Annotated in this window: 52 protein-coding genes (1 of these 52 only partly in view); 22 read left to right on the top strand and 30 right to left on the bottom strand. The window is 44.4% G+C overall.

The features are described 5' to 3' along the window. The first annotated feature begins 59 nt into the window (after positions 1-59). Both Q3W13_RS06435 and Q3W13_RS06430 read left to right on the top strand, forming a co-directional pair. Positions 60-863 (top strand): bifunctional 2-polyprenyl-6-hydroxyphenol methylase/3-demethylubiquinol 3-O-methyltransferase UbiG, encoded by an 804-nt coding sequence (locus tag Q3W13_RS06435; RefSeq protein WP_302862257.1) that lies wholly within the window; start codon positions 60-62, stop codon positions 861-863. Positions 864-976: 113 nt separating this feature from the next. Next, the gene (locus Q3W13_RS06430; protein WP_302862255.1) at positions 977-1,855 is read left to right on the top strand and encodes a LysR substrate-binding domain-containing protein; all 879 of its coding nucleotides are present in this window, start codon (positions 977-979) and stop codon (positions 1,853-1,855) included. Positions 1,856-1,993: 138 nt separating this feature from the next. Here the strand turns inward: Q3W13_RS06430 and Q3W13_RS06425 are convergent, their stop codons facing one another. The 9 genes from Q3W13_RS06425 to Q3W13_RS06385 all read right to left on the bottom strand — a co-directional run bounded on the left by Q3W13_RS06425 (position 1,994) and on the right by Q3W13_RS06385 (position 17,647). Further along, positions 1,994-2,788: a prolyl oligopeptidase family serine peptidase gene (locus tag Q3W13_RS06425; protein ID WP_302862252.1), complete on the bottom strand. Its 795-nt coding sequence runs from the start codon at positions 2,786-2,788 to the stop codon at positions 1,994-1,996. Between the two features lie 154 nt (positions 2,789-2,942). Then, the gene (locus tag Q3W13_RS06420; RefSeq protein WP_302862250.1) at positions 2,943-4,688 is read right to left on the bottom strand and encodes a discoidin domain-containing protein; all 1,746 of its coding nucleotides are present in this window, start codon (positions 4,686-4,688) and stop codon (positions 2,943-2,945) included. A 131-nt stretch (positions 4,689-4,819) separates the two neighbouring features. Next, entirely contained in the window at positions 4,820-6,163 is a 1,344-nt protein-coding gene (locus Q3W13_RS06415) for a glucoamylase family protein (RefSeq protein ID WP_302862247.1), read from the bottom strand. A 125-nt stretch (positions 6,164-6,288) separates the two neighbouring features. Further along, positions 6,289-8,028 carry a glucoamylase family protein gene (locus tag Q3W13_RS06410; RefSeq protein WP_302862245.1) on the bottom strand — a complete coding sequence of 580 codons (1,740 nt, stop codon included), beginning with the start codon at positions 8,026-8,028 and terminating at the stop codon, positions 6,289-6,291. Between the two features lie 14 nt (positions 8,029-8,042). Next, positions 8,043-8,894, bottom strand: coding sequence for a LamG domain-containing protein (locus tag Q3W13_RS06405; protein WP_302862243.1), 852 nt, complete (start codon positions 8,892-8,894; stop codon positions 8,043-8,045). 22 nt (positions 8,895-8,916) lie between these two features. Next, the gene (locus tag Q3W13_RS06400) at positions 8,917-10,389 is read right to left on the bottom strand and encodes a RagB/SusD family nutrient uptake outer membrane protein (RefSeq protein ID WP_302862240.1); all 1,473 of its coding nucleotides are present in this window, start codon (positions 10,387-10,389) and stop codon (positions 8,917-8,919) included. A gap of 20 nt (positions 10,390-10,409) precedes the next feature. Then, positions 10,410-13,445, bottom strand: coding sequence for a TonB-dependent receptor (locus tag Q3W13_RS06395; RefSeq protein ID WP_302862238.1), 3,036 nt, complete (start codon positions 13,443-13,445; stop codon positions 10,410-10,412). Positions 13,446-13,711: 266 nt separating this feature from the next. Beyond that, positions 13,712-16,600, bottom strand: coding sequence for a triple tyrosine motif-containing protein (locus Q3W13_RS06390; protein WP_302862237.1), 2,889 nt, complete (start codon positions 16,598-16,600; stop codon positions 13,712-13,714). Between the two features lie 87 nt (positions 16,601-16,687). Further along, positions 16,688-17,647, bottom strand: coding sequence for a rhodanese-related sulfurtransferase (locus Q3W13_RS06385; protein ID WP_302862236.1), 960 nt, complete (start codon positions 17,645-17,647; stop codon positions 16,688-16,690). A gap of 196 nt (positions 17,648-17,843) precedes the next feature. Here Q3W13_RS06385 and kbl point away from each other — a divergent pair, with 196 nt between their 5' ends. The 6 genes from kbl to Q3W13_RS06355 all read left to right on the top strand — a co-directional run bounded on the left by kbl (position 17,844) and on the right by Q3W13_RS06355 (position 21,885). Then, positions 17,844-19,034 carry a glycine C-acetyltransferase gene (gene kbl, locus Q3W13_RS06380; RefSeq protein WP_302862235.1) on the top strand — a complete coding sequence of 397 codons (1,191 nt, stop codon included), beginning with the start codon at positions 17,844-17,846 and terminating at the stop codon, positions 19,032-19,034. A 49-nt stretch (positions 19,035-19,083) separates the two neighbouring features. After that, on the top strand, positions 19,084-19,362 hold the full coding sequence (locus Q3W13_RS06375) for a DUF6364 family protein (RefSeq protein WP_302862234.1): 279 nt from the start codon (positions 19,084-19,086) through the stop codon (positions 19,360-19,362). Continuing rightward, positions 19,352-19,768, top strand: coding sequence for a PIN domain-containing protein (locus tag Q3W13_RS06370; RefSeq protein ID WP_302862233.1), 417 nt, complete (start codon positions 19,352-19,354; stop codon positions 19,766-19,768). The genes Q3W13_RS06375 and Q3W13_RS06370 overlap by 11 nt, the downstream gene beginning before the upstream one ends. Then, positions 19,768-20,802, top strand: coding sequence for a phenylalanine--tRNA ligase subunit alpha (gene pheS, locus Q3W13_RS06365; RefSeq protein ID WP_302862231.1), 1,035 nt, complete (start codon positions 19,768-19,770; stop codon positions 20,800-20,802). The genes Q3W13_RS06370 and pheS overlap by 1 nt, the downstream gene beginning before the upstream one ends. Further along, on the top strand, positions 20,799-21,212 hold the full coding sequence (locus Q3W13_RS06360) for a hypothetical protein (RefSeq protein WP_302862229.1): 414 nt from the start codon (positions 20,799-20,801) through the stop codon (positions 21,210-21,212). The genes pheS and Q3W13_RS06360 overlap by 4 nt, the downstream gene beginning before the upstream one ends. A gap of 91 nt (positions 21,213-21,303) precedes the next feature. After that, positions 21,304-21,885, top strand: a complete 582-nt coding sequence (locus Q3W13_RS06355) for a TetR/AcrR family transcriptional regulator (RefSeq protein ID WP_302862228.1) — start codon at positions 21,304-21,306, stop codon at positions 21,883-21,885. A 141-nt stretch (positions 21,886-22,026) separates the two neighbouring features. Here Q3W13_RS06355 and Q3W13_RS06350 read toward each other — a convergent pair whose 3' ends face one another. From Q3W13_RS06350 to recJ, 4 genes are all read right to left on the bottom strand, one after another. Then, positions 22,027-22,434 (bottom strand): hypothetical protein, encoded by a 408-nt coding sequence (locus tag Q3W13_RS06350; RefSeq protein ID WP_302862227.1) that lies wholly within the window; start codon positions 22,432-22,434, stop codon positions 22,027-22,029. Between the two features lie 120 nt (positions 22,435-22,554). Continuing rightward, entirely contained in the window at positions 22,555-24,075 is a 1,521-nt protein-coding gene (locus Q3W13_RS06345) for a GH3 auxin-responsive promoter family protein (RefSeq protein WP_302862225.1), read from the bottom strand. A gap of 60 nt (positions 24,076-24,135) precedes the next feature. After that, positions 24,136-24,903, bottom strand: a complete 768-nt coding sequence (lptB, locus tag Q3W13_RS06340) for an LPS export ABC transporter ATP-binding protein (RefSeq protein WP_302862223.1) — start codon at positions 24,901-24,903, stop codon at positions 24,136-24,138. Positions 24,904-25,042: 139 nt separating this feature from the next. Next, positions 25,043-26,761 carry a single-stranded-DNA-specific exonuclease RecJ gene (gene recJ, locus Q3W13_RS06335; protein WP_302862221.1) on the bottom strand — a complete coding sequence of 573 codons (1,719 nt, stop codon included), beginning with the start codon at positions 26,759-26,761 and terminating at the stop codon, positions 25,043-25,045. 108 nt (positions 26,762-26,869) lie between these two features. Between recJ and Q3W13_RS06330 the strand changes: the two genes are divergently transcribed. Further along, complete coding sequence (locus Q3W13_RS06330; RefSeq protein WP_302862219.1) at positions 26,870-27,640, top strand: MBL fold metallo-hydrolase; 771 nt, start codon at positions 26,870-26,872, stop codon at positions 27,638-27,640. On the opposite strand, the gene Q3W13_RS06325 is transcribed toward Q3W13_RS06330, so the two are convergent. Beyond that, positions 27,637-28,056: a response regulator gene (locus tag Q3W13_RS06325; protein ID WP_302862216.1), complete on the bottom strand. Its 420-nt coding sequence runs from the start codon at positions 28,054-28,056 to the stop codon at positions 27,637-27,639. The two genes, Q3W13_RS06330 and Q3W13_RS06325, sit on opposite strands and share 4 nt — an antisense overlap. A 189-nt stretch (positions 28,057-28,245) precedes the next feature. Between Q3W13_RS06325 and Q3W13_RS06320 the strand changes: the two genes are divergently transcribed. From Q3W13_RS06320 to Q3W13_RS06305, 4 genes are all read left to right on the top strand, one after another. After that, positions 28,246-30,666: a zinc-dependent metalloprotease gene (locus Q3W13_RS06320; protein ID WP_302862214.1), complete on the top strand. Its 2,421-nt coding sequence runs from the start codon at positions 28,246-28,248 to the stop codon at positions 30,664-30,666. 138 nt (positions 30,667-30,804) lie between these two features. Beyond that, positions 30,805-31,821, top strand: coding sequence for a Gfo/Idh/MocA family oxidoreductase (locus tag Q3W13_RS06315; protein ID WP_302862211.1), 1,017 nt, complete (start codon positions 30,805-30,807; stop codon positions 31,819-31,821). 43 nt (positions 31,822-31,864) lie between these two features. Continuing rightward, complete coding sequence (locus Q3W13_RS06310; RefSeq protein ID WP_302862208.1) at positions 31,865-32,371, top strand: thioredoxin domain-containing protein; 507 nt, start codon at positions 31,865-31,867, stop codon at positions 32,369-32,371. 305 nt (positions 32,372-32,676) lie between these two features. After that, positions 32,677-35,244, top strand: coding sequence for a TonB-dependent receptor (locus Q3W13_RS06305; protein WP_302862206.1), 2,568 nt, complete (start codon positions 32,677-32,679; stop codon positions 35,242-35,244). 147 nt (positions 35,245-35,391) lie between these two features. On the opposite strand, the gene Q3W13_RS06300 is transcribed toward Q3W13_RS06305, so the two are convergent. The 8 genes from Q3W13_RS06300 to Q3W13_RS06265 all read right to left on the bottom strand — a co-directional run bounded on the left by Q3W13_RS06300 (position 35,392) and on the right by Q3W13_RS06265 (position 40,257). Further along, complete coding sequence (locus Q3W13_RS06300; RefSeq protein ID WP_302862205.1) at positions 35,392-35,901, bottom strand: phosphoribosyltransferase family protein; 510 nt, start codon at positions 35,899-35,901, stop codon at positions 35,392-35,394. Positions 35,902-36,007: 106 nt separating this feature from the next. Beyond that, entirely contained in the window at positions 36,008-36,403 is a 396-nt protein-coding gene (locus Q3W13_RS06295) for a hypothetical protein (RefSeq protein WP_302862203.1), read from the bottom strand. A gap of 130 nt (positions 36,404-36,533) precedes the next feature. Continuing rightward, positions 36,534-37,943, bottom strand: a complete 1,410-nt coding sequence (gene rlmD, locus Q3W13_RS06290) for a 23S rRNA (uracil(1939)-C(5))-methyltransferase RlmD (RefSeq protein WP_302862201.1) — start codon at positions 37,941-37,943, stop codon at positions 36,534-36,536. Between the two features lie 186 nt (positions 37,944-38,129). Beyond that, positions 38,130-38,576: a hypothetical protein gene (locus tag Q3W13_RS06285; protein WP_302862200.1), complete on the bottom strand. Its 447-nt coding sequence runs from the start codon at positions 38,574-38,576 to the stop codon at positions 38,130-38,132. A gap of 207 nt (positions 38,577-38,783) precedes the next feature. After that, positions 38,784-38,981: a hypothetical protein gene (locus tag Q3W13_RS06280; protein ID WP_302862198.1), complete on the bottom strand. Its 198-nt coding sequence runs from the start codon at positions 38,979-38,981 to the stop codon at positions 38,784-38,786. 59 nt (positions 38,982-39,040) lie between these two features. After that, positions 39,041-39,259 (bottom strand): hypothetical protein, encoded by a 219-nt coding sequence (locus Q3W13_RS06275; protein WP_302862196.1) that lies wholly within the window; start codon positions 39,257-39,259, stop codon positions 39,041-39,043. A gap of 21 nt (positions 39,260-39,280) precedes the next feature. Then, on the bottom strand, positions 39,281-39,586 hold the full coding sequence (locus tag Q3W13_RS06270; protein ID WP_302862195.1) for a transcriptional regulator: 306 nt from the start codon (positions 39,584-39,586) through the stop codon (positions 39,281-39,283). Next, on the bottom strand, positions 39,583-40,257 hold the full coding sequence (locus Q3W13_RS06265) for a hypothetical protein (protein ID WP_302862194.1): 675 nt from the start codon (positions 40,255-40,257) through the stop codon (positions 39,583-39,585). The genes Q3W13_RS06270 and Q3W13_RS06265 overlap by 4 nt, the downstream gene beginning before the upstream one ends. 274 nt (positions 40,258-40,531) lie before the next feature. Here Q3W13_RS06265 and Q3W13_RS06260 point away from each other — a divergent pair, with 274 nt between their 5' ends. Beyond that, entirely contained in the window at positions 40,532-40,954 is a 423-nt protein-coding gene (locus Q3W13_RS06260) for a hypothetical protein (protein WP_302862192.1), read from the top strand. A 54-nt stretch (positions 40,955-41,008) separates the two neighbouring features. Next, the gene (locus Q3W13_RS06255; protein ID WP_302862191.1) at positions 41,009-42,193 is read left to right on the top strand and encodes a DUF418 domain-containing protein; all 1,185 of its coding nucleotides are present in this window, start codon (positions 41,009-41,011) and stop codon (positions 42,191-42,193) included. Here the strand turns inward: Q3W13_RS06255 and folP are convergent. Continuing rightward, positions 42,182-43,033 carry a dihydropteroate synthase gene (folP, locus tag Q3W13_RS06250; protein WP_302862190.1) on the bottom strand — a complete coding sequence of 284 codons (852 nt, stop codon included), beginning with the start codon at positions 43,031-43,033 and terminating at the stop codon, positions 42,182-42,184. The genes Q3W13_RS06255 and folP overlap by 12 nt on opposite strands. 94 nt (positions 43,034-43,127) lie before the next feature. Between folP and Q3W13_RS06245 the strand changes: the two genes are divergently transcribed. The 3 genes from Q3W13_RS06245 to Q3W13_RS06235 are packed head-to-tail and all read left to right on the top strand — an operon-like array spanning position 43,128 to position 45,940. Further along, complete coding sequence (locus tag Q3W13_RS06245) at positions 43,128-44,291, top strand: BT_3928 family protein (protein ID WP_302862189.1); 1,164 nt, start codon at positions 43,128-43,130, stop codon at positions 44,289-44,291. Further along, positions 44,292-45,350, top strand: coding sequence for an ABC transporter permease (locus Q3W13_RS06240; protein WP_302862188.1), 1,059 nt, complete (start codon positions 44,292-44,294; stop codon positions 45,348-45,350). It begins immediately after the preceding gene. Between the two features lie 47 nt (positions 45,351-45,397). Beyond that, the gene (locus tag Q3W13_RS06235) at positions 45,398-45,940 is read left to right on the top strand and encodes a shikimate kinase (protein WP_302862186.1); all 543 of its coding nucleotides are present in this window, start codon (positions 45,398-45,400) and stop codon (positions 45,938-45,940) included. Between the two features lie 203 nt (positions 45,941-46,143). Here Q3W13_RS06235 and Q3W13_RS06230 read toward each other — a convergent pair whose 3' ends face one another. Next, positions 46,144-46,932: a hypothetical protein gene (locus Q3W13_RS06230; RefSeq protein ID WP_302862185.1), complete on the bottom strand. Its 789-nt coding sequence runs from the start codon at positions 46,930-46,932 to the stop codon at positions 46,144-46,146. A gap of 127 nt (positions 46,933-47,059) precedes the next feature. Here Q3W13_RS06230 and Q3W13_RS06225 point away from each other — a divergent pair, with 127 nt between their 5' ends. Then, complete coding sequence (locus Q3W13_RS06225) at positions 47,060-47,389, top strand: helix-turn-helix domain-containing protein (protein WP_302862183.1); 330 nt, start codon at positions 47,060-47,062, stop codon at positions 47,387-47,389. On the opposite strand, the gene Q3W13_RS06220 is transcribed toward Q3W13_RS06225, so the two are convergent. Both Q3W13_RS06220 and Q3W13_RS06215 read right to left on the bottom strand, forming a co-directional pair. Next, positions 47,386-47,895 (bottom strand): GNAT family N-acetyltransferase, encoded by a 510-nt coding sequence (locus Q3W13_RS06220; RefSeq protein WP_302862181.1) that lies wholly within the window; start codon positions 47,893-47,895, stop codon positions 47,386-47,388. The two genes, Q3W13_RS06225 and Q3W13_RS06220, sit on opposite strands and share 4 nt — an antisense overlap. Then, entirely contained in the window at positions 47,892-48,188 is a 297-nt protein-coding gene (locus Q3W13_RS06215) for a DUF1778 domain-containing protein (protein ID WP_302862179.1), read from the bottom strand. The genes Q3W13_RS06220 and Q3W13_RS06215 overlap by 4 nt, the downstream gene beginning before the upstream one ends. 117 nt (positions 48,189-48,305) lie before the next feature. Between Q3W13_RS06215 and Q3W13_RS06210 the strand changes: the two genes are divergently transcribed. Beyond that, positions 48,306-48,692: a hypothetical protein gene (locus Q3W13_RS06210; RefSeq protein ID WP_302862177.1), complete on the top strand. Its 387-nt coding sequence runs from the start codon at positions 48,306-48,308 to the stop codon at positions 48,690-48,692. Positions 48,693-48,832: 140 nt separating this feature from the next. On the opposite strand, the gene Q3W13_RS06205 is transcribed toward Q3W13_RS06210, so the two are convergent. The 4 genes from Q3W13_RS06205 to Q3W13_RS06190 form a co-directional block, all read right to left on the bottom strand. Then, on the bottom strand, positions 48,833-50,740 hold the full coding sequence (locus tag Q3W13_RS06205) for a class II glutamine amidotransferase (RefSeq protein ID WP_302862174.1): 1,908 nt from the start codon (positions 50,738-50,740) through the stop codon (positions 48,833-48,835). Between the two features lie 291 nt (positions 50,741-51,031). Continuing rightward, positions 51,032-52,996: an amidohydrolase family protein gene (locus Q3W13_RS06200; RefSeq protein WP_302862172.1), complete on the bottom strand. Its 1,965-nt coding sequence runs from the start codon at positions 52,994-52,996 to the stop codon at positions 51,032-51,034. Positions 52,997-53,185: 189 nt separating this feature from the next. After that, positions 53,186-54,082, bottom strand: coding sequence for a 1-aminocyclopropane-1-carboxylate deaminase/D-cysteine desulfhydrase (locus Q3W13_RS06195; RefSeq protein WP_302862169.1), 897 nt, complete (start codon positions 54,080-54,082; stop codon positions 53,186-53,188). 223 nt (positions 54,083-54,305) lie between these two features. Next, complete coding sequence (locus Q3W13_RS06190) at positions 54,306-55,370, bottom strand: DUF6588 family protein (protein WP_302862168.1); 1,065 nt, start codon at positions 55,368-55,370, stop codon at positions 54,306-54,308. A 537-nt stretch (positions 55,371-55,907) separates the two neighbouring features. On the opposite strand from Q3W13_RS06190, the gene Q3W13_RS06185 reads away from it, so the two are divergent. Together Q3W13_RS06185 and Q3W13_RS06180 are read left to right on the top strand one after the other, a co-directional pair. Next, positions 55,908-56,948: an RluA family pseudouridine synthase gene (locus Q3W13_RS06185; protein WP_302862167.1), complete on the top strand. Its 1,041-nt coding sequence runs from the start codon at positions 55,908-55,910 to the stop codon at positions 56,946-56,948. 82 nt (positions 56,949-57,030) lie between these two features. After that, positions 57,031-57,671, top strand: the 5' portion of a protein-coding gene (locus Q3W13_RS06180; RefSeq protein ID WP_302862166.1) for an aminotransferase class IV. Its footprint extends 190 nt past the window's final position; the window shows 641 of its 831 coding nt (coding positions 1-641); its start codon is at positions 57,031-57,033; the stop codon falls past the right edge of the window.

Raw genomic sequence — 57,671 nt, 5'->3', positions numbered from 1 at the left:
CAAAAAACATACAATTTTAGGGATAATCGGGAGGTTATCCCTATTTTTATTTCATACTGATGCAAAACATTACCATTAATCGCGAATTCGGCCGGTCGGCGTTTGGCAGCGATCCCGCGGCTTACCATGCCGCGCGACCATCCTACCCTGATTGGGTTTTTGAAATGCTGGTTGAACGGGGTTGTCTTGCCGGTGGTACCCGTACTTTCGAAATAGGCGCGGGTACGGGTATTGCTACCAGGCGACTGCTGGAACTTGGAGCAGATCCGTTAGTTGTGATCGAATCAGATAACCGGATGGCCCAATACCTGGCTGCCTCGATGCCGGAAGCTGCCCTTGAGATATACACTGTCCCCTTTGAAGAAGCTGAACTGCCGGAAGGCGTATTTGATTTTGGCTTTTCCGCTACGGCATTTCACTGGCTTGATGAACCGGTCGCATTGCAAAAAATTGCCCGCCTGTTAAAGCCAGGCGGATGGTGGGGAATGGTTTGGAACGTGTATGGTAATCATGAGCGCGAGAACTTGTTCCATCATGCAACAAAACATCTGCTGGAGGGTGCATTAAGCCCGTCGCAAGGCGCCGCGAACCTTCCTTACGCGCTTGATTTTAAAGCGCGCCTCGCCGCGCTGGAAGAAACCAACGCCTTTGAAAATATAGAATACCGTGCAGGCGAATGGCCGCTGGTACTTACAGCAGAACAAACTGTTGCGCTGTATGCTACCTATTCACCCATCAGCATCCGCCCCGACCGGGACGAACTGCTCGCTGAATTAGGACGAATAGCCAGAGAGCAATTTAAAGACAGAGTGATAAGGGACATTGTTACCTGCCTGTACATAGCAAGGAAGAAGTGTTACTAAGGCGAATGCTGTTTTTGTGCTGTGACATTCAGAAGTATAGGCGTACATTATAACTTTTTTTTATACTGTTTTCCTATCTTCGCAGTATGATCTCCTTCGCTCACCGTGTTTTTATGGAAGTTGCTGCCAACCTGAGCTTCAGCAAGGCGGCACAGGTATTGTTTATAACGCAGCCCGCTATCAGCAAGCACGTTAAGGCACTGGAAGACCAGTATAAATTGCCCTTGTTTGAGCGCAAGGGTAATAGCATCCTGCTTACAGAAGCAGGTAAAAAGCTTAATGAATATCTATTACAAGCTACCGAGATCGAGCGCAAAATTGAATATGACCTATCTATATTAAGTAATTTGTCACAGGCAGCAGGACATTTGCGGTTAGGTGCGAGTACTACTATTGCCTTATATATTTTACCGTCTATATTGTCCGGCTTTCAACGGGAGTATGCCAATGTGGATGTACAGTTGGTGAACCGCAACTCAGAGTATATTTTAAATGCGTTGCTTAATCACGAGGTGGATATCGGTATCATAGAGGTGGATAATAAGCTTACCACTGTCTCCTACCGGCCGTTCATGAGCGACGAAGTGATACCTGTATGTTCAGCCAAAAGTCCGCTGGCGGGTAAATCATTAACGCTGAAGCAATTTGTAAAAACGCCGCTGGCATTGCGGGAGCGTGGCTCCGGAACATTGAATGCACTACTAAAGTCGCTATCAGCCCTGCATATCAAACCGTCCGACTTATCGGTAAAAATACGGCTCGGCGGAACGGAGGCGCTTAAAAACTTTCTCCGGGCCGACCAATGCCTTGGCTTTATGCCTAAACCCTCCATCCTGCGTGAACTTGCCGAAGGCGAATTAGTTGAGGTACCTGTCGAAGGATTGAAAATAACCCGCGATTTCTTTTTCATCCGCAGGAAAGGAACTGAGGATTACGGGTTAACGAGTAACTTTATCAGTTATGCGCTGGGACATATTAGCAATGCCCAATAAATTTGTCATTGCGAGAAACGAAGCAATCTCGTCGCCATACATTACGAACTATGCGTTGCGCTCAAGGACTATGATTAGGTTGCTTCGTTCGTTAATATCTCGCAATTGTAAGGGTTTACTAATTCAATGACAAGCTCTTTATTTCGTATGGCTAAACAACCACGGAATCAGTAACGGTTCCCTGAATGCATCATCCCAGCTGTTATGGTCATCATTGGGATAAACGGTAAATTTCGGGTCCCCTCCTGCATTTTTTATAGCGGCCACTATCGATTCGGAATGAAATTCAGGAACAATGCTGTCTTTCGCACCATGAAAAACCCATAGAGGTACTTTTTTAGCGTACTTTTTTACGTTGAGTGTATTGTCGCCGCCGCAAATAGCGAATGCGGCAGCAAATACTTTTGGCCTGCGGGCAATTATTTCAAAAGTACCCATGCCGCCCATAGACAGGCCTCCTACATACACCATGTGCTTATTTATATAGGGCTTGTCTAAAAGCTGATCGAGCAAGCCCAACAGGCTAACCATTGCTTTAGTTGGGGGCGCATCATGCTGAAAGATGAATTTGGTTTTGTGGGTTATGGAGTCTTCTTCGAACTTATTATTTGCCCACCAACCGTTTTCCGGGCATTGGGGATAAACTACAATGGCGGCGTACTTTTCGCGGATGGTATCTTTTAAAAACGTCTTAGTACCATAGGCCAGCTGCGATTCATTATTATTGCCACGCTCACCGGCGCCATGCAGAACCAATATTAACGGATACTTTTTTGCCGGGTCGAAGTCCTTTGGGAATAAAATGCGATAAGGCAAAGTATCGCCTTTTGAGATATATGTGCCGCGGTCGAACGAGGATTTATCCTGCGCCGTTAACACCTGCGCTATAAAAAGTGATATTAAGAGTACCGATAGAAACTTAATTTTTGCCATAAATTACAAGGTAGATAATAAACGCTGGTAAAGTTATGCTATAAGTTTGAAAAAAACGGTGTTAGCTATTGGTTAATTACAGACTATAGATTAGCTGATTCTGGATAAAAGATAGCTCACCTATCTCTAATCAACTAATCTCTGATAACTGGCCTTAATCAACCTTAACCACCTTCGTCCGCTCCGAAACGCCGTTTTCATTTATAGCCTCAATCTGGAAGTAATAAGGCTTGTCCTTATCCATTGTTTTAAGGTAATACTCGTTGGCGGTGTGCACCATTATGCAATTGTATAGTTTATCGGGAGCAACGCCGGTATAAATATTATATGCGAACGCGTTATCAACCGGCTGCCATTTTATCCAGGCGCTACGCTTGTCTTTCTCGGTACGCAGCACAATAAATTCTTTTACAGTATTCGGCTTCGCTCCTCCCCCATTTCCAAACACGCGCAAACCGCTCAGGGCAAACTTACCTGTTGGCATGTGCACGTTTTCCAACTTGATATAGCGTGCTTTTACAGGTGTTTCCAATTCGATATAATCGTGAGGAACGTCGGTTTTGTTTTTACTTTTATCGGCAAGCGTCATCCACTTCTTATTATCAAGCGAATAATATAATTTGTATTGGGTATAAGTATCCGTCGCTTTACCGAGTATCGTCGCATCCTGATCCGCATAATTTATTTGTACGGCGTTCACCGTGCTGATATTACCCAAATCGCTGGTGATCCATTCGCCGGCATCTCCCGTCCTTGCACTCCAGTAGGTTTTTATACTTTCGTCTACCGCGTTATTGGGCATGTAACCGCCCAGCGTGGATGACACCGAAACCGGCTTATTATAATTTAACAGCATCCAGCCGGTAAAGCTGCTTTGCAGATGGTCGGCCTTACCATCAGGCAGATAGGTTGGGTAATCGCCGAATGCGGTATTGGAATACATTACGCCCTCTTTATCAAACCCTGCCGGCCAAATGCCCAGCCGCCTCTCAAAACTGTTCTTTACAGCTATCACTATTGTCGCTATGTGCCAGTAATTGCCAAATGCATCCGTATAAGTAGCACCATGCCCTGCCCCCCGGGCAAAACCGCCTGGTTTATAGCTAAATGGTTGACTTTGCGGTGTAAATGGTCCAAGTGGATTATCACCAACCACTACGCCGTCCGCATATCCGCTAAACTCTGTTCCAGGCGCGCCATACTGTAAGTAGTATTTCCCGTTGTGCTTGGTCATCCATGCACCCTCAATAAAAGGATCTAAAAACGTGTTATCCATGTATTCGCCAAAGCGCTGCCACCCATATCGATAAGGTTGCAGGAAATACATTTCTTTACGGTAGCCTTTCAGGTGAAAATTCTTCGGGTCAATTTCAGCGCCGTATAAAGGATAAGTATTACTACTGCCATTGTACATGTACAGCTTGCCATCATCATCCCTGAAAAAGTCCGGATCCCATCCCCCGGGCTCAAATTCGTGGATAGCTTCCTTCCATTCGTTAGCTTTAGGATTGGTACTCATCCAGATTGGGAAGTTCGGCGAATAAGTAGAGCCGAACACCATCAGTGTATCACCCTGCACCCAAACCGCCGGTGCGCAAAGGTCATCGTACACCTTATGCTCCGGGCGCAGGAAATGACGGGCTATAAAATTCCAGTGATACATATCATGGCTCCACCAGTAGCCCCATTGGTTGGTAGAGAACAGGTAGTAATCGCCCTTGTACATAGTTATTACCGGGTCGGCTGTAGCCCGGTGTCTGCCCCAGGTTGAGAAATTGGGAATAGGCGTATAGCCGTAATCGATATTGATGGGGTTGCAGTAAGTTTTTTGCTTGTGTTGAGCAAAGGCGTAAGTTGCGGCGAATAGCAGTACCAGGCAGACAGTGACGTATTTTTTCATAACTGATAGATAAAACTCTTGTCATTGCGATAAACGAACAACCTCCCCGCCATGCGTCGCGGACTATGCTTAGCGCCGTGATTGCCGCCCTCGTTCCCCGCTCGCAATGTCAAAAAATATTATAATGTGTTCTAATTAAGCGAAGGGCTCTGAAAATCCAGCTTCCTTAATCCTTTTTTTATTTCCGGGCAGCTCATAAACAGGTTCCAGATCAGGCCGCTGCGATAATTTTCGATCATTACTACTATTGGCCCCTGATCTATCGCAAGATACGATTTTGCGTACCAATTGTGCGATTCGCTGAACGCATCGGTAAAACCGTATTCGCCCCAAATCTTATCTCCTAAATCGTAGTAGAAATGGCGCAATGCCTTCATGGAATATTCAGGTGTGTATGGGAATGCCGATAGAGCAGCCGTAGGTGTTATCACACCCAGGTCGTTATTAGGCGCATGGGCGTTATACCCTTCATAATTATCGCTTGCGGTAAGTCCCCAGCAGTTTTCGCCGTAGCCCTTGTATTTTTTGGGGTTATCAACGCAATAATCGTGGTTTATCAGGGTATGATTTAAGTTTTGTTCCCAGTAATCGGCATACCGGTCTTTCAAACCTTTAGGATTGAGTGCCTGAAAAGTATACTGCGAAAAAAACAACGGGCCGCCATACGGAAATCCCAGTGGCAGTTTGTGCCCGTAATAGGTATTCCCGTTTTTAAAGAAATCGCTTTGAGCCCAGCCATCCCAATAAATTGATGCAGGTACCGGGTATCTTTCAGCCGACTCTGCCAATATGTAGGTAATCATACACTCGTTAAACCCACGGATAGGAAAGTTCATTGCCCAGCCGTTGTTTGGGCTCCAGTGCCAGTACAAATTCGGGCGGCCATCACAGGTAAACCAGTTCCATTCCATCTCATCCCACAAGTTGTTTACCATCCCGCGTATGCGTGCTTCCTTATCGTTGTTGGCATTAAAATATTGCCTTGCACAAAGCAGGCCTTCAAACAAATAAGAGGTTTCAACAATGTCAGCGCCATCATCTTTCCGGCCGAAAGGAATAACCTTACCGGTTTCGCCGTTCATCCAGTGCGGGAATGCGCCGTGGAACGATTCTGCCTTCATTAAAAAATTAAGTATTTTAAGCATGCGGTTTACTGCCTGATCGTGGCTTATCCATTTGCGATGATCAGCTACTATCATCGCCATAATACCAAAGCCCGAACCACCAGTGGTAACTACTTCATTGCCGTAATCGTAAGCAACATTGCTGCGTTCGCGTGCAAGTCCGCTGGTGGGGTGACCAAAATCCCAAAAATAACGGAACGTTTGGCGCTGCACCACGTCGAGCAACGCACTATCGGTCAGGTTTTTTATGATGCCGACAGGTTTAATCCCGTCTTCTTTGCCTGCAGCAGACTTTTGCCCCATACAGCAGGCAGACAGTAGCATTAAAAAAGGAAGTATTGTTTTTTTCATCAGTTAAAATAGTCAAATAATAGTTGGTCGTTCACCCCCCCTCTAAATCTCCCCCGGTTGGGGAGACTTTAGCTGCGGAGAGGGCAGTCATTTAGCAAAATAAATAATTCCGAAATCCGAAAGCGTTATAGTTTCGGGCTGGTAAAACCTAAACTCTTCATCCCCGTTTTAATTTCCGGGCAGCTCATAAATAAATTCCAGAGCAAACCGGTTCGATAGTTTTCTGTCATCACAATTATCGGCCCCTCGTCTATTGCAAGATATGAATCGGCAAACCAAACGTCGGTAAGGTTAAACGCGTCGTAAAACCCATATTGCCCCCAAATTTTGTCGCCGAGCTTATAATAAAAGAATTTCAACGCTTTCATCGATTCTGCCGGGGTATATGGCAACGATGCTATGGCGGCAGTCGGCGCTATCACACCAACATCATTTGTTGGTGAGCTGGCTGTGTAACCGTCCTTAATATCGCTGGCGGTCAGTCCCCAGCAATCTGCGCTGTAGCCGTTATAGCCTTTTGGGTTAGCTACGCAATATTTGTAGTTAATACTGGCATGAGCTTTATTTTGCGTATCATAACTGGCATAGGCATCTTTTAACCCGTTAGGGTCTATACCTAAGAATGAGTACTGCGAAAAGAACAATGGTCCACCCTGAGCCGGACCAAGCGGCAGCGTAATACCAAAATAGCTGCTGCCATTCTTTATTGCACCATTTAATGCCCAGCCATTATCATAAACAGCTTTCGGAATGCCATGTGTCGGAGAAGATGCCGCCATTACATAGGTGATCAGCGCCTCATCCCAACCATTTATCTTCATATTGATTGCCCAGCCATTATTCGGGCTCCAGTGCCAGTACAACACATTTTGACTGCCCTGCCTGAACCAGTCCCACTCAACCCCGTTGTAAAGCGCAGTGATATCGGTACGTAATGTGGTTTCAACTGTGCCTGCACCGCTAAAATATTGCCGTGCCGTTAATAAGCCCTGCATCAGGTACGAGGTTTCCACCAGGTCAGCACCATCATCCTGCGGACTGAAGGGTACAACCGCGCCGGTAGCACCGTTCATCCAGTGGGGAAATGCGCCATGGAATTTTTGCGCTGTATTTTTAAGAAAAGATACGATTTTCTGCAGTCTTGCTAAACCATCTGCTCTCGATATAAAACCCCTGTTTACGCCGGCAACAATCGCCATGATGCCGAAACCGGAGCCACCTGTAGTTACCACATCGCCTGAACTGTTACGCTCGCGGGCAAGGCCGCTGGTTGGATGCCCGAAGTCCCAGAAATATTTCAAAGTTTGCTTTTCGACGAGGTCAAGCAGTTGATCGTCTGTAATCGCTGGAAATTTGTCGGTAGAATCTATAGCCGTGGTCAGCTGTATATTAACTTCCGAAAGTAAAGAAGCATTTTTTGCCGATGTCAAACCTGTTGAAACGGTCAAAGAATATTGAGTTATCGGTTTCAGGCCAGTTGGAATAATAACAATGGTGCTGTCGCTGTTTTCGTAAGTAGTATTGTAAAGCGCCGCTGCTCCATCCCGGCCAATCAGGGTTAAACTCCCTCCCACCGATGTATGATTTACGGGGGCAGAAAAAGACAGCTTAATTACAGGCTTGCTGGAAACGTTAGTGTAGTTGGAGCCATTTGCTACACCGTCAATCTTTAGCGAACTAAAACTGAATGTCCCCGGCGTAACTGGCGGTGGAGGCGTAACCGATTTTTCTTTACCGCATGACATAAAAATTGCCAGCCCACACAATCCGCCCAAAAAATTCAAATACCTCATGCTTATAATTACACCGGTAAGGCCTTTAAGTTTAAAAAAAGAGGCTGCCAGGAACCACCCCGGCAACCTCATAATCAATCAACTGTTTATCTTCCGGCTTTATCAAGGTTGTATAAAGCCGATACCTGGGTCGCACTAAGTGCGCTGTTATAAACGCGAACCTGGTCGATCTGCCCGGTTATATAGCTTGCCCAATCCTGTTTACCTGTTGCACTGGTTTGGCTCGGGTCAGTCATAAACTGGGTGGTGCCAAAAGTTACTTTACCAATGTTGGTGAATGCCAGCGGTCCGGTAAGATTGCCTGCTTTACCTGTATTTTTTGCATCGCCGTTTACATATAAAACACATGTACCATCGGTTTGGTTATACGTAACCACTATGTTAACCCATGTGTTGAACAGGTTGGCTACGTTATCAATCGAATAGGTATTGTCGCTGCCATTTTGTGCGAGGTGTATTCTTAGCTTTCCATTGGTATTATCGCTGCCATTCTCGAAAAAGCACTCGATATTGCCCCAAAAATTTGAGGTAGTTGCGAAGCTGAAATAGGTAAGGATTCCGTTTGATGGCGGAGGTGTATTTACCCACGCGCTCAGCGTTAAACTTTTTACCGTCGCTAAACCATCGGGGGCATCGCATAGGGCGTATGAATTGGCTGCGCCCTGCAGGCTTTTGTTGGTGATGCCTGTACCAAATGATGTACCAGTAGCGGTACCGCCCTTTTTACTAACGCTATCGGTAAGCACTCCATTAAACGCCCAGTATGCCACCAGGTTATCCGGCGCAATTTGTTTACTGCTGGTGTAACCACCGTAACTTGGTAAGGGTTTTGAAGGCCTGTATGAACCGGCATCAAATTTTTTCTGGCACGACGACATGGCAAAAACCACAGCTAAAGCCGAAAAGCCTGTTAAAAATATATTTTTATATCTTTTCATAATTTTTGTCTTAAGGGTTTAATTAATAGCCCGGATTTTGCGTTAAGGTACCGGCACTTAAGTCGATCTCGTTCTGCGGAACAGGCCAAACTTCGTTCTTATTAGCTTTCCAGCCACGGCTGCCGAATACTTCAGCACCACGGCCCTGGCGAATAACATCAAAATAACGGTCAAATTCCATGGCAAACTCAACCCTGCGTTCATGATAAATCGCTGCACGGACAGTTGCCTGATCGGTCGAGACTACTTTTGGCAATATCGCATTATTACCAGCCCTGGCCCGTGCCCTAACTTGTTCTAACGGGATTAACGCTGCAGCAGTATTTCCAAGTTCGTTGTTGGCTTCAGCGTTCATCAACAACACGTCGGCATATCTTAAAACAATTTTATTTTGCTGGCAACCTTCGTTAAATCCTGAAACATACAGACTGAAAGGCACATACGATTTCTGGTTATACATCGGGTTATCTCCGTCAGCAGGGATTGCATCGCCTTCAGGTGTAGTCTCACCCCTGAAAATGATGGTTGCATCGCGACGTGGGTCGCCGGTTTCATACGCTGCGGCTAAATCTGCACTAGGCACATTGAAACCCCAGCCGCCGCCGGTGGAACCGCGAACACCCTGGACCTGTGAATACTGAGAATTAGATGCACCCGGATTATTCGGGATCAACATGTTTTGTATCTCGAATATCGACTCCTGGTTGTTTTTATGATTAGTCCTGAACATTTGCTCATAATCAGGGAACAGGCTATAGCCCAAACCCATCACCTGGTTGGTGTAGTTAACCACATCGGCCCATTTTTTCTGGTACAGGGCAGCCTTGGCATGTAATGTCAATGCAGCGCCCTTGGTAACGTGGCCAACGTCGGCAGCGCCGTATGATTGCGGGAGCACCGAGGCAGCATCTGTCAAATCGGTTTCAATTGCAGTCCAAACCTGCGCTTTAGGCGTACGGGGAATATTGTATTCGTTTGCTGTTTTAGGAACGTGTAAACGCAGCGGCACATCGCCAAACGCCCTTACCAACCTGAAATATGCATATGCCCTGATGAATTTTGCCTCGGCAAGGTACCTCGATTTAAGGTTTGCATCCATGTTGATGCCCGGAACGTTGTCCAGTATTTGATTGGCAAAGTTGATAGTTTTGTATTCACCACCCCAAAAATCGGCTATTTGGCCCTCCCCTGAGTTAGCAGTAAAAAAGTGAAAATCATTCATGAACGACGCATCTGTTGGCGTGCTGCCTTTTTCCACGTCGTCAGAACCCATGCTTTCAACAGCGATAGGCGCAAATGCAATATTTGTCCATTCGTGCAGGTTCGCATACATAGCGTTAACTGCCGAAGTTGCGTCAGTTTCTGTTTTCCAGAACTGTGCGGAAGCAACCGTACCTTTCGCGGTTACATCCAGAAAGCTTTTTTTACAGCTTTGTGTTACTACAAGCGCTGCCAGAATAGATATACCCGCCGCGCTTTTTAAATATTTTTTCATGTTCGTCATCTTTAATTCTGTTAAAATGTTACGTTAACGCCAAAGTTATAGGTTGCATAAAGCGGGTAAACGTTTGCATCCAGTCCGCGTCCGAGTATATCGCCGCCAACTTCCGGATTGAAACCTTTATAGCCAAACACGTTAAGCGCATTTTGCGCGTTGGCAAATACCCTCAGCTTCTGTACGCCAAATCTTTTCAGGCCTGCGTTAGGGAATGTATAACCCAACTGCACGTTACGTACCCTGAAATATGCACCGCTTTCAACATAAAACGAGTTTGGTGCAGCGTTGGCATTAGAACCGACGTTAACCGATGGATAGGTGTTTGAAGTATTTGCCCCGTGCCAGCGATGGTCGTAAAAGTCCTTGGTGAAGTTTTCGTTGCCATACCGGTAAGCAATGTTGGCATTATAAATGTCAACACCAGCTACGCCCTGCATGTCAACCGCCAGATCAAAATGCTTATAAGTGAAAGAGGTATTGATACCGTAGTTGTATTTAGGGTTAGGGTTACCCAATACAACGCGGTCGCGTGAATCGATCACACCGTTGTGATCCTGGTCAACATACTGAAAATCGCCTGCCTTAGCGGTTGGCTGTGCGCCCGAGGTTTGATCCTGCTGGAAGATACCTTGTACTTTATAGCCATAGAACTCGCCTATCGGCTCACCCACTACTGTACGTGTAGCCAAAGCACCGTTCGCTATACCATTGCCGCCAGAGTATATCGGGTTTTTGCCCGACTGAACGCTGGTAACCATATTGGTATTAATTCCTAAGTTAGCGCTAACGGAATAAGAAAAATTGCTTGATGTGCGGTCTTTCCATGTAATTAAAAACTCAGCGCCGCGGTTCCTGATCTTAGCCTGGTTGCCAACTATCGAGCTACCTCCGGTACCCACTGATGCCGGTATCGGAATAGCGAAAATAGCGTTCTCAGTAATCCTATTGTAATAGTCAGCCTCGAATGTTAAACGATTGTTAAGTAAAGCACCTTCTAAACCTGCGTCAACCGATTCTGCGTTTTCCCAAACAGTCAATGGAGGAACTACCGTATTAATGCTTGCACCGAGGTAAGGCACCTGCGGGTTGCCGAATACAGCGGTAAGATAGCTTGGATCACTGGTAACTACCAGGTTCGACAGGTTAATAGGTACGTTTCTGTTACCCACTTTGCCCCAGCTACCCCTTAATTTCAGTTCGTCAAAAATGTGCTGTTCTTTCATGAATGACTCATTGCTGATTACCCATCCGGCGCCTACTGAAGGGAAATAACCGAACACGTTGTTACCATTGGCGCCATAATATGGTGACGAGCCGTCCTGGCGGATAGAAGCGTTCAGTAAGTATTTATCCTGAAACGAATAGTTTACACGAGCAAAATACGACAAGTCGCGAATGTGTGGCTGCTGTTCGGGCGTAACCGGCTGCAGAAAACCAGTAGCGCTGCTTGGAAATGACCCCACTAAGCTGCCGTTAGCTACATAAGGTACATCTTTAGCAAAACCGTGTGCGTAATAAGTAACGTAATTCTGGGCAGTCATACCTACCAGGCCGGTAATTTTATGGTCGCCGATGGTTTTGTTGTAGGTCAGCGTGTTTTCCCAAATCCAGTTACGGGTTTCGGTATGCTGAACGTCAAAGCTGCTGGTTGTGCTTTGCTGAGCAGTGGTAGCATGATAAACCGGTACGTAGTTTCTAACCTCTGCCTGGCCAATGTCTCCACCGTAGCTGGTCTTGAATTTGAAGTCTTTCAAGAAGGTAAGTTCACCGTAAATATTACCGGTGAAGCGTTTGTTGCGCGATTTCTGGTTAAAGAAATCAAGCGTTGCCTGCGGGTTATAGTTATTACCGTCACCGGTATGATAGTCGTTAGGGTCGCCATAAGAACCATCTTTATAAAACACGGGCAGGGTTGGCGCTGCACCATATAATTCATGGAAAATACCGCCATTTATATCCCTCGATTCACTCGACAAGGCGCTGGCGGTAAAGCCAATTTTTAAAGGCTTGATGACCGTCCAATCGTCAGAAACGTGTGCGGTATAACGTTTGTAATTATTGGTTTTTACTAAACCATCCTGGTCGAGAAAACCGCCGGAGATATTATAAACATTGTTTTTAGAACCGCCTGCGATTGATAGTTCGTGGTTGGTTGTAAAGGCATTTCTTAGTATTTGATTATACCATTCAGTGCCAGTTCCAAAACTTTTAGGGTCAGAAAATAAAACCGGGGTTACGCCATTGTACTGATAAAGCTCATTAATAGCAGTAGCATATTCAGTAGCATTGGCCATTTTTACCAGGTTGGTTGCTTTTTGCCAGCCCGCATAGCCGTTGTAATTGATGACAGGTTTGCCTTTAATACCACGTTTGGTTGTAATCACCATAACGCCGTTTGCGCCCCGGATACCGTAGATTGCAGTACTTGAAGCGTCTTTCAGTACAGACACATTATCGATATCGGCTGTGTTAAGGAAGCTGATATCGTCATACCAAACTCCATCAACAACATACAGGGGAGTAGAGCTACCTCCTATAGTACCTAAACCGCGGATAGTTACCTGCGGAGATGCGCCCGGCGAGCCGCTGTTAATAATGTTTACGCCTGCTACCTTGCCCTGTAATGACGCAAGCGCATTTTGCGAAGCCTGTTTAGAAATATCAGCGCCTTTTACGCTCGCGACTGAACCGGTATTGTCGGCCTTGCGTTGGGTACCGTAACCGATTACTACTACCTGGTCGAGCTGCTTGGCCGAAGGTGTTAATTTAACCGTTAAGGCCGGCTGTCCGTTTACAGCCACATCCTGTGTTGTATACCCGATATAGGAAAAAGTTAAAGTTGCGTTTGAGGGAGCAGTAATGGTGAAAGCTCCGCTGGCGTCGGTTTGTGTACCATTAGTTGTTCCTTTTACTGCTACGCTGACACCGATGAGTGTTTCGCCTGTGTTTGCGTCAGTAACAGTGCCTTTAACAGCAATGTTCTGTGCAAACACACCGGCAGCAAAAAAGGATAATAATAATACCAACCCCGAGATCGTAAAAATTCTCTTCATAGTGGTTAATTAAAATTTGAGTAAGCAGGATTAAAAAATTGGTTTTTTTATAAGTCGAAGTTGAAGAGATAATATAATTTTAACAAAAAATATAACTCAACATTATTACATCACGAAAGTCCGTACTTGCTCATTTAGGTATTTAATTACTAATAAGATATTAATAATGAAATACTTACAAAAAGATAGTGTATTTTTTACATACTACACGGAAGAGCCGGCTGAGCCTATGTTTAAAAAGTGCTATGAGAGGTAATGATGTAGCGTTATAGCTCTATGAGAAACTCAGTGAGGTTTTTGTCATGGGGCAGGTTCAGCTTTTTACGGAGCCTGTAGCGGCGTATTTCTACCCCGCGAAGTGAGATGTTGAGTAAGGATGCCATTTCTTTACTGCTCATGTTCATCCGCAGGTACGCACAAAGCTTAAGGTCATTCGGCACCAGGTCCGGGTGGCCGGCCTTGAGTTTCTTAAAGAAGTTTTCGTGAGCTTCATTGAAACTGCTTTCAAAAATATTCCAGTCGCGCTCGTCGCTCATGCCTTCATCAATTACTTTTTGTATACGGCGCAACTGCTCCTCCGAAAGATGCTTGCCGCTGCTATCTTTCAAATGCAATATTTCTTCACTAATCTTTTGCAACAACTCATTTTTGTAAACAATATTCATGGCAGAATTGGCCAGCTCACGGCTTTTACCGGCAAGATCCGCCTGCAATTGTTCATTTCGTATTTTTACTATCTCCTGCTCATTTAAAATAGCCTCCCGCTTTAAGAACTCTTCTTTTTCCTTTTGCATCTTTTCATGCAGGTGTTGCTGGTGCCGCTTCAATTTCAGCTGATAATATTTAGTTGCTAATAGATAAGCCAGCACAACCAGTAGCAGGTAACATAAAATAGCTATTTTGCCCGCATACCATGGCGCAAGTATGGTAAAGCTAAGCGCAGTAACTGGAGATACGTTTTCTTCGTTAATTTTGGCCCTTACCTTAAACACATAGTTCCCCTGATTAAGGTTGGTAAATTCTTTTTGGGCTTGTGTGCTCCAGTCGCTCCACTGCCTGGAATACCCCTCAAGATAATACTGAAATTTAATCTTCGCCTGCCGGTAAAATGGCAATGCATAAGAGATGCGGATATTATTCTGAGAGTACGGTATTTCTATATCGCCTTGATTGTCCTCATTAATAATAGGCATTATTCTGTCTGTAATGTTTTCAATCCGGCGTATAAGTACCCCCGGTAGCTTCGTAATACTTTGTTGAAGGGCATCTTCATTATTTAAAATCACAAAGCCGTCATCTACACTTATCAAATATATGGCGCTGTTTATCCGGCTGATATTTTCGTAACCCTTTACCATCCTGCCGTCGAGTATGCTGAAACGTGTGGAGTCGATACTTAATTTACCGGGTATCGATAAATCGGCCAGGGCTACCTTTCCGTGGTTAATAAACCAATACCGCTTACCTATTGCCGGAATTATTTTATTTGACGATGCGAACGTTCCCAGCATTTTATTGAGCTGCTGGTATTTTGAAAAGCGGTCGCTGATGTCGTCATAAACATAAAAACCGGAATCAGAGGAAAAGACGATCCGGTTATCAAGGTTAAATACATTAATGTTATAACTACCTGGTAAACCTGATTTTTTATCATAATACTTTATGGCCGCTGCTTTCTTTAGATCAGCGCTAAGCGTTACCCGGTAAATACCTTTATAGGCATGACTCACCCATATCTCACCCTTGGCGTCCGCCTCTACGTAGCGCGAAGGCTCGCCAAACCCATCCAGCTTGTGGTCGAAAATCCAATTGCCGGCATTATCCTTCGTGTAAAATACGAGGCCGGTATAAGTACCCTGTATCAATTGGTTTTGGTTTAGCTTCCTGATTGTCCAGCCACCGCTTATGCTTGTTATTTTTGATATTGTACTGCCGTTTACCTGGAAAGTTCCCGAATTATGACCGCAAAGCAAGCGGCCATCCTGCAGGGAAAGTTCCCACACCTGACCCTGCGATCCCGTTATTAACTTAAAATCAAATGATTGAAAGAGGCGCTTATTTCCGTTTTCAATCCAGTCGCTGTAAAATAACCCCTGGTTGGTGCCAAGGTATATTTTATTGTTAAATATAATGCTTGAATAAACCGTCCCAAACCGCCCGCTCTTATCAAAGTAAAAATAAAGGGGGGAGTTAACTTCTATCCTATCGATGCCATTATCAAGTCCTGCCCATAAATTTTGTTCGTTGTCAATAAACAGGCTTAGCACTGTGTTATTTTGTAGTCCGCTTGATTTATTGATCTGTTGCACAACATTACCAAGGGTATCGATGATGATCACTCCGTTGAGAATGGTGCCGTATGCAATATATTTATCTGACAACTTTACGCCATTATTAAGCTGATAAGTCTTTAAAAAATCATTGGCCTGATTTGTCCAGGCACTAATTTGCTTACCATCGTATATAAAAAGACCGCTTCGCGCTGTACCGATCAAATACCTCTTATGTGGCATGGGAAGGATAGACAGAACGCCGCTATTACCTATTTTATCGCTGCCATTAACATAGAACAGCTTATTGCCTTTAAGCTCAAACAGTCCCTTATTTACCTGCTCAACAAAATAACGGCCGTCTACCCTGTATAAAAAAAGGAATGGGTTCAGGCCCTTAACAACATTAATTTTCCCGTTTTTATAGATATAAATGGAACCGAATGCCTGGAAAACTATCTGGTCCTGGTCGATATATATTTTCCAAACCTCCTCATTAACCGGCTGATATTTCCCGGGCACGAGATGCGTGAGTGAGTGATATTTAAGCGGGCCGTTTTTGTTGGTATCCCAATAGCCAAATTCGCCGAAGCCACCGGAGTACACTTTACTCTTTCCGTCGGCAGCTACCGAGCGTACGATAAGGCCGTTAGGCATAGGGTATGATTGCCAGTACTTACCATCAAACGTGAGCAACCCCTCAGAATTGCCAAAATACATAATGCCATGCTCATCCCTGGTAACAGACCAGTTTTGATTACCCGACTGGTAAAGCGCCTTGGTATAATTTTGCACATAAGGCACGCCAATACTTTTGATATCGGATGCCTTGGTGCTTATAGAAAATCCACCTAATAAAAAAACTAACAGGAGCGCTTTACGCATGGGTTTATTTGAAGATAACGCACAATAGCCTGGCGTCATTACGAGGAACGAAGCAATGACGATGTGAAGATAAAAAATAAAGGTTATTTATTCAGCAAGCTGAATTTTGGCTCTCTTGGCAACATTAACCGGCTGGGGCACCTTTACGTAATAGCCGGTACCATCGTAAACCCTTTTGCGCGGATGCGACTTACAGGCCTCGCTGCAACAGCCTTCCATTTTTTCACCGCATTCATCGCACTGGGTAAAATGCTCGTTGCATTCGGGGTTGGCGCAATTTATCATTTTAGGTGTAACCTTACCGCAGTTTAAACAGGTAGAGATCACCACCGGATTAACAGTATTTACATCAACAGAAAGGCGATTATCGAACACGTAGCACTTACCTTCAAAATCCTCCCCTCCTGCTTCCTTACCGTATTTAATAATGCCACCATGCAGTTGGTATACATCTTTAAAGCCTTCGTGCAGCAACAAAGCCGAGGCTTTTTCGCATTTAATGCCGCCGGTGCAGTAGGTAAGCACCTTTTTGTCTTTATACTGCGCCAACTGGTTGATCATCGCAGGGAAGTCCCTGAAGTTTTCAATATCCAGCGTAACAGCATTTTTAAACTTACCGAGGTTGTGCTCATAGTTTGAGCGAACATCCAGTATCACCACGTCGTCATCATCCTTCATCGCCAGGAATTCTTTTGGTTCCAGGTGCTTGCCGGTTTTTAACTGTGGGTTGATGATATTCGGATTGCGCAGGCCCGAATGCACAATTTCGGATTTGTAGCGAACATGCATCTTTACAAAAGACGGCTCATCAACCTCGTCAATTTTAAATTCAGTTGAATTGAAGCGGCCATCAGCGTAAACAGCGTCCATATAGGCCTGGCATGCTTCAGGGGTTCCGGATACTGTTCCGTTCAATCCTTCATCAGCCACGATAATTCGGCCTGTTAACCCTAAGCTTTTACAAAATTTCAGATGATCGGCAGCAAATTGCTCCGCATCGGCTATTGTTGAATAACAATAGTACAGTAGTGTGTTATACTTCGCCATAAAATCATTGATACCGCTGCAAACGGTGTTAAATGAGGCGCAAAAGTAAGGATTTTAGACGAAAGCTAAAAGGCGCAAGGCTTAATTAGAAAAGTGAATGAGGAAAAGTAAGAGCGAAAGGCCAAAACCTTTTAGCTTTCAGCTTTTGCCTTTCAACCTCAAAAGAGTAATTTTGCCCTTTCAAAAATCCAACACTATGTATAATACACTAAAGCCGGTTTTACAGCAGGAACTTACTGAAATTGAAAACGCCGGGCTATACAAACGCGAGCGCATCATTACATCGCCGCAGGGCGCTGATATTACCGTACTAGGCGGTAAAGAGGTGATAAATTTTTGCGCCAATAATTATCTGGGCTTGTCAAACAACCCGAAGGTAATTGAAGCTGCAAAGGCGACTATGGATAGTCATGGATATGGGTTGTCTTCTGTCCGTTTTATCTGTGGCACCCAGGATATACACAAGCAGTTGGAAAAAAAGATAGCCGAATTTTTGGGCACTGAAGATACTATATTATATGCAGCGGCATTTGATGCCAACGGTGGCGTGTTTGAGCCATTGTTTAATGAGCAGGATGCCATTATATCAGACGAATTGAACCACGCGTCTATTATCGATGGCGTACGTTTGTGTAAGGCCCAGCGCCAGCGTTACAAGCATGATGATATGGCCGATCTGGAAGAAAAGCTGAAAGCTACCGTTGGCTGTCGTCACCGGATTATCGTTACCGATGGTGCGTTCAGCATGGACGGCACTATCGCGCAACTTGATAAAATATGCGCACTGGCGGAGCAATACAATGCGCTGGTGATGATTGACGAAAGCCATTGTTCGGGTTTTATGGGCAAAACCGGCCGTGGCACGCATGAGCATCATGGTGTGATGGGCAAAATAGATATTATTACCGGTACACTTGGTAAAGCGCTGGGTGGTGCATCAGGCGGCTTTACCAGCGGACGCAAGGAAATTATCGATATGCTGCGCCAGCGCTCAAGGCCGTACCTGTTCTCCAATACCCTTGCGCCCGCGATCACCGGCGCTTCTATCGCTGTTTTGGATATGCTGAGCGAAACCACCAACCTGCGTGACAAGCTTGAAAAGAACACGCAGTATTTCCGTCAGAAAATGACCGAAGCGGGCTTTGACATCAAGCCCGGCGTGCATCCGATTGTTCCGGTTATGCTGTATGATGCTAAGCTGGCGCAGGAATTTGCTGCCAAAATGCTGGATGAAGGCATTTACGTTATCGGCTTTTATTACCCGGTTGTGCCTCAAGGAAAAGCAAGGATTAGGGTACAGATTTCGGCAGCGCACGAGCAGGAACATTTGGATAAAGCAATCGCGGCATTTACCAAGGTGGGGAAAGACTTAGGGGTAATAAAATAATACGTGATATATACATTATATTTGTACGTATAAATCAAAAGTTATGGGAATGACGAAATTAACTTTGAGTGCTGATAGGGATGTTATTGAGCTTGCTAAAAGCATAGCATCAGAAGACAATATAAGCGTCTCAAAATTATTTAAAACGCTTATTACCGACCTAGCGAAGAAAAGGGAGAAAAAAAATCCGGTCCTCGAAAAATATAAGGATGTTGTAATATCAGACGATATTAAAGCGCTTACTGGGATTTTAAAAGGAAAGTACCCGGATGATATTACTTTATGGGAAGCGAAATATCAAGGACTTAAAGAAGACTATGATTTATAAAAAGCTATTTGTTGATAGCGATGTTTTACTTGATCTTTTGTTACAGCGAAAGCCATTTGATAGATTCACTCAACTTTTATTTGAAGAAAGCCGAAGGAACAAACTCGACATTCATACGTCGGTTTTAATATTAGCAAATATTCATTATGTAATATCAAAGAGATTTAATAAAAACATAGCTAAGAGTCAATTAAGACTTTTGATGGGGATAATTAAAACGTTGTCGCTGGAACCGAATGATATTATAAACTCATTAAATAACGAACATTCTGATTTTGAAGATACCGTACAATTTAATGTTGCTAAAAAACATGGATGTGATCTTATCATAAGCCGGAATATAAAACATTACAAAAAATTTGACATACCGGTTTTAACGGCCGAAGAATTTTTAAAAACACTATAATGCAAACTCAAATAAATCAATATATCGCCGAAATAAACGCTTTCTCGCCTGCCAATGCCGATGAACTGGAAGCATTCCGCATCAGGTTTTTAGGTACTAAAGGAATCATCAAGGAGTTATTCGAACAATTTAAATCGGTAAGCCCGGAAGAAAAACGTACTTACGGCAAAGTATTGAATGAATTTAAGCAGCTAACCGAGGCAAAATACGCTGAACTGAAAGAAGCTACCGACTCAGGACTCAAGACTGAAGACTCAGGGCTGGATTTAACCCTTCCCGGCGATGGCTTTGCAGTTGGCTCACGCCACCCGCTGTCGTTAATCCGTAACGAGATCATCGACATCTTTAAACGTCTTGGTTTCGTGGTAGCTGAAGGGCCGGAGATTGAGGATGACTGGCATAATTTCTCGGCATTGAACTTCCCGGAAGAACACCCGGCAAGAGATATGCAGGACACTTTCTTTATTAAGAAAAATCATGGTAAGGATGATATCGCCCTGCGTACGCACACCTCATCGGTACAGGTGCGTATGATGGAAAATGGCAAACCTCCCTTCCGGGCTATTATGCCTGGCCGCGTTTACCGTAACGAGGCCATTTCGGCCCGCGCGCATTGCTTTTTCCACCAGGTTGAGGGTTTGTATATCGACGAGAATGTTTCGTTCTCCGATTTAAAACAAACGTTATATCACTTTGTACAGGAACTTTACGGCGAAGGTACCAAAGTGCGGTTCCGTCCCTCCTATTTCCCATTCACCGAACCCTCGGCCGAAATGGACATTTCATGCACCATCTGCAAGGGCAGCGGCTGTAACATGTGCAAATACACTGGTTGGGTAGAGATATTGGGCTGCGGCATGGTTGACCCGAACGTTTTGGAAAACTGCGGAATTGACAGCGCCAAATTCACCGGCTTTGCTTTTGGTATGGGTATAGAAAGAATTGCCAACTTAAAATATGTGATAAAGGATCTGCGTTTATTCTCCGAAAACGATGTTCGTTTCCTGAAGCAATTCCAGTCGGATATTATATGAAAAAGCTTTTGGTACTGCTGATTGTGCCGTTGCTGTTTTTATCGTGCGGAAAGAGCGGCGATGTTGTGCCCAGCGTACCGGTGAATTTCCAGGCTTCGCTAACCGACCCGCGCCTTGCGCCATTAAATGCCAGCGGCGGCTATGTGGTGATAACAGGCTATGGAGTAGCTGGCTTAATCCTCTACCGCCGCCCTGACAGAACTTATGCCGCTTACGACCGCTGTAGCAGCTACCAACCTGAAAAACACTGCGCTGTAAACGTGGACGAATCTGGTTTTACCGCAACAGACCCCTGTAGCGGATCAAAATTTTCATTAAACGACGGCGGCCCCGTAAAAGCCCCGGCCACCAAATCCTTACGATCCTATTATATCACGGTCAGTAATTTCGAGGTTTACGTCTCAAATTAGATAGTTGCAAAATTTAAGCCTTTTCAATAGCATATCCCAAATGATATACTGAAAATGTCAGTTATTTTGAGATATTTGTATCGACTGATACATGGAAGCCGATAAAATAAAAGAAAGTATTAAGCGCGCCGCGCAGGAATTGTTCCGCAAATTCGGGTACCATAAAACCAGCGTAAACGAAATTGCCAAAAAGGCCAAAATCGCTAAAGCCACTATTTACAAATATTTTGAGAGCAAGGAAGATGTACTTCATTCTTTGCTGATGGATTATATCAAAGTGAGTGTTGACGACCTGATTCATAGCAATGCGCCGGAGGTAGACGAGGAAACTCACCTGAGCATGCTTATCATGAAAACCTGCCGCTTAAGCTATACCGTGTGTAATGAATTTATCGGTTGGGATTTTATCCGTGAATCGACTAACTCACAGGAGTTTTTAAAAAATCTTTCAAATGAACTGGAAGAAATGCTGGTAAGTGTTTTCTCGCAGCTTACCGACCTGCGCAAGCAGGAAAATTATCTGCAGCGCCTGCGCTTTCTTATCAAATGCAGCAAAAGTATCGTATTCAGCTTCGCATTCACATCGGTTAGCGATGGCGACGTGCGTAAGAATTTTGTTTCCTTTCAGAAAGAGATATTGCCTTATTTAGTGAAGGCTGCGGTAACTATTTGATTCCGGAATACGGATTTTCGATTTTGGATTTAATCGGTGAGTAGCATCAATAAAGTTGACGCCCCGAGACCTCTCAGGACAATTGATCTTCAGGAACAACATCATCGGACAGATACTCTTTGCTGTAATCTACAAAGAGGGTTATAAGTTACCATATTTATCTTTCCTGATATACAATGAGGTTACGCCATCGGGGAAGGTATTGCCAATAATCAATGAATCACCTTTTATTACCACGTAATCAAGACCCTGGTTATCATTAAAACTGATGCCGTCATAAATATGTTCACCATACGTCACACCGTTTTTTAGGACGTGAAACAGGCCCTGGTTATCTTGCTTAAAATCCGTGAAATGCTTAAAAGTGCTGTCCGCATTAAATTGCAGATAGATACCTTTGTTGGAAGGAATATCTTTTGACACACCGGCAATGGTTCCTGAATAATGCCTTAACTCCCAGGTTCCTATAATATTGGATGGTTTTATGGAGGTATCTTTACATCCCGCCATAGCGGTAATAACGCCCGCAATAAATAATAGCAATTTCATAATTGGTTTATTTGGTATTACGCAAGAACAGGGGCTAACGCTACAGATGTAAACAGGGAATTAACGCGCTCAGGCAGTAAACCTTAAAATATTATCACCTCAGAACATTTCTGCAAAAAATCACCCTACCAACTCCATCACCTTCAATATCTCATCGATATATTCCCGGTTGTTGGCCAGGCGGGGGACTTTATGCTGACCGCCCAGTTTGCCCTTTTCCTTCATCCAGTAAAAAAAGGTTTCAGGCGGCGCTTTATGAACTATCGGGCGGCGCAAGGCGAGATCCTTAAAACGTTTAGCATCGTAGTCGGAGTTGACGCGGCGGAGGGTTTCGTCCATTATATCTACAAAGCGTTCAAATTCGGCAGGTTTTTTTTCAAATTCAATGATCCATTCATGGGCGCCGCTTTCATCCCCATTAAAATAGACAGGGGCTGCGGTATAGTCGCGGATAATAGCGCCGGTTTGATGGCAGGCTTCTTCCAATGCGCGCTCTGCATTATCTATGATCAATTCCTCGCCAAAGGCATTAATGAAATGCCGGGTGCGCCCTGTAACCTGTATACGGAAGGGCGACAGCGAAGTGAATTTTATAGTGTCGCCGATCATGTACCGCCACAGCCCTGCATTGGTACTGATAATGAGCGCGTAGTTTTTATCAAGCTGAACTTCGTCGAGCGTTAATGTTTCCGGATTTTCATCATGCAGGTGTTCCAAAGGGAGGAATTCATAGAAAATGCCGTAATCCAGCATTAACAGCATTTCGCCAGGCTCGCGCGTGTCCTGGATGCCAAAGAAACCTTCAGACGCATTATAATTTTCCAGGTAATACATGTCTTCCTTCGGGATGAGCTTTTTAAACTGTTCCCGGTAGGGTGTAAAATTTACTGCGCCATGAAAATACATTTCCAGGTTAGGCCATACCTCCAGCAGATTGTTCTTTCCTGTAATTTCAAGTATCCGCTTAAACAACAGGATATTCCAGGTAGGCACACCGCTTAGACTGGTAACATTAACATCCTTGGTGGCATAAGCCATCTTCTCAATTTTTTCCTCAAAATTCTCCAGGAGCGCAATATCCATGTCCGGCGTACGGTGCAGTTCGGCCCACAGGGGCAAATTTTTCATCAGTACAGCAGATAGGTCGCCAAAGGCGGTATCAGCGCTCAACTGGCTAACCTGGTAGCTGCCGCCAAGCGTCAGTATCTTGCCGGTAAACATCCGGGCATCGGGCTTGTTGTTAAAGTAAATGGTGAGCAAATCCTTGCCGCCTTTAAAATGGCATTCTTCCAGGGCCTCCTCGCTTACCGGGATGAATTTGCTCCTGGCGCTCGTGGTACCAGAAGATTTGGCAAACCATCGTATTTCTGACGGCCAAAGCACGTTCTGCTCGCCGAGCAACATGCGCTCAATGTAAGGTTTTAACGTATCGTAGGTTTGTATGGGGACCCGCTCTTTAAACTGTTCAAGGTGAGTGATGCTTTTATAGCCATATTTACGGCCCCATTCCGTTTTTTCAGCACCAGAGATCAACTGCTCAAACCATTCCTCCTGTACTTCATTAGGGTATTTCATAAAAAGCTCAATCTGGTGGATGCGCTTTTTCATGAGCCAGGTAAATACAGAGTTAAAGATGGTCATGGGCAGTTAGTGAATTAACAATTTTAATTAATTAAAGACAGGCTAGCCACTCTCCAATCGCTATTCACCATTCACGACCTTCTTTTCATCAAACTTAAACACCTTTCTTTTCAAAACAAAATTTGTGCCCAGGTAAACTTTTCGTACCATCTCGTTAGCGGCAAGCACTTCGGGAACGCCCGATTCAAGCAGTTTACCTTCGAAAAGCAAATAAGCCCTGTCGGTTATCGAAAGGGTTTCCTGTACATTGTGGTCGGTTATCAGGATGCCGATATTGCGGGTGCGCAACTTGGCAACCATGGTCTGGATTTCCTCTACTGCAATAGGGTCTACCCCGGCGAACGGCTCATCCAGCAATATAAAATTTGGCTCTGCTGCAAGTGCGCGGGCAATTTCGGTACGGCGTCGCTCTCCGCCTGAAAGCAGGTCGCCGCGGTTACGGCGTACTTTATGCAGGCTGAACTCATCGATCAGCTCTTCCAGCTTATCTTTTTGCCGTTCTTTCGGCATATTGCCCATCTCGAGCACGGCTTTGATATTATCTTCTACAGAAAGTTTGCGAAAAACAGAAGCTTCCTGCGCGAGATAGCCGATGCCCTTTTGCGCTCGGCGGTACATCGGGTCGTCGGTAATGTCTTCATCATCCAAAAAAACCTTACCCTCATTAGGTTTGATCAGGCCCACAATCATATAAAACGAAGTGGTTTTACCGGCGCCGTTCGGCCCCAGCAGCCCCACAATTTCTCCTTGCTCCACGTTAAAGCTCACATCGTTTACAACCGTCCGCTGTTTATATCTTTTTAATAGGTTTTCTGCTCTTAATATCATTTTACTTTATGACTCCACCGGCTTAAAGATGATTTCACCGTTTATGTTTTTGTGATTTTGATAATTTTGTTTGATTTCACAGATCCTTTTTACCATGGTCTGTTGTCCATGGGTCTATTGACTCAATCAAAACTAATCTCTAGTCAGCTAATCTCTGCTCACTAAACCTTATCCCCTTCACATTCAACTGTATTGTGCGCCGCTCCTTCCAAACGTTCTCTTCTATGGTATAACACATATCGAAGCGGGCGCCGTTTGCCATTTTGGGTACATATTCACCGTGTCCGAAGGCAATACAGTCAAACATGGCCGAATCGTCCTGCATCACTGTCATCTTTACATGATTCTGGCCTACAATGTTCGGTACTCCGCAAACATACACGTTTTTGCTGAGGAATACCGGCGCCATATTTTCCGGTCCGAACGGCGCAAATTGCTTTAAAACCCTGAAGAACTTGGCATCTAACTGGCTTAAACGTAATTCTGCATCAATTTGTATTTGCTGTATTAATTGCTCAGGTTTTATTGTAGCACTCACCACCTCTTCAAACCGGTTAATGAAGGCCGGCAGATTTTCGGGATGCATGGTGAGCCCTGCTGCATACCGGTGGCCGCCAAACTGGATAAGCAGATCGCTGCATCCGCAAAGCGCCTCGTACAAATCAAATCCGGCTACAGACCTTGCAGAGCCCGCCACATGACCATTAGAGCGCGTTAATACGATGGTTGGCCTGTAATACTTTTCCGTAAGTCGCGATGCAACAATGCCGATAACTCCTTTATTCCACTGCTCGTTAAATACTACTGTTGATTTCCGGGTAATCAGCTCATCGTCTGCCTCTATCATCGCAAGAGCTTCCTCGGTTATCTGCAGGTCATGGCCCTTGCGCTCGGTGTTATGGGTATTTATCAGCTCGCTTTTCTCGGCGGCGGCTTCGAGCCCGGTATTAATCAGCAGTTCTACTGCATGCCTTGCATGGTCTATCCGGCCGGCTGCATTTATGCGTGGTCCCAGAAGGAAAACTACATCTGATATGGTATAATGTTTCCCGCGCCCGGCAACTTCCATCAGCATTTTTACACCCATGCAAGGGTCATTGTTAATTTTTTGCAGGCCCAGATGTGCCAGCACACGGTTTTCTCCGGTTATGTGCACAATATCACAGGCAATGCTGATGGCTACCAGATCCAGGTAACATTCTATTTCGCTGAAGGGTATGTCGTTCTTTTCGGCGTAAGCCTGTATCAGCTTAAACCCAATGCAGCAGCCCGAAAGTTCCTTATAAGGATATTCGCAATGTGCCTGTTTGGGGTCGAGGATGGCAACTGCGGCAGGCAACTCGTCACCAGGCAAGTGGTGGTCGCAGATTATAAAATCTATGCCCCTGGTGCTGCCATAAGCAACTTTGTCGACCGATTTTATGCCGCAATCCAGCGCAATAATCAGCGTGAAATTATTGTCGGCCGCATAATCAATTCCTTTTGCAGAAATTCCGTAGCCTTCCAGGTACCTGTCCGGGATATAATAATCGAGCTTATCGTAATATTTGTTAAAGAAACTATAAACCAACGAAACTGCGGTTGTACCGTCAACGTCATAATCGCCATAAATTAAAATCTTTTCGCCGGCAGCCATAGCGCCTTCAATACGAAGAACAGCCTGCTCCATTCCGGCCATCAGGAAAGGATCGTGCAAATGCCGGCTATCAGGGCGAAAAAAAAGACGGGCGTCTTCAAAAGTCTTAATTCCCCTGTGTATCAGCAATGTACTTAATATCGTGTCGATATTCAACGCGGCGGCCAGATTCCTGACATCGTCATGATCAGGATTATCGCGTACCACCCATCGTTTATTCATATCTTTGCGGCTTAAAAAACAGTAAAGATAGAGGTTAGATTTGAGATGTGGGATATGAGCGTGAGATAAAATCAGCCTGCCCGGTAATCCTGTTAAACATTCGCACCTATGAACATATTCCCCCTGGCCGAAGGCTCATATTCCGTTGATGCATCCAAAAAGTTTATCCCTTTCAACCCGGAGATTGATAATCCAAAAGACAGACCCGCCTCACTTTTTATCCATGTAAATCCCTTTTTGGTTCAAACGGATACGGATTTGATTTTGCTCGATACCGGACTTGGCTATAAGGACACCCGGGATGAGCTGTTTTTGCATCAGCATATCCGCAATGCCGGTTTCGACCCGGACGAGGTGACGCTGGTTATCATGTCGCATCTGCATTATGACCATTCCGGGGGACTGGTGGTTGAGCGTAGCGGCAGGCTGACGCCGAGTTTTCCCCAGGCCAAACATATTATTGCAAAACAGGAATGGGAAAGGGGGCTTGCAGGCGGCTCATCATCTTATCATAAAGAAATATTCGAAGCACTGTCCGGCAAAATTGATTTGACGCTTGTTGAAGGCAGCGGCGAATTTAACCCCGGAATAAGGTTTGAACATTCAGGCGGCCATTCACCATACCACATGGTGATTTGGATTGAAGACAGTAGCGGAAAATGCTTTTTTGGCGGAGACGAATTACCTGAACCAGAACAGCTTATCAGAAAATTTATTGCGAAATACGATTACGATGGAAGGAAGGCAATGCAGCTGAGGGAACAGTACGGCAAAATAGCAGCAGCCGAAGGTTGGACCTGCTTATTTTATCATGCAAAATCGCTGTGCGTTGGTAAGGTTAATTATAACGGGGAGCATTTTATGGTTACGCCCGCTTAAGCAGGGTCTTCCACTTTAAACAGCTCGACAATTTTTTCAACATTTAACGGTTTCGAAATAAAGTCTTTAACCAGCGGGTACGAACGCGCCTTATTGATATCGTTACTGAATACCGAGGATGAAATAATATAAATTTTGCATTTGCCCTGTGGGTCAATGTTCAGGCGCTTAAACTCATCCAAAAATTCCCACCCATTCATTATAGGCATGTTTATATCCAAAAGGATATAATCAGGCAGCTTTTCCGGATCGGCTTTTTGTAATTCCATCAGTTGGTCAATGGCATATTTCCCATTAAGGCATGCCATTATTTCGGTATTTACAAGCGCTTTTTTTATTAACTTGATAGAGATGAAATTGTTAATCTCGTCATCATCAACAAGTAATATACTAACTGCTCTGCTGTTAAATTCCATATTGGTAAATTCTGATATACTTTATACGCAAGAAAAAATAAAAGGTTATATTCCTTTTAAGAATTAATTGCATCAGGTAATAATTGTTAGAGATATTACAGGTGTAAGGCAGATTACCCAATCTTATCACCTTATTGGGTAATTTTAATTAAAATTAATACATTAGGCTGAACATTCCAATAGCTTAATATGAAAAAAATTTACCTGTTGATTCTACTCTCAGTTAATTTATTGACCGTTGCAACAGCTCAGAAATCTGCCGGCATCAGTACTGCAACTAAGGGATTAACTCCTTACAAAGGCTACTTTAACTTTTACTGGGATGAAAACACAGGACGCATATTATTGGAGGTGGACAAGTTGAATACAGAGTTCTTGTATGTGAATTCCCTTCCGGCCGGCGTTGGTTCAAATGACTTAGGCCTCGATCGCGGCCAGATCGGCGACAGCCGTATCGTAAAATTTGTAAGAAGCGGCCCTAAGATATTACTGGTACAACCTAATTATAGCTATCGCGCCATAAGCAACAATCCTGATGAGCGGAAATCTGTTGAGGAAGCTTTTGCGCAGTCGGTGATATGGGGCTTTAAAGCAGAGGCGATAGAGGGCAATAAGGCGCTTATTGATTTTACCCCTTTTTTGCTTCGCGATGCTCATCATCTTGCAGAAAAACTAAGCGGCCAGGGTTCTTATAGCCTGGATGAGTCGCGCTCGGCAGTTTATTTGGATAATACGAAGGATTTTCCGGACAACTCTGAATTTGAGGCTACAATAACTATCGCCGGCCCCGGCCGCGGCAGTGAAATCAGTTCGGTAACGCCAGACCCTAACGCGGTTACCGTGCGCATGCATCACTCGTTTATCAGGCTGCCTGACAATAATTATAAAATCCGAAAATTCGACCCGCGCTCCGGCTTTTATGATGTAGACTATATGGATTACGCCACACCTATAGACCAACCTATTGTTAAAAGGCTATTAAGCCGGCATCGTCTGCAAAAGAAAGATCCAACTGCTGCCATGAGCGAAGCGGTAAAGCCAATAGTTTATTACGTTGACCGGGGCGCACCTGAGCCCGTACGTACTGCGCTAATGGAAGGCGCGTCGTGGTGGAACCAGGCATTTGAGGCTGCCGGTTATAAAAATGCGTTCCAGGTAAAGCTGCTGCCGGAAGATGCTGACCCTATGGATATACGCTATAATATTATCCAATGGGTACACCGCTCAACAAGGGGCTGGTCATACGGCGCTTCTATCAACGATCCGCGTACAGGCGAAATAATTAAAGGACAGGTTTCATTGGGTTCATTACGCGACAGGCAAGACTTCCTGATCGCCGAGGGTTTGGTACAGCCTTACGAAGATGGTAAACCGGTTAGCGATAAGATGATGAAAATGGCCATCGCCCGCCTGCACCAGCTGGCCGCGCACGAAGTTGGCCATACGCTTGGCTTGCAGCATAATTTTGCAGCCAGCGTAAATAACCGTGCATCCGTTATGGACTACCCGCCGCCTGTGTTTACCTTAGCTCAGGACGGAACGGTGGATTTGTCGTCGGCCTATACTACCGAAATTGGTAGCTGGGACAAGCGGGCTATTTTATATGGCTACCAGGATTTTCCGGCAGGTGCAGATGAAGACAAAGCCTTAAAAGAGATTTTGACGGAAACACTGAAGCAGGGCCAACTGTTTATCACTGACGAGGACGCACGTCCGGCCGGCGGCGCGCATCCTTTAGCCCATCTTTGGGATAACGGCAAAAATGCAGCTGATGAACTGAACCGTTTGCTGGATATCCGAAGGAAAATTTTGAACAATTTCTCTGAAAAATCCATTCGTCAGGATGCGCCTATGGCCACTCTTGAAGAAGTACTGGTGCCGGTTTACCTGATGCACCGCTACCAGGTAGAAGCCGCGTCTAAAATGCTGGGTGGCATTTATTACACCTATGCAATTAAGAATGACGGGCAGCCAACAACCCGGTTTATTCCTGCGGCCGAACAATGGAAAGCATTTAATGCGCTGATGCAAACTATCAGCCCGGCTACTTTGGCTTTGCCCGAAAAGCTGATAGAAAAGATTCCGCCGAGGCCAGACGGTTACCCAAGAACGCGTGAGCTGTTTAAATCACGCACAGGGTTAACTTTTGACCCGATGGCCGCTGCTGAAGGTGCTGCTGGGACGACATTGCAGTTTATGCTGCATCCGGAACGGGCGGCAAGGCTGGTTGAATATCATTCGCGTGATAATACACAACCTGGATTGATAGCAATTGAGGACAAGCTGATAGCCCAGACCTGGAAAGCGCCGCAGCAAAACGGTTATAACGGCGAGTTACAAAGGCTGGTGAATAATCTTACACTTAAGCAGTTACTAACGCTTGCCGCAGATAGTCACGCTGTCGAGAGTGTCCGTGGTATTACCATGATGGAAATAAACGGCTTGAAAACATGGATGCAGGGCGCCGTAAAAAACGCCCAAACAAACCAAAAGGCTAACCTGGTGTTCGGCTTATCGCAGATAGCTGCATTTGAGAAAAATCCCGGGCAGTTTAAGCCGGCAGAGCCGGTAGGGATGCCTGACGGAAGTCCGATAGGAGAGAGCGATTGATTTCGAATTTATATGGATTTGTCATTTCGACGGGGAACGGGGAGAAAACTTTTGCAACATAAATAATCCGCCATGCAGGGTTTCGGATTTTTCTCACCCTCGTTCGAAACGACATAGACGATAATTTTTATAAAACCTATGTCAAAACCAATAATAACTGGCCTTATGGCCTACGGAATGTCCGGCCGCATATTTCATGCGCCGTTCTTAACTACTAATCCCGGCTTTAGGCTAAAGGCCGTTGTTGAGCGCCACGAGAAAAAGGCTAAGGCTCGCTACCCGGATATAATCAGCTTAAATTCGATTGACGAATTACTGGCTGACGATGAAATCGAACTGGTAGTGGTGAATACACCGAACAATACGCACTTTGATCTAACGATGCGGGCGCTAAACGCCGGCAAACACGTATTGCTCGAAAAGCCTGCAGCTGCAACAGGTGCAGAGGTTAAAGCCATGTTTGATCTGGCCCGGGAGAAGAACCTGCACCTCCTCATCTACCAAAATCGCAGATGGGATAGTGGCTTTTTGCAAACTAAAGAAATTATTGAAAGCGGCCGTTTGGGTGAGTTGATCGAAGTGCACATGCGCATGGACCGTTATAAAGCCGCTATCGGTGTCAAATCTTTTAAAGAAAAAAAGGCAAATGCCGCCAACGGCCTTGTATACGACCTGGGCCCGCACCTGATTGATAACATTATCGCGCTGTTTGGCAGACCCTTGGAGTTTTACAAAACTACAGGTATCTACCGTGAAGGTTCCGAAGTGCCGGACTATTTTAATTATCACCTGAAATACCCGAACCAGCTAAATGTTTACCTTACATCCGGTTTGCTTATTGCAGAACATTTACCCGGATTTGTGGTGCATGGTACCCTGGGCAGTTTTGTTAAGGGCCGGGACGACGTGCAGGAAGCTCAGCTCGATGCAGGCATGCTGCCAACTGATCCAGCCTATGGCATTGAACCTGAAGGCTGTGATGGCAAGCTGGTAATCATTGGGCTGGATAACCAAAAGACAATCGAATATTTAAGGCCTCCGAAAGGAGATTATAACGGTTTATTTACCGCCGTGTATCATACAATCCGGGATAATGCGTTATATCCCGTAACAGAGGAGCATATCGCCTGGCAATTAGAATTGCTTGAAAAATAAAAATATCGTATATATGCCCACGAATTACCCGCAGTTAAACACAATGAAGAAATTAGTATTATTTGTATGCCTTTTAGCAGCTGTAGCCTGCACCAATGCACAAACACAACCCCAGCAGTTTGTACCCCCTGCTTATATCCCGGAATATAAAATATTAACGACCGATAGCGTATATGTTACTCCCGCCAATCTTAAAAAAGATAAGGGTACTGTGATAATTTACTTTGCGCCTGATTGCAGCCACTGCCAGCGGATGATGTTTGAGCTAAAACCGCACCTGAAGGAGTTTAAAAACGTACAGGTTATCATGATTACATTCGTGACCAACCAGGCGATAAAAGCGATGAAAACCTTTGCCCGCGATTATGGGATCGATAAATATCCAAACTTCACTATCGGTACCGAGGGATATACTTACAAAGTACAGCAGTTTTACCATGTAGCGACTACACCCTACCTCGCATTTTACAATAAAGCCGGTAAGCCCGTAAAATACATCGCCAAAGAACCAAAAACTGAAGATATTTTGGCAGCGGTGAAAAAATTATAGCGCAAGGTTTGTTATAATATTAACGCAGGGGGCGTATCGCATACGCCCTCTGCTATAAAGCAGCAATACAGACAATTTTTATCCGCAGCTTTTTGAGGGCGTATGCGGGTGCGCCCCTGCAATAATATAAATACATTTAGCGTGTAAGGTTAAATTCTTAAGACATTTTGCGCTTAAAAGAACTGCTGCTTCCGACTATCACTAATGACTAATTCTGTCCACCGTCACCAAAATATTACTAAAACCCATCAATAAAGTTACAAGCATCATTGTTGTATAAAACCTAAAAAGGTGATTTTTGCGGCATGAGCCCCAAACTAATCAGGACATTACTTTTTGTCTTTATAATATCCTCGTTTTCATTAGTAAAAGCGCAGCAAACGACGGCTGGCGGTACTATTTCGGGGAGGCTGGTTGACGCAGCCAACAATCAGCCGCTTGAACTGGCCACGGTTTCTGTAGTCCGTAAATCCGACAATCATACAGTAAAAGCCATGCAGACCGATCTTCAGGGTAATTTTTCGTTATCGGGTATCGAGGATGGCGTTTATCAGTTCAGGGCAACTTATGTGAGCTATTTATCTTTTTTGAGGGATACTTTACGTATCGCTCCGGGAAGACGGACTGTCAATCTTGGCGAAATTAAAATGAGCCAGGCCAAAGGTGTTTTAAAGGAAGTTACTGTAACCGCTCAAAAAAGCCAGATACAGCTCGGTATTGATAAAAAGTCATTTAACGTTGAGCAAAGCCTGGTTAGCCAGGGTGGGTCGGCTACCGATTTACTGAGCAATGTGCCATCCGTCCAGGTAGACGTAGATGGTAACCTGAGCCTGCGGGGATCAACCAGTGTTAAAGTACTGATCAATGGCAAGGCTTCAGCCTTAACGGGCGGTAATATTGCTGATATATTGCAGTCTATCCCGGCGAGTTCAATCGAAACCATTGAGGTAATTACCAATCCATCATCAAAATACGATGCTGAGGGACAATCGGGTATCATCAATATCATATTAAAAAAGAATGCACAGAAGGGTTTTACCGGCTCCGCATCGGCATCGGTTGGCACGCAAAATACTTACAATGGCAACTTTAACATAGCCTACCAGAATAAGGCAGTTAACGTATATGCTAATTACAGTTATCGCAAGGGTACGCGTATAGGCAATGGCTTTAGCAATAAAACTACCATAGCCGATTCGATTAACCAATTTCAGAATCAGATCAACGACCAGCAGTTTACTTTCAGGGGACAGAATATACGCAGCGGTATCGATATTAATCTTGACCCTAAAACAACTTTAGGTTTTTCAAACAATATCAACATCCGCAATCGTGACCGTGTATCATCCGGTTTAACTACCATTACGCAAAATGGAAATTTATTGCAGCGGATAACCCAGGCTAATAACTCTACAGGCAGCGGAACGAATCTTGACCTCAACCTCGATTTCAATCATAAATACAAAAAGAAGGGCGAGGAACTGAGCGCAAACATCAATTATTCGAAAGATAAGAATGACGGTTTTGATGATTTGATCAGTCAATATGATGTGTTTAATCCTGCCTCAAGCCTATACACACGCCAGAACAATACCAGTATCGGCCGTGAGCACGACTGGAATTTCCAGGCTGATTTTACTGATCCCCTTAAGAATGGTAAATTTGAAGCGGGCATACGCAGCCAGATTAACCAAAGTGACGATAATTATATTGCAGATACATTAAACAATACGACCGGCTATTTCGACTACAATTCATTTTTGAGCAACCACTTTATTTATAAGGAAAATATCAATGCGGCTTATACCAGTTTTCAGCACCAATTTGGCAACTTCGGCGTGCAGGCAGGGTTGCGTTTGGAGGATTCGCATATCCGAACAACGTTAATGGATGCTGCCGTTCAGAACCACAAGCAGGATTATCTTCGTCTTTATCCAAGCATATTTTTAAGTGATAAGCTGAGCGAAAACCAAACGCTGCAATTAAGCTATACACGCCGCGTACAGCGTCCGCGCGACCGGCAGCTATCTCCGTTCCTCGACCAAAGCGATAAGCTGAATTATCAGCAGGGTAACCCCGACCTGCGTCCGGAAGATACGCACTCGTTCGAGTTAAGCTATATTAATTACTGGAAAAGCCTGACGCTGACATCATCGCTGTATTACAGGCGTACCAATGGGGTGATACAGCGCATCACCACACCGCTTACGCCAACAAACCTGGATACTACGCTTACAACCTTTGAAAACATTAAAAGTGCTTCAAACGCAGGTTATGAGCTGATTGCCAAGCTAAGCCCCAGCCCGACACTGGATTTAACCGGTAATTTGAATATTTATTACCGGCACCTCGACGGGGATGCGGCGTTGAATTTGGCTACAACCAGTGGTTATGCCTGGAACGGTAACCTTACTGCTAATATACGGCCATTTAAAAAACTCGGTATTCAATTACGCGGAGATTACCAGGCTCCACAGGTGATACCCCAGGGTAAAATGCGGGCTATGTATGCCATGGATGGCGGTCTAAAGTACGATATCACCAAAACAGTAAGCCTGAGCGGTAACGTGCGCGACATTTTTAACACCCGCAGATTTCGCTCCGATATAAATTATAACACCCCATACCTGGCCAGTAACCAGGTAAGCGAACGCAGGTGGGCAACACGGACTGCGATATTTACTTTGTCGTGGCGCTTTGGAAACAACCTGCCTCAAAAGCGAAAGGAGAAGAGAGATAACAACCAACAGCAGGACCAGGACAATAGTATTCCTGATGACGGCGGCGGTTTGCAAGGCGGCGGTGGTAATCCGGGAGGTGGCGGCGCACAGGGAGGCCCGCAGGCAGTGAAACCTAAAGGAGGCGCACGTTAATTTAGCCGTAAGTCCAAAGTACTTGGTCTGAAGTCAGGTGATTGGTACAGATCATCGAACACAAATTATGCAACAGACATCGCTCTGCAGAAACGTAAAGGCCCGCTGAATGCAGGCCCTTACGTTTTAATATGAGGATGGTTATCCTTATCGCAGGTAGACGCCGTCTTCCTGGCCTTCCTCGTCTAATACAACATCAACAAACTCCTTTAAAACGGTTGATAATGCCATGCCGGCAAAGTCGGTGATCATCGGAAAACGTTTGTGATTGCGGTCAATCAAAACCGCAGTACGTAATTTCTTAAGCGGAACATCACGAAATACGCCGAAGCCATATGCCAGGGTTTTGCCGCTGTTCAGCACATCATCAACCAAAATAACCACCTTATTGCTGCAGTCCTGCACATCGAAGCCGATGTTGGCATTCAGACTGGTGCTTTGTTTGTCCAGCCCGATGCCTACAAAGGTGGTTTTGAACGGAGCTATATCGTCCAAAATCGCTTTCAGGCGTTTGGCTATTTTGTCGCCGCTGGGCAAGATACCGGCAATGATGATCTCTTCTTCCTCAAAATTGTCTTCCAGTATCTGGTAGGCAATACGGTCGATCTTTTGCCGAATTTGTTGCTGGTTTAATATAAGAAGGTGTTTGTCGGGCATGTCGGTATAATGTTGTAAGATTGCAAGTTGTTTTATTGCATCAGTTACCGTTGTAAAGGTAAAATTAAGCTTTCAACATTCCAACTTTACAACGTCTCAACTGCGGTTACTTTGCGTACGGAAAATAAACAAAATTCGCCCCTTCAGGCACCACCACAAAAACGCACATATATTCATTCGGATTTTTGTAGCTGTTGATGAAGCGCTCTTTCAGTATTTCCTTGATTACCCCTTTCTCTATAAATTCTTCCATTGTTGAGGCATGTATGCTCCATTCTGTATTTAGATCATGACGGTCAAGTATCAGCTCGCCGAGGTTTATTTGATGCTGATGGGCAACGAAAATCGGATATTCAGAAAACCCTTCCATGATGATCTCCAGGGCAACCTCGCGGATGGATTCGTTAAAAAACTTTAGATCTTTTTCCAAACTTATCAGCGGACTTTGCCCCTTAGGTTGTCCGTCATTACGGTCTTCGTTTAAAAGTTCTTCGGGTTCCATTTTATTGTTTTTTGTGATTTCACCGATCACTAATTTATAATTTCACCGATTTGAGGATGATTTCATTAATTGTTTTAATTTTTGATGACTTCTGCAGCTTTGCTATGGTCTATCGGCTATGGTCCATGGCCTAACTGTTCCTCAAAACCAGCAACACCACATTCTCCACATGCTGCGTGTGCGGAAACATGTCTACCGGTTGAATTTTTATAACATCGTATTTCTCTTTTAGTACCAGCAAATCCCGGGCCTGGGTGGCGGCATTGCAACTTACATAAACAATTTTAGGCGATTCAATTTCCATCAGGCGGGCTACCACATCAGGATGCATACCTGCGCGGGGTGGGTCGGTGATAATTACGTCTGGTTTGCCATGTACTTTTACAAAATCTGCAACCAGCACATCCTTCATATCACCCGCATAAAATTTGGTATTGGTGATGTTGTTGATGGCTGAATTTATTTTAGCGTCTTCTATGGCTGCCGGTACATATTCCACGCCTACAACCTCGCGCACGTGGCCGGCTATAAAGTTTGCAATGGTTCCCGCGCCGGTATAGAGGTCGTACACCAGCTCGTTGCCGGTGAAGCCCGCAAAATCACGGGTTATCTCGTATAATCTTAAAGCCTGTACCGAGTTGGTTTGATAGAACGATTTCGGGCCGATTCTGAACTTGATGCCATTCATCTCTTCGTAGATAAATTCAGGCCCCTTCCAGGCAATTACTTCCTGGTCGAAAATGGTATCGTTCTTTTTTTGGTTGACGATGTACAGCAGCGAGGTAATTTCCGGAAAGTTATCTTCCACAAACTGCATTAGCTGGTCTATCTGCGTTTGCTCAACATAAGCAAACACAACAATCGCCATAACCTCGCCGGTTGATGAGGTACGTACGATCAAATTACGCAAAGCGCCTGAATGAGCTTTTAAATCATAAAAGCTATAATTGTTTTGCAAAGCAAAATTTCGGATGGCATTTCGTAAAGTGTTGGAAGGCTCATCCTGCAGCCAGCAATGATTAATATCGAGTATCTTATCAAAGCGGCCCGGAATATGGAATCCCAGGGCATTCATATTCAACGCCTCGTCGCTTCGGTTCTCGCCATCAAATAGCCAACGCTTATTGCTGAAGGTGTATTCCAGCTTGTTGCGGTAGTATTTATCGACAGGGGAGGCCACAATTTCATCCATCTCTTCAATGTCGATCTTTGCTAACCTGGTTAAGGCATCGGCTACAGATTTTTGCTTAAATTTTAACTGCGCCTCATAAGTCATGTGCTGCCATTTGCAGCCGCCGCAAATACCGAAATGCTCACAAAAAGGTTGTGTGCGATATTCAGAAGGTTTTTTCAGCTGTGCGATCTTCCCCTCGCCAAAGTTTTTCTTACTGCGGTAAACTTCAATGTCAGCAACATCGCCCGGCACGGCCTTTTCAACAAAAAGCACAAAGTCACCGGCTTTGCCTACACCCTTGCCTTCTTCGGCGATATCGATTATCGCAACATCTTCAAAAAACTTCTTTTTAGCAACTTGATTCATCAGGGTGCAAAGGTAAGAGTTTTAGTTGTTGTAAAGTTGCAAGGTTGTAAAGTTGGAAGGTTATCTGGACTTACCTGCAAAAAGAAAAACCGGCTGCGGGACACAGCCGGCTGGGTTGGGACAGAACGCACCCACTTAACCCAAACCCATAGTCCGCCTCAACGCAGACTTTGGGTGAATTCCGATTTAATTTATGCCCGGTTCCATAAACCACTCAACCCTTAACTTATAGAGCAGGCTGCCTGCACCGATGCAGAAGCAATTGCATATCATCAGGCCGAGGTAATTGTTATTATCATTAAAAAAGCCATCCTGCAATAGCGTAACCCGGAAAGTAACGATGGTAAATAAAACGCCGGTGATAAAAATGATAGTCATTCGCAGATGCGGCCTTAGAATATGCCTGGCAAGTATTGTGATGACGATGTAGAATAAAAACCAGGTGGCCAGGGAAAAGAATAACTCAAATGCGGCATAAAATAACCATATATTTATTACCGAACCGATAGTAACTTCCGGAGTTTGCCAGCTTAGCCTGCCGCGGCAGATCTCGATAAGAATAAAAAGGATTGGTGCGGTAACTACGCTGGTTAGCCAAACCCTTAAGCTGTATAAAAATGTGTTTGATGTCATGGTGTGAGTGTTTTGATTTAACTGTGTAATTTCTTTTACGGGTTTGAGGGAGTACGGATAGTGAAACTGATCATGATCGCCAGGATAAAAAGAATTGGTAAAGCAACTGAAAACCAATAACCTAACCTGAATAGGTTTTCTCTGAAGCGCTGACTGTTAGCTGGATTAAAGAGAATATCGGCCAGCCAGCCCAAAGTATAAAGTATATTAGCGATGAAGATCATTATCATAGGCGCGTCCCTGAAAAAATATGGTAAATAAGGTTACTTCGAATTCTTCTTTGGGGGCTATAATCGCTTCGCCCAATAAACAATAGAGCATAAAAGCTACAAAGCCTGAAATAATAAGCCCTATGTTATATTTTAATCTTTTTGACCACCACCACTGTCGTCTTCCTTTTGCCATATTAATCATATTTCTTTTTTCAAATTACTTTGTGTTTCAAAGTAAATGGGTAAAAAAATTTAGTTTGATTTATCCGTAATCATATTTTCCCTGTCCAAACTTGTCAGTATAAGGTATGAGTTAAGCGCAAGCAGACATATTAGTACGACGCACGAAATAATTTCGGGCCATGAGCCGCTTACGCCGGCGTAAATGGCGTTGTAAAATATCCAAAGCACAAACAGCAGGTTACCGAAAACGGCCGCGGCGTACATCAAAAGGACGGATTTTTTTTGCATAATACCGGTTTTAGTTAAAAATTAAGTGGTCTTCTGTTGTTTTATCAACTGCTCCAGTGCATCAAGGTGGTCTTTAAACGCTTTCTTCCCTTTTTCTGTCGATTCGTACGTGGTGTTCGGTTTGCGGCCAAGGAAAGCTTTATGAACCACAATATATCCCTCTTTCTCCAACCCTTTAAGGTGCGAAGCCAGGTTACCGTCGGTGGTTTCCAGCAGTTCTTTAAGCGAATTAAAGTCATACCGGTCGTTTACCACCAGTACACTCATAATCTGCAACCTCAGGCGGTTCTCAAATGCTTTATCAAGTTTTTCAAAGGGGATCTTCACCTGTCGTATTTAAAGTACATTACGCTGCCATACACAATATGCAGCACACCAAAACCAATCGCCCAAAATAGCAAACCATAGCCGGGTACACAAGCCGTAACCAAACCCAATAAAACATCGCAAAGGCCCAGGTACTTTATCTCGTTGAAAGTGAAATTGCTGGCGCCTACCAATGATAATCCGTAAAAAATAAGCGAAGCCGGTGCAATAATGCTGTAATGGCCGCGATAGATAAATATCAAAATTAATAAGCCGCCCGTAAACAACGGCGTCGCCATATAAAACAGCATCGACCGGCTGGTTTTGCCCCATATTGGCTGACCTTTACGTTTTGCCTTGCGAAGGGAAAAAACAATGCCGGTAATTATTGAAAGTACTAAAACAACAAATGCGATAGCCATCAGCTTCAATTCCAGCATGCTGAAGCTATGGCCGGAAAGCAATCCCGTAGCTGACAAATCATTATTTGTACTTTCGCTGTCTGCAACCGGTATGTGGTTATAAATAATATTATAAGCCAGTGCTGCACCTGCCAGTGCATAAATTCCGGCCAGTATTCCCGAGAGTCCGCTAAGGGATATAAACTTGGATGAACGCTCCATCAGGTTTCGGATGGAGGCCAGTTCGTTCTGAATTTCTTTTTCTTCCACGTAAAGTACTTTGTTGTTCAAAGTAAAAGAAAGAAATTGGGATTTGCAAATAAAAATTTTATTCGGAATCCGGGTTTTCCAATTCGGATTGGTCAGGTGGAAATTTAGTGATGTAATAATATGGAAGAAGTTTCAAAATATTGTTCAGCCTGCCCGCGATAAATAACTTTTTAATGAATGCAACGGAGTACTTTGCGCGTATCATTTCTTCCCTAAAAAATCCTCACTTAATAATATCTTTGATGAAAATGACAAGCAACTTTTGTTAGCTGCTCAACCCGAATTCTACGTGAATATGATGAGAATTTTTAAGATACTCTGCTTTATAGCAATCGCCGCCGCAATTACCGCAGGCTGCAAAAAAGGCACTAAAGTGATGCCCATTAACCTTGCCAATACCAACAATGTTTTTGGCAAGTGGGAGCTGAGAATTGAACGCGGCGGACTTCAACCGGATAGAAACTATCCGGCCGGTAACGGCGAAGGTATCCAGTTAAATATTGACAGCACCTACCAGTATTTTAATAAATCGGGAACAGGCACGCAGGGTACTTATCATATCGCTCCCGATATTCATTCAATGACCCCAATGGCATTAAATCTTATCTATTTTGACCAGGCCACTCATGGCGACCCGATCATCCGTAAAACAGACACCTTATTGATTGGTGACAGTTCAGCCGATGGATTGACTTCTATATATGTACGAATAAAATAGCGGGAATCTTTATATCTCCGTTTAAGTTACTACATTCGGAGAGGTAATCCCGCTATGTCTGCAAACACCTTTAAGCCTTTACAGCAATCAAAGCACGTACCGGTGGTAGATGTGTTACGCGGCTGGGCCCTGCTGGGTGTGGTTGTAATGAATTATTTCGACATTTCGCAGCTGGTTTATCCGCATGAATCTCACCAGGTATTAGCTGAAAAAATCATCACAGGTACTACTTCCGTGCTTTTTTCATCAAAATCATGGACCTTGCTAAGCTTTTTGTTTGGCTATGGTTTTGCGGTAACTATGCAACATGCCAGGGAAACATCGGCTAATGGGAATGTTTTCTTTTTGAAACGTATGGCGCTTCTTTTATTGTTCGCATTGTTCAACAGCATGTTCTTTTTCGGGGACATCCTTAAGAATTACGCGGTGCTGGGCGTTTTGCTGCTCCTGTTTAATAAATGCAGCGCAAAAACATCGGCATATATCAGCGCTTTGCTGTTCCTGCTGATACCGGTGCTTACGGCGCTTGTTCCGGCCATTTTTGGAAGTGTTGACCTGAAAACTCTCTCGCCATACCTGCCGCTCTTTAATAGCAGTACTTTATTCGATGTCCTCAAGTTTGGCCTGATCGGCACGTGGAAGGGCCAGGTTACCGACCCCAATTTAGCTGTTACCGTCCACAGCATCATGTTTTGCTGCTTTTTATTAGGACAAGCGGCGCAGAAGTCAGACTTTTTTACATCGATAGAAAACAAACCTGCATTATTGAAGAGAATCTGGCTGATAAGCTTTACAATCACCATTGCCGGCACTACATTGTCGCTGATATTTTCTAAGCCGGTATTTATGAAGCATTATTTCGATACAGATTACTGCCTGGTATTAATTACAATGGTATTTATTGCCACGTCGATTTGCCGGCTATATTTCAACAAAAAAATTATGCCGCTGCTCGTACTATTACAACCCACCGGCAAAATGACCTTAAGCAGCTACATGGCTCAAAATATAATCAGTCTTTTGTTGTTCTCAGGCTTCGGCCTGGGGACGTTTATTACCGGTACTATACCGCAGCTATATTGTTATGCCATTGCCATCGTAATTTTTGTTATGCAGCTGCATTTAAACCGATGGTGGCTCTCTAATTATTATTTCGGACCAGTGGAATGGCTATGGCGAAGATTAAGCTACGGAACAACACTCCCGTTTAAAAGAAGCCAAACCAAATCACCGGCATAATTCCCATATCTTTATGGCTTGCACAGCTTCTTTAACATCGTGTACACGTAAAATATCAGCCCCTTTGGTTAAGGCGATGGTGTTTAACGCTGTCGTGCCATTAAGTGCTTCATTGGCTGTGATACCAAGGCTGCCATATATCATTTTTTTTCGGGATACGCCCGCAAGCACAGGCAAACCAAGCATAGCAAAATCCTGCAAGCGGTTCATGAGGGCATACCCATGCTCCGGCTTCTTAGCGAAGCCAAAGCCTGGGTCCAGGATAACATCATGAATCCCAAGCTGTTTAAGCAGGTAATATCTTTCGGCGAAATAATCGTAAACCTCGGCAAATACATCGTCGTAGACAGCCAGCTGGTTCATAGTTTTTGGGGTGCCTTTCATGTGCATCAGAATATAAGGCGCCTGCAAACGGGCGACTGTTGCAAACATGTCCTCGTCCAATTGTCCGCCACTGATATCATTAATGATATGCGCACCCGCTTTTATCGCTGCCTCCGCAACCTGCGAGCGAAAAGTATCGATTGAGAGCACTGCTTCCGGCAATTGCTTTATGATGGTTTCAACCACCGGCAGCAGGCGGTCAGTTTCCTCCTGTATTGAAATATCCTCCGCTCCGGGGCGGGATGAATAAGCGCCAAGGTCCAGGAGGTCGGCGCCGTCATCCAGCATTCTGCGGGCTTGCTGTAAGGCATCGTCTATACCCTGCTTCCGGCTTCCGGCATAAAACGAGTCGGGTGTAAGGTTGATAATGCCCATTACCTTCGGCCTGTTTAAATCGATCAGTTTACCGCCTGCATTCAGCGTTGTCTTTTTATGAAAAGATGTATCTTTAGCCACGTGATGTTGTACTGTTTGAAAGTTGTAAAGTTGAAAGTTATTCCGCAGTTTCTCAACCTGACAACCTTACAACATTACAACTTTTAGACAACAAATGACAAAAAAATCCGCTTCGCCTTTGCTTTGGACTGCCCGCATATTGGTTGGGCTGCTTTTTATATTTTCGGGACTGATAAAAATAAACGACCCGCTTGGGTTCTCGTACAAGCTGGAAGAATATTTCGAAGTTTTTCATATTACCTTTCTGAACGGCTTTGCGCTCAGCGCGTCCATTATACTTTGTTCACTCGAGATCATTCTCGGCTTTGCTTTGTTGATCGGCGTACGAGCTATATCGGTAGCCTGGGGATTGTTGCTGCTGATCATCTTCTTCGCGTTCTTAACTTTTTACTCGGCTTACTTCGAGGTGGTGCAAACCTGCGGCTGTTTCGGCGACGCCATTCCGCTTACGCCATGGCAGTCTTTCAGCAAGGACGTTGTGCTCCTGCTTTTAATTCTCGTAATTTTCATTAAACGGAAAGAAATCAGTCCCCTGTTTTCAGCTAAAACCGGGGATAGACTGTTAGTTGCTTCCATTATTGTGTCGGTGGGATTTGGTTTATACACTTACAACCTTTCACCCGTTATCGATTTTCTTCCGTATAAAGTCGGCGCTAACATCCTGGACGAAATGAAAACGCCTCCCGGCGCCAAGCCAGATGAGTATGAACTGACCTACAACCTGAAAAACAAGAAGACCGGCGAAAAAAAAATCATGACTAACACCGAGTATATGAAAACCAATATATGGAAAGACAATAACTGGGTGATTGAAGGTACTCCGGAAAGGCGATTGGTTAAACTGGGCTTTACACCAAAGATCCGCGATTTGGTGATACAGGATGCCCAAGGGAATGACTATACTAAAGAACTTATTGGCAATCCGTTTAATAACGTGGTGATTGTGGCTTATAATCTTGCCGAAACGGACGACCAGGCGCTGGAACGGCTGAATGCAACCGCCATTAACCTGGCGCAGAATTTTAATACCCGCACGGTTATGCTTACCTCAAATTCGCATCAATATGCCGAGGCTTATGCAAAACAGCATAAACTGGCTTTCGAGATATTTTATGCCGATGGCGTGCCGCTGAAAACAATGGTAAGGGCAAACCCGGGGATATTACTGCTAAAGAATGGAACGATACTCGGCAAATGGCATTACCATTCCATGCCAAAATACGACGACCTGGTAAAGAAATATTTTCAGCAGCAATAAATGATCAGCTACCTCATCCGCAAAATATTTTATGGGCTGGCAGTAATGCTGGGCATTGTGGTTGTGGTATTTTTTCTGTTCAACATCCTGCCTGTCGACCCGGCCAGGATGACACAGGGACAACGCGCGGACGTACAATCATTGCAAGCCATCCGTAAGGAATTTGGGCTCGATAAGCCGGTCCCGGTACAGTTTGCCTATTACCTTAACGATCTATCCCCTATCGGCATTCACGCTAATAACGACGAAGAAAGGGAGCGGTATCATTACGTAAAGCTGTTTGCCGTATCAAAGGATAAGCTTATCGCACTGAAATGGCCGTATCTGCGCCGCTCCTATCAAACACATAAAGAAGTGGCCCGGCTGCTGATCGAAGTTATCCCAAACACCCTGGTGCTGGCAGCTACCGCAATGATATTTGCCATTATCATCGGCGTGTTTCTGGGGGTGGCAAGTGCAGTCAATAAGGACACCTGGATTGATAAGCTGGCCATCGGCTTTTCAACACTTGGCGTATCTGCGCCATCATTTTTCGCAGGGATTATTATTGCCTGGTTATTCGGGTTTGTATTAACAAAATATACCGGGCTCAATATGTCAGGCAGTTTGTATAGCTACGACCCTTTTAAAGGCGAGGTTATTAACTGGCGTAATTTAATATTGCCGATGGTTACGCTTGGTTTAAGGCCGCTGGCCATCATCGTGCAACTGACACGTAACGCAATGCTTGATGTTTTGGGACAGGATTATATCCGTACCGCTAAAGCAAAAGGATTGAGCAACAATGCCATTGTATATCGCCACGCTTTAAAAAATGCGCTGAACCCTGTGATTACGGCAATAGCCAACTGGTTTGCATCGCTGCTGGCAGGGTCATTTTTTGTGGAATATGTGTTCGGCTATAATGGCTTGGGTAAAACGACTGTGGATGCGCTGGAAATGTCGGATTTTCCCGTGGTGATGGGCAGTATTTTGTTCATTGCCTTTATTTTTGTGGTAATAAGTATTTTGGTTGATATAGTTTATGTTTGGATTGACCCGAGAGTAAAGCTGGGATAATTTGATGCGGAGTAGATAGCCAATAGACTATAGATCGTAGCAGAAACATGAATGATTTACAGAAAAATAAAAATAAAGAAGCAGGTTTAATATTTCTCATTGGTTTTATGGGTTGCGGAAAGACTACACTCGGTCGCAAACTAGCGTCGCGGATGGGTTATCCATTTATCGACCTGGACCATGTTCTGGAAGCGAAGGCGGGCATGACTATAGCCGAATACTTCAGCGCACATGGCGAAGACGCCTTCCGAAAGCTGGAATCTGAAATATTGAAAGAAACCGATTACCCTGAAAATGCGATCATCTCGACCGGTGGGGGCCTTCCCTGCTTTTTTGACAATATGCAATGGATAAATGGTCGTGGCCGTTCAATTTATATCCAATTGCCGCCTAAAACCCTTGCACAACGGCTTTCGAACGAAAAAAATCAACGTCCGTTACTTCGAGACAAGCAGGGTGACGCACTGGTAAAATTCATCGCAGAAAAGTTAGAAGAGCGCGAGCCATTTTATAAGCGGGCAAGTATCATCGCCAATGGCCTCGGGCTTAACGCCGAACGGACTGAAGAAATGATAAAAGCAACTGTTTAATACAGAGCTAATTCTTGTTAATTTTAGTATGGATGCCAGGTTGTAGAATATAGCCACGCAGCCGCTTCCGGGCGTGTATATGCTGAAGTTCCATAAAAAATGCCATCAGATAAATGCCACTGAAAGAAAAAAGTTGATTTTAGAATAATTCACCACGCAATTATTTATTAAAACCTGGTTTTTGTTAAGGCAGATTAAGCCCGCTATTGTTGCGCAGGATAGATGATAATGGTGTTTTTGATCGTGATAATATCCTGCAATTCAGCTTTAACTTCGTTGCTTAATCCGGCTTCAAATTTTGTTTGTTTACGTCGATATTCCTGCTCGTCGTTATAAAAAGTAATCGCAACCAGTAAATTAGGGTCCTGGAAAACAGGCAGCCGGGGAAAGTCGTTAGTTTGCATCTCGCTTACCCAAAGTGTATAGTTTGTTATTCCGGATGTTTTAAATGCAGGTAAATAGTATTTAGCAAACGCTGCTATCAGTTTATCCAGTTTAGTGTTCGCTATATAAAAATCAACCACCGCAATACCACGGGCACTTTTCAGCAAACCGCTGTTGATTGGCCTGCCTGTTGTCAGTAAGCCATTATTGAGCGTAAGCGGCTTCAGCAAATACACGTTATCATTATTGGCCAGCATATCATTTGCGCCTTTGCCAAACTGCTTCCAAACCGGGCCATAATAGAATGCCGGCAGGAATTTGCTGCGAGAGGCCATATCCTTGAAACCCCGCATCCAGAAAAAACTGTTGGGACTATTTTTAACCCTGCTCCATTTCATCGGGTATCCGCCCTGGTCAATCTGCGACTGTACAAAATGTGCAGCAAAGTATTTAATGAAATTATCACCCTGACCCGGTTTAATAACATAGTTACGCAGTTCCAGCGTATTGATGTCCGGATTATCATTGCCGGTTTGGGCGTTAGCGGGCATAGTATGTATCATTATCGTTAAAGCAACAATTCCCGGGATGATCTTATAGGGTTTCATAATCTTGCAGTTAAAGTTGATGCAAACCTAAATATGCAGTATATTTATAGCAAGTACATACCAACCTGTACCCTACATACCAAAAAGTTATTAATGCTGTAAATCAGTAAAATTAAATTTCACATTCATGTATATCAAAGCATCACGCAAAGCTTATTGCCCGGTTGATTTTGCGTTTCAGCGCGTTAGCGGTAAATATAAAGGCCGTATTTTGTGGTTTTTAAGGGATAGCGTTCTGCGTTACGGCGAGCTGAAACGAACGGTGGAAGGTATATCGCCGAAAATGCTTACCCAGGCATTAAAGGAGCTGGAGGATGACGGCCTTATCAGCCGAAAAGTATACACCGAGGTACCTCCCCGGGTGGAATATACCATTACAGATACAGGGAAAGGATTAATACCCGCAATTGATAGTATGCGGATTTGGGCTGAAGGGGTGCTTGAAAAAAGCTCTTAGTCCAATCTGTCGATCAGCAGCGATATCGTCTTCATCGGCAAAAACATCTTTTCGCTATCTTCCAAAGCGATGAAGCCAAAACTTTTATAAAATGAATGCGCCTCAACATCCAATGGATCCACTACCACGCCAATAGACCCAATTGCGCTATCGGCAGCTTTGTAACTACGATTGAGTGCATCAATAAGCAAAACTTTACCGAAACCTTTTCCCTTTTGAGCGTTATCAACCGCAAGCCGGCCAAGTAAAGTAACAGGCAATTGACTATATGATTTGGGCATTTTTTTTCGGATATCATCTGGTAAGGCTTCAGCCGGAACAGATGCATTTGACAAACTGTAATAACCAAGTATCTGCGCGCCGTCGGTCATAGCAAATACCACGCATAGTTTTTTTCTTACATCCTGTCCAGCTTGAAAATGCAAATAATTATCCAACATCTCTTTACCGCAACTAAACGTCTTTTTGTTAAGATCCGAATTTAGGATCTGAATTTTTAAACTCATCTGTTTTCTTCGATGAATTTTTTATAAAAAACGGCAGCTTCTTTCAGTTTCTCATTGGGCTCCGGTGGATTGGTAAATGCTTCAAAAAAAGTCGCTCGATCACGTTCCGAAGCGATTATAGTATCGTGTTCACGAATAATAACATTGGCCTTCTCCTGCACAGCATTGATGATAAAATCAGTTAACGTACGATAGCCGCCTATACTCGCCGCATATTCAAAAAGTTCTTTTTGCGCCCGGGGTATCTTAGCATCAAATCTTGCCTTTTCCTGTTGAATCACTTGGTTTTCCATTTGATATTCTAATTATGCAATCAAAAGTACGGAAATATTCCGTACCTATTAAAGGTAATTAAAAAGAATTTAAAAGTCGATAATTGATTCATATCTTACGCTTATTGTTTTTAAATTATGCTGACAGAAGGCGCTAAAAAGATTTCGAAATATATTGCTATAATTTTTTTACTGTTTATAATTATCATCAACGCGCGTGAAACCTATTGGTATTATACATTGCCCACTAATTGTTACCACGAAGCAATAGAAAGACGTATTGAGTTTCATGGACTCGTCACAAAGAAATTTATCGATAGCGACGACCATAACTTCCAGGCTATAGTTTTGGGGCATAGTTTCTTTGAAAACAAAATTTACATAACCGAACACGAAGATTCGGTAGTGTGGAAGGAAATCAGAGTTAACGATACCATCATAAAGCAAAAAGGCAGCCTGACTTATTACCTGATAAGAGGAAAACAAAAAATTGCTATCCCGGTAAAATTTTATTGCAAGAATTAAGGTCCTGGATTACAAGTGCGGCCTGTGAAGACACAGCCCCGGAGGTGGTTTATCAGATTGAATTTGCGGTTAGCAATCATAAAAAAGCCGGGCATCAAAATGTCCGGCTTGCATATTAAGAAGCTTTTTTGACTTAAGATTTAATTATACCCCCTTGTATTCTTTCCTTCCATCCAGTTGGCAAAGGCTTTGTTCACCACCTTATTGCCGCCCGGCGTTGGGTAATTGCCGCTAAAGTACCAGTCGCCCTGGTGGTCGGGACAAGCTTTGTGCAGGTTATCCAGCGTTTGATAAATCACCTTCACTTCCGCTTTGATGTCTTTTGGTGTGATGATCTGAGCTATCCTGTCGGATATTTCCTGGTCGGTAAAAGGTTCGTAAATCGCCTTTACATAGTTTTCAACTTCTTCTTTCGGCAGATTGGCGCTGTCTTTACAGTTTTGATAAACCCGCAGGATAACATCGTCCTTACCGGCATCTTTCAGCAGGCTTATAGCCGCCTCAAACGCCACAAACTCACCCATCCGGGACATATCGATACCATAACAATCCGGGAAACGTATTTGCGGGGCAGATGACACTACCACGATACGTTTCGGGCCAAGACGATCTAGTATCTTCAGGATGCTTTGCTTCAGCGTTGTACCGCGAACAATGGAGTCGTCCAATACAACCAAAGTGTCCACATCCTTTTTAATCAGGCCGTACGTAGTGTCATATACGTGTGCCACCATCTCGCTCCGGTCGGCATCCTGGGTGATGAACGTACGCAGCTTAACATCCTTAATAGCTATCTTCTCCACCCGCGGCGCCAAAGAAAGTATTTCAGTTATCTGTTCCGGGCTCATTTCGGCAGCCCGGCCAACCAATTGCTCACGCTGATACTGCTTGGTGTATTTGTGCATACCTTCCACCATGCCGTAGAAAGCTACTTCTGCCGTATTAGGTATGTAAGAGAAAACCGTATTTTTTATATCGTGGTCAACGTAATCCAAAATCTGGTCGCAGAGCAGGCGGCCCAGTTGCTTGCGCTCGCGGTAAATAGCAGAATCACTGCCGCGCGAGAAATAAATACGCTCGAACGAGCATGATTTCTTTTCAACCGGATCGCTGAACATATCCTCGGTAACGCGGCCGTTCTTTTTAACGATAAGGGCGTGGCCGGGCTTAATTTCCTTAATCTCTTCGATAGGGATATTGAATGCAGTTTGGAGAGCAGGCCTTTCGGAGGCGGCTACAACAATCTCGTCATTTTGGAAATAATAAGCAGGGCGGATACCCGCAGGGTCGCGCATTACAAAGGCGTCGCCATGACCAATTATACCGGCAATGGTATAGCCGCCGTCCCAGTTCTTGGCTGATTTGCGAAGTATCTTGGCAACGTCCATATCATTTGCGATCAGCTTACTGATCTTGATGTTATCGTCCAGTCCTTCACGTTTATACTGGTCAAACAAGCCCTGGTTTTCAGTGTCCAGGAAGTGGCCTATTTTTTCGAGTACCGTTACGGTATCTGCTTTTTCTTTTGGGTGCTGACCAAGATCATACAATTGCTGCAAAAGTTCGTCAACATTCGTCATGTTGAAGTTACCGGCAATCACCAGGTTACGGGTCATCCAGTTGTTCTGACGCAAAAACGGATGGCAGTTTTCGATGCTGTTTTTGCCATGTGTACCATAACGCAAATGGCCCAGAAGAACTTCGCCGGTAAAGCTTACATGTTCTTTGAGCCATTGGGCGTCCTGCATTTTTTCAGGCGTCTCCTTCTGAATGTCAGCAAATTTCTTCTGGATATATTCAAAAATATCGGCGACTGCGTTGGAGGCCATCGAGCGGTGGCGGCTGATGTAGCGCTTTCCCGGTTCGATATCCAGCTTAATGGTAGCAACCCCTGCGCCGTCCTGCCCGCGGTTATGCTGTTTTTCCATTAAGAGATATAGCTTGTTTAGACCGTACAGCGCCGTGCCGTACTTTTGCTGGTAGTATGAAAGTGGTTTTAACAGGCGGATAAACGCCACACCACACTCATGTTTTATCTGATCGCTCATGCTCGGTATTGAGCGGCAAAGTTAAAATTTTAATGTTAAAACTTTTAATTAACAATGTCATTAAATTGCATTAATGTTTGGGTTGAATAGGTTGATAAGATTGGATTGAGTTGACTAAGTTATCCAGATGAAAAATAGTGATGAACATCTCCGTGACAATTTAAGCTTTGTCATTGCGAGGAACGAAGCAACCTCGTCGCCATTTTAATCCACTATGTATGGTTCGTGATGCATAGCGAAGGGGTTGCTTCGCTCGTTCCTCACTCGCAATGACATAATTAATATTATCTCCTATTTGCTAAATCCAACCAGTTTATGCATCGCCACGGGATCATAAACCTTTCCTGATTTTATTACCGTAGTTACTTTCCTTATATCCCTGATGTTTGTCAGCGGATTGCCGTCCACAATTATAATGTCTGCATTCTTGCCTTCCTGTAACGAGCCTGTTTGTTTATCCAATTTCATTACAGTAGCCGGGGTGATGGTTGCGGTTTGGATGGCCTGTATGGGCGTTAAACCTGCCTGCACATATAACTCCAGCTCACGGTCGAGGCTGTAGCCGGGGAAATCCTGGTCCGTACCGGCAATGATGGGCACACCTGCGTCATACAATACCTTAACGCATTTTATAAAGCTTTGCCATACCGGCGCCAGTCGCGTAGCATTTGCCGGTTCCATTCCGGTGTTCTTAAATATAACCTGGTAAGGCGCCGGCAAGGTATAAAATGCAGGTTCAACATTGGTGATGTCGTCCTTATTTGAGCGGAACAGCATTTCGAAAACACCAAGTGTGGGGTCAATTACGGTATGGTGATCTTTAATAAACTTAACTACCGCCACACTTGCCGAATCTTCAAAATTTACAGAGCGGTCCTTATTCCGTTTCATCACACTGTACACATATTGTATGTGGTTTACCATGTCCATGCCCGAATCTACACCAGCCTGCAGCGTCATGCCGTTGGGTATGTGGCCGGTAACGGTTAACCCTTTTTTGTGGGCCTCATCACAAATGAATTTCACGATGGCGGGCTTTACCGAACTGTAAATTTTTATCTGGTCGAAGCCGTTATCTTTATAACGGTCGACGGCTTTTATCGCTTCTTCTTTAGTATCGGCCTGGATGATGCCAAGCGCCATCGGGCCTTTGCCATCGATTATTCCAGCCTTCAATATTTTTGGCCCGAGTCCTTTTCCATTGTCGATGGCGCTTTGTACAGCGTTTATAAAGCTGAACTCGTTCCCGCAATCACGAACGGTAGTTACGCCTGCAGCCAGGTAAGCCGGGCCCCAATCCACCTGCTCAAAGTGTGCGTGCATATCCCAAAGACCGGGCAGCAAAGCCTTGCCTTTGGCATCGATTACGTTTGCGACTGAAGGAATTTTTACTTTGCCGGTCTCCCCTATTTTCTTGATCATTCCGTTTTCGATAATCACGGTGGTGTTCGGCATTGGCTTACCGCTTACCACATCGATTAAGGTACCGCCGGTAATAGCTATGATTTTGCCGGCTGCAGTACTTTTCGGCATCGATTTGGTAAACAAGTCCATGCCATATACCGCAGCTTTATCTATAAACTGCGGCAGCAGGGTTTCGTATGGTTTCAGCATCATTTCCAGCTTATCAGCCTCAGCATCGTTAGTGATCAGGCAGATCAACTGCCCGCTTTTATCTGTCCATAAAATTTCATTACCCCATATCAGGCCGCCAATGGTATACCTGTCCAGTTTTAAAGTTTTACCGTTAAAATTGATGTTATCCTGCCCGCTACGGGTAATTTGCACAGAACCAAAGGGTAAAGTATTAAGGGTAGCCGGCTCATAATGATTTTTCCAGTATTGCAGCAACACTTGCTGTACCGTGCCCGGCGCGTAACTGGCGACCGGGAAAGCCAAAGTGGTAAGCTGTTGCTGGTAAGATGAGTCGTTAACCTTAATGCGTGCCAGCGTGCCCGAGATAGCGATGGTATCGTTGATGGTTGATGAACGCGAGGTGTTTCCTTTTATTTTCAGAGAAAGCGGCTCATAAGCATTGGTAAGCTTTAACTCTGCTTTTAAGGGCACCGGCGAGCCGCGGTCAGTAAATTTAAAGTTGATGGAATAGGTGATGTCGCTTCCTGTTTTGGTAACCGCATAGGTTTCTTTGCCGATGTGCTGTTCAAACTTATGCAGGAAGAAAGTAACGCTGTCGTTTTGGGCGCAAGCATTATAAGCCAAAGCGCACGACAAGACTAACAGAAAATATTTTTTCATGATATTGATTGGAATTCAGGATGGTTAAAGATAACTATTTCCGTGATATCGCAGGCAACCGCTGCGCTGGAGAATATATCCTCCATTGAGACTTTTTGGATTACAAATCGCCAGTAAACTTTGCCATTAAGCATATCAACCTCAAATTGACCATTAGTAACCGGTCAAATCATTCGTCAATCTGCAAAATCATTCATCAATAAACTTATCCTTCATACCCAGCAAGCCCCAAATACCGCCGGTGTGAATGGCCAGGATACGGTCGCCCTTTTTAAAGTAGTCTTTTGCAGCAAGGTCAAAAATTGCATAAAGCATCTTACCAGTATAAACGGGCTCGATCAAAATACCGGTTTCAGCAACAAATCGTTTTATAAATTGAATTAAGCGGCCATCTGTTTTGCCATAGCCGCCGAAGTGATAGCCTGTATGTAATTGATATACAGCATTTTCTATTAAAAACCGATCGATTTCATCTCTGATAAAGTCCCCGTTTTTAAAGACTGGAATACCATTGAATTGAATACCGGAGTTGTTTTGGCGAATACCGCTGATTATGCCAGCCGCGGTGGTACCGGTTCCGCAAGCGCAGAATATATGATTATAATCTTCGGTCAGCTCATTAACCAACTCGCTGCATCCTTTTGCACCCTCAATTGATGCCCCGCCTTCATCTATAAAAAAAGCGTTATCATCGTCGCCGAAATATTTATCAAACAGCGCGGCTTTATCCCGGTAGCTTTTCCTGTCAACAAAAATCAGCTCCATGCCATGCAAGCGGCATAAAAACAGGGTATCATTGTTAACTTCTTCTCCCCTTACGATACCTGTCGATTTAAATCCAAATTTTGCAGCGGCCGCAGCGGTAGCCAGTAAATGATTGGAATAGGCGCCTCCGAAGGTCACCAGGCGGGTTTTATTTTCATCAGACGCTTTTTGCAATAAGTATTTCAGCTTTCGCCATTTATTGCCGGAAATGATGGAATGGATCAGGTCATCGCGTTTAAGGTAAACCTCGATGCCTTTTTCATGGAACAAATAGTTATTTATTTGATGAATTGGGCTGTAGATCTCGAGGTCGATGAGCATGGGATAAAATTAGTCATAGCAATGGATTTAAAACCCATTGCTATAAAAATATCTTAGAAGCTGTCTAAAAATAAAAATATACCGGTTTTAGCCCCACCCAAGCCCTCCCCGGAAGAGGGCTTAAAATATCCCTAAGCTAAAGTCTCACTAACCCGGGGGAGATTTAGAAGGGGCTAATGCACTGTAATAATTATTGGCAATCGTTTTTAGACAGTTTCTTAGGTTATATTCCGAACCCAATCCCGGCGTTTACCGATTTATATTGCGCTATACTGCCTGAGGCATAAAACCGGAAGAAACCCAGCGTCAATTGAAAACCCAGGTCGGCACGAACGCCGCTAACTACATTTTCGCTGATAGATACCGGGTTAGTAAACGTAGTGTATGTACTGTTAAATAGGGTGCCGCCTGTGGTTACGGGGTAGTTGCCGATGGCAGCCACAGCTGCATGGGTGGTATTGTACCCTACCGCCAAAAACGGAGTAAAGGCCAGCAGTTTTTTGGATATAATGACCTCGCCCATAAAGCTGTTAAAGTTCCCTTCAATATGCTGGTTGCTGAAATCGGTGCTTTGGTGGCTGTCTTTTGGCTGTGCCCCTTCATCCGGATCCACTTGTAAACTTTTATTCAGATTAAGATGGCTGTAGCCCAGCGCTATCGACAAGTCGAAAGGAATCAAGGCGTCCGCTCTTTTACCGGCAATGTCCTGCATTATATCGTGCTTTATACCAAACCCGATCATCGATATACTGCCGACATCGCTGCCTGCGCTAACCTTTGGAATAGCGCGCAGTGTAACATCCGTATTTTGAATTATGCCAACGGTTACCTGTACCTGCGGCGCCGGTATAACAGAGAGTACCCCGGCAGGCGTATTGAATTCGCCGACTTTCTGGCCATTATCGTCATATATATTCATCAGCGGGCCATCGTTTTTCTTTCCGCCGAAAGTCGGGGCAATGATTTCATTGGGGTTTGCCGGACGCACATGGTTTGATAAGCCAATTTTGGTAACATCAAATGTTTTATCGGCAGAGGATATAAAAGTCGCTGATGCGGTTATCCTCAGATCAAATTTAAGGAGTCCCTTGGTTTTCGCGGTATTTGTCCAACCGCTGTTTTGGTCGATGCCCAGGCCACGGAACATGGGCATAGCATACGCATTCAGCAATTTTGTGGCATCCTCCGGACTGGATTTAATAAGGCCGGAAAAAGAGTCCTGTGCACCCGCACGTAAAGCGGCGAGAAGCAAAGCAATGAAAAATGTAAAAAGATAAGATTTCTTCATAATGATACAGTAACGTTGTCAGCGGCAACATGTTTTTATTATCGCCGCAGGATTGTCTTTCGGCAACCCCATTATTTTCGATTCAGAAAAACAAAAATATAAAAACATACTCATGGTGAATATCTTACAATCATTAAGAACGAAAACAGACTGACAATGAGTATGTTTCATAGTGTTCCGGGCGTTTCCGTGTAAAATGCAACGCATTTTGCAGGTTTTAGCACACCGGTCCAGGCATTTCGGCATGTCAAACCGCAGGGGTTTACAGGTGTAAACCCCTCGTGTATTATAAAACATTGACTATCAATTAATTATTTGAAAACCAATTTGCAAAGTGTAAACCCTGCAAAGAACAGATGTAACGTCTTCTTGTTATTTGAAATATTAGTCAAAACAAAACACTCTGATTATTAAATATTTACAAAATATCAAAAATGAAATAAATTGATAGTCAGCGTGTTTCACAGTGTTCGGGGTGTTCCGTGTGCAAAAAAACCGAACACTAAACATTATATAAAAACGAGTATTTTTGCCGCGATGATTGAAGAAACCGGTTTAATTGAGCAGGAAGAACAGGACCTTTACGAGCACCTGCGTGTGGTGGTAGATAAGGGCCAATCGCTGCTGCGCATTGATAAGTTTCTGATGCACCGGATTGAAAATGCGTCGCGCAACCGCATTCAAAACGCCATTGAACTTGGGAATGTGCTGGTTAACGAAAAAGCGATTAAACCGAGCTATAAGGTAAAGCCCCAGGATGTTATTTCGATCGTATTGCCGCATCCGCCGCGTGATACCGAAGTTTATCCCGAAAATTTACCGCTGGATATTGTTTATGAAGATGATGATGTGCTGATTGTAAATAAGGCAGCAGGTATGGTGGTACATCCGGGCTATAACAATTATACCGGCACGTTGGTAAATGCGCTCGTTTACCACTTTCAGCAGCTGCCAACTTTGCCCGGTAACGATGGCCGCCCCGGGTTAGTACACCGCATAGACAAGGACACCTCTGGACTGCTCCTCATCAGCAAAAACGAGAGAGCCATGACCTGGCTGGCACGGCAGTTTTTTGAACATACCATCGCCCGTAAATATATAGCCCTGGTTTGGGGTGATTTACCCGAAGACGGCACAGTAACAGGGTACATTGGCCGCAGCATTGCCGACAGGCGCGTAATGTCGGTTTATGACGATCCTGAAAAAGGCAAGTGGTCAGTAACACACTACAAGGTTTTAGAGCGGATGGACTACGTTACGCTGATTGAGTGTCAGCTGGAAACGGGCCGCACACACCAGATACGCGCACACATGAAACACATTGGCCATCCGCTATTTAACGATGCCATGTACGGCGGTGATAAAATTGTAAAAGGAACGGTGTTCAGCAAATACAAGCAATTTGTAGAGAACTGCTTTGAACTGCTGCCAAGGCAGGCCCTGCATGCACAGTCATTGGGATTTTTACATCCTACCCTGAAAAAGCGATTATACTTTGAAGCCCCGCTCCCTCCGGATTTCGAGGCTGCATTAGAGAAATGGAGAAAGTACGGACAGCGATTAGAGACCAGCGATTAACGGTTAATTAAAAACCGGAAATATGAATATTTTAATAAAGCATTTAACAAATCTCTAATCACCGATCAACTAGCATCTAACCATGGTCTTCATCAATTTTAACGGCGAAATCCTTCCTGCTGACACCAAACTGGTTGCATTGAATAACCGTGCATTTAAATATGGAGATGGTTTGTTTGAGACAATGCGCCTGATGAAGGGACAGCTTAAATTCCCCGAACTGCATGCCGGGCGTTTGCAGAAAGGAATGAAAGCGCTGAAAATTGAAGGCTATTCGCAGATGGACGCCTGGTTTTTGAAGGAAAAGACCGCCGACCTTGCGCGCAGGAATAAAGTAAAACACGGCCGGCTGCGGCTAACCATATACCGCGATTCGGGAGGGTTGTACACGCCTGCCCAAAATAAAATGGGCTGGTGCCTGGAGTTGCACCCGATGGATGAGCCGCGCTACTTCCTGAACGAAAAAGGCCTGATCATGGATCTGTATACCGAAATACCCAAGCCCACAAATTACCTCTCGAATATCAAAACCTGCAACTCATTAATTTATATAATGGCAGGTATTTACAAAACGCAGAACAAGCTTGATGACGTTTTCCTGCTGAACCAGCACGGCAATTTGTGCGAGGCAAGCAGTTCCAATATATTTATATCCTACAAAAAACATTTATATACACCAGCCTTGAGCGAAGGCTGTGTTGAAGGCGTTATGCGGCAGGTAAT

Source organism: Mucilaginibacter sp. L3T2-6 (assembly GCF_030519355.1).
Taxonomy (GTDB): domain Bacteria; phylum Bacteroidota; class Bacteroidia; order Sphingobacteriales; family Sphingobacteriaceae; genus Mucilaginibacter.
This window is presented reverse-complemented; position numbering and strand designations above follow the sequence as displayed.

Excerpts from the sequence above, each read along its gene's own strand:
- Q3W13_RS06195 (WP_302862169.1), bottom strand. The coding sequence starts at position 54,082 with ATGCTCATCGACCTCGAGATCTACAGCCCAATTCATCAAATAAATAAC.
- Q3W13_RS06230 (WP_302862185.1), bottom strand. The coding sequence starts at position 46,932 with ATGAAACCCTATAAGATCATCCCGGGAATTGTTGCTTTAACGATAATG.
- Q3W13_RS06390 (WP_302862237.1), bottom strand. The coding sequence starts at position 16,600 with ATGCGTAAAGCGCTCCTGTTAGTTTTTTTATTAGGTGGATTTTCTATA.
- rlmD (WP_302862201.1), bottom strand. The coding sequence starts at position 37,943 with ATGAATCAAGTTGCTAAAAAGAAGTTTTTTGAAGATGTTGCGATAATC.
- Q3W13_RS06235 (WP_302862186.1), top strand. The coding sequence starts at position 45,398 with ATGAATGATTTACAGAAAAATAAAAATAAAGAAGCAGGTTTAATATTT.
- Q3W13_RS06375 (WP_302862234.1), top strand. The coding sequence starts at position 19,084 with ATGACGAAATTAACTTTGAGTGCTGATAGGGATGTTATTGAGCTTGCT.
- Q3W13_RS06295 (WP_302862203.1), bottom strand. The coding sequence starts at position 36,403 with ATGGAACCCGAAGAACTTTTAAACGAAGACCGTAATGACGGACAACCT.
- Q3W13_RS06190 (WP_302862168.1), bottom strand. The coding sequence starts at position 55,370 with ATGAAGAAATCTTATCTTTTTACATTTTTCATTGCTTTGCTTCTCGCC.
- Q3W13_RS06420 (WP_302862250.1), bottom strand. The coding sequence starts at position 4,688 with ATGAAAAAATACGTCACTGTCTGCCTGGTACTGCTATTCGCCGCAACT.
- Q3W13_RS06360 (WP_302862229.1), top strand. The coding sequence starts at position 20,799 with ATGAAAAAGCTTTTGGTACTGCTGATTGTGCCGTTGCTGTTTTTATCG.
- Q3W13_RS06330 (WP_302862219.1), top strand. The coding sequence starts at position 26,870 with ATGAACATATTCCCCCTGGCCGAAGGCTCATATTCCGTTGATGCATCC.
- Q3W13_RS06415 (WP_302862247.1), bottom strand. The coding sequence starts at position 6,163 with ATGAAAAAAACAATACTTCCTTTTTTAATGCTACTGTCTGCCTGCTGT.
- Q3W13_RS06200 (WP_302862172.1), bottom strand. The coding sequence starts at position 52,996 with ATGAAAAAATATTTTCTGTTAGTCTTGTCGTGCGCTTTGGCTTATAAT.
- Q3W13_RS06320 (WP_302862214.1), top strand. The coding sequence starts at position 28,246 with ATGAAAAAAATTTACCTGTTGATTCTACTCTCAGTTAATTTATTGACC.
- pheS (WP_302862231.1), top strand. The coding sequence starts at position 19,768 with ATGCAAACTCAAATAAATCAATATATCGCCGAAATAAACGCTTTCTCG.
- Q3W13_RS06185 (WP_302862167.1), top strand. The coding sequence starts at position 55,908 with ATGATTGAAGAAACCGGTTTAATTGAGCAGGAAGAACAGGACCTTTAC.
- Q3W13_RS06345 (WP_302862225.1), bottom strand. The coding sequence starts at position 24,075 with ATGACCATCTTTAACTCTGTATTTACCTGGCTCATGAAAAAGCGCATC.
- Q3W13_RS06355 (WP_302862228.1), top strand. The coding sequence starts at position 21,304 with ATGGAAGCCGATAAAATAAAAGAAAGTATTAAGCGCGCCGCGCAGGAA.
- Q3W13_RS06300 (WP_302862205.1), bottom strand. The coding sequence starts at position 35,901 with ATGCCCGACAAACACCTTCTTATATTAAACCAGCAACAAATTCGGCAA.
- Q3W13_RS06410 (WP_302862245.1), bottom strand. The coding sequence starts at position 8,028 with ATGAGGTTGCCGGGGTGGTTCCTGGCAGCCTCTTTTTTTAAACTTAAA.
- Q3W13_RS06255 (WP_302862191.1), top strand. The coding sequence starts at position 41,009 with ATGTCTGCAAACACCTTTAAGCCTTTACAGCAATCAAAGCACGTACCG.
- Q3W13_RS06310 (WP_302862208.1), top strand. The coding sequence starts at position 31,865 with ATGAAGAAATTAGTATTATTTGTATGCCTTTTAGCAGCTGTAGCCTGC.
- Q3W13_RS06245 (WP_302862189.1), top strand. The coding sequence starts at position 43,128 with ATGACAAAAAAATCCGCTTCGCCTTTGCTTTGGACTGCCCGCATATTG.
- Q3W13_RS06260 (WP_302862192.1), top strand. The coding sequence starts at position 40,532 with ATGATGAGAATTTTTAAGATACTCTGCTTTATAGCAATCGCCGCCGCA.
- Q3W13_RS06285 (WP_302862200.1), bottom strand. The coding sequence starts at position 38,576 with ATGACATCAAACACATTTTTATACAGCTTAAGGGTTTGGCTAACCAGC.
- lptB (WP_302862223.1), bottom strand. The coding sequence starts at position 24,903 with ATGATATTAAGAGCAGAAAACCTATTAAAAAGATATAAACAGCGGACG.
- Q3W13_RS06220 (WP_302862181.1), bottom strand. The coding sequence starts at position 47,895 with ATGAGTTTAAAAATTCAGATCCTAAATTCGGATCTTAACAAAAAGACG.
- Q3W13_RS06430 (WP_302862255.1), top strand. The coding sequence starts at position 977 with ATGGAAGTTGCTGCCAACCTGAGCTTCAGCAAGGCGGCACAGGTATTG.
- Q3W13_RS06370 (WP_302862233.1), top strand. The coding sequence starts at position 19,352 with ATGATTTATAAAAAGCTATTTGTTGATAGCGATGTTTTACTTGATCTT.
- Q3W13_RS06435 (WP_302862257.1), top strand. The coding sequence starts at position 60 with ATGCAAAACATTACCATTAATCGCGAATTCGGCCGGTCGGCGTTTGGC.
- Q3W13_RS06305 (WP_302862206.1), top strand. The coding sequence starts at position 32,677 with ATGAGCCCCAAACTAATCAGGACATTACTTTTTGTCTTTATAATATCC.
- Q3W13_RS06210 (WP_302862177.1), top strand. The coding sequence starts at position 48,306 with ATGCTGACAGAAGGCGCTAAAAAGATTTCGAAATATATTGCTATAATT.
- Q3W13_RS06215 (WP_302862179.1), bottom strand. The coding sequence starts at position 48,188 with ATGGAAAACCAAGTGATTCAACAGGAAAAGGCAAGATTTGATGCTAAG.
- Q3W13_RS06205 (WP_302862174.1), bottom strand. The coding sequence starts at position 50,740 with ATGAGCGATCAGATAAAACATGAGTGTGGTGTGGCGTTTATCCGCCTG.
- recJ (WP_302862221.1), bottom strand. The coding sequence starts at position 26,761 with ATGAATAAACGATGGGTGGTACGCGATAATCCTGATCATGACGATGTC.
- Q3W13_RS06350 (WP_302862227.1), bottom strand. The coding sequence starts at position 22,434 with ATGAAATTGCTATTATTTATTGCGGGCGTTATTACCGCTATGGCGGGA.
- Q3W13_RS06395 (WP_302862238.1), bottom strand. The coding sequence starts at position 13,445 with ATGAAGAGAATTTTTACGATCTCGGGGTTGGTATTATTATTATCCTTT.
- Q3W13_RS06325 (WP_302862216.1), bottom strand. The coding sequence starts at position 28,056 with ATGGAATTTAACAGCAGAGCAGTTAGTATATTACTTGTTGATGATGAC.
- Q3W13_RS06385 (WP_302862236.1), bottom strand. The coding sequence starts at position 17,647 with ATGGCGAAGTATAACACACTACTGTACTATTGTTATTCAACAATAGCC.
- Q3W13_RS06315 (WP_302862211.1), top strand. The coding sequence starts at position 30,805 with ATGTCAAAACCAATAATAACTGGCCTTATGGCCTACGGAATGTCCGGC.
- Q3W13_RS06225 (WP_302862183.1), top strand. The coding sequence starts at position 47,060 with ATGTATATCAAAGCATCACGCAAAGCTTATTGCCCGGTTGATTTTGCG.
- Q3W13_RS06425 (WP_302862252.1), bottom strand. The coding sequence starts at position 2,788 with ATGGCAAAAATTAAGTTTCTATCGGTACTCTTAATATCACTTTTTATA.
- Q3W13_RS06240 (WP_302862188.1), top strand. The coding sequence starts at position 44,292 with ATGATCAGCTACCTCATCCGCAAAATATTTTATGGGCTGGCAGTAATG.
- Q3W13_RS06405 (WP_302862243.1), bottom strand. The coding sequence starts at position 8,894 with ATGAAAAGATATAAAAATATATTTTTAACAGGCTTTTCGGCTTTAGCT.
- Q3W13_RS06275 (WP_302862196.1), bottom strand. The coding sequence starts at position 39,259 with ATGCAAAAAAAATCCGTCCTTTTGATGTACGCCGCGGCCGTTTTCGGT.
- kbl (WP_302862235.1), top strand. The coding sequence starts at position 17,844 with ATGTATAATACACTAAAGCCGGTTTTACAGCAGGAACTTACTGAAATT.
- Q3W13_RS06280 (WP_302862198.1), bottom strand. The coding sequence starts at position 38,981 with ATGGCAAAAGGAAGACGACAGTGGTGGTGGTCAAAAAGATTAAAATAT.
- Q3W13_RS06400 (WP_302862240.1), bottom strand. The coding sequence starts at position 10,389 with ATGAAAAAATATTTAAAAAGCGCGGCGGGTATATCTATTCTGGCAGCG.